Origin of the sequence: Providencia sp. TYF-12, from assembly GCF_041344805.1 — a bacterium.
Classification (GTDB): Bacteria; Pseudomonadota; Gammaproteobacteria; order Enterobacterales; family Enterobacteriaceae; genus Providencia; species Providencia huashanensis.
The window spans coordinates 1,383,472-1,440,092 of record NZ_CP166833.1 but is presented as its reverse complement, the minus strand read 5'-3'; the positions used below and the strand labels follow the sequence as shown (position 1 = coordinate 1,440,092).

The window sequence follows — 56,621 nt, the reverse complement described above, 5'->3', positions numbered from 1 at the left end:
AGCAAAATGGTCACGAACCAATTGTTTATAAGCATCTTCTGTTTGGTAATCAGTTGAGTGAGCTTCGAAAACCAGATGTGAATAATCATCAACTACTTTACTCAATGCCTGTGCTTTTTCGGGTTGATAATCAATCACACCGGTATGATCAAATTCCACTCCAGGTTGAACGACCAATCCGATAACCCGTTGCCAACAATCCCCCACACCTGCTTTTTCGAATGCTTTCGCATGACACTCTAAGGTTTTGCGAGCGGCATCAGGAGAAGTGACCTCCACACCCTCTAAAGCTTCTGTGGCTCCGCCGGGAACAGGAACTTCAGTACCAATGACATACACAATATCGCTACGACCGAATTGTTGTTTTGCTGTTTTTTCTGCGATAACCGCAAGGCGAGCCGCCCGCTCAGCAACAATTTCATCGGTTAAAGGAACAGGGTCATCAGCGCAAGACATGCTGCAATCTAAATGAATTTTTTTAAATCCAGCGGCAACATAAGCTGCGATTAAAACATCGGCATTATCCATAGCATCTGCAGCAGGGAGGTCTTGCCAACGGTTAGGGCCTAAATGGTCACCACCAAGAATTAGCTGATTGAGAGGAAAGCCAACTTTCTCTGCTTTTTCAGTAACATAATGATAAAAATCAGCAGGTGTCATACCGGTATAACCACCGAATTGATCAACCTGATTAGAAGTGGCTTCAATAAGAAGAAAGGAATTATTGTCCAACGCTTGCTGCAATGATGCTTCAATAACAAAAGGATGAGCAGAACAAACAGAATAAATACCGTTCTGTTGACCTAACTTATTTTGCTGAACAATTTTTTCTAAAGGATGCATTAATACTAACTCCACAATCAACACCGGCAGTGCTGTTAATGGAGTTAGTCAGCTATAAATCTTTATCGACGATAATGACTTCGATTTTATGGTCCTTTAACTCTTGGACATATTCATCAGGAATACCAGAGTCTGTTACCAAAATATCAATATCACCAAACTCACGGATCATATGACAGCTACGTTTACCGAATTTCGTAGAATCAGCAACTGCAATAATAGTCTCTGAGATATCACACATTAAACGGTTGAGGCTCGCCTCTTGTTCATTGTGTGTCGTGATACCAACACGTAAATCGAATCCGTCAACCCCAAGAAAAACCTTATCAAATCGGTAATTTCTTAGGCTGCTTTCTGCTTGAGAGCCAGAAAACGATAAAGCATTCTTTCGCAATGCACCGCCTGTCATTAATACATCAACGCCTGCGGTATTCGCCAACTCCATTGCAACATCTAAACCGTTAGTCATGACCACTACGTTTTCACGCGATTTTAAATGTGTCGCGATTTCACGCGTAGTTGTCCCCGAGTCTAAAATAACGGTATCCCCATCCTTAATTAGCGTGGCGGCAGCTTTCCCTATTAACGTTTTTGTTCCCGCATTTTGCCCACGTTTTTCGTGGATACTCAGTTCTGCAATAAACCCTGTATTCGGTATTGCAGCGCCATGAGAGCGAATAACATAACCATTTTTTTCAAGAAAACTTAAATCGCTGCGAATGGTGACACTTGAAACTTTAAAAATTTCGGCTAGATCCTCAACTCTGGCTTTACCATGTTGGTTAACCATGTCGAGTATTTCCATACGCCGCTCAACTGCCGCTTTCACTTTCGTCTCCTTACGAAACCAAACAAAAGACTTTCATTTGATTTCGAAATTAGTTTACTACGCCAAAAATTACCGACAACGTAAAAAAACAAAACTTTTGATCTCTTTCACAAAGTTTCGATTTGTTCACTATTTGCTTACGGATATTTTCATAATTGAAATATCATAGCTTCGAATGAGAAACTATCCAATATATAAAGTGTTAATCAGTGTATTTTAATTAATCTAATCGTCAGACTGTCGCCTCTAAGCCCAGATTCGTGAAATTTTAGTAATGAAATGACTCTAAAATTAGCAAAACGTGCTGAAAAAACTTTTTCTATTCGAAAGATGTCGGGTTCCGTTTAATTAAAAAGTATATTTTGGAATTTTAACGACACGATACTTTATCGTGAATCCCCCATTTATTCCTCTCCCCCCACCTTTCAAAATCTTTCATTTTCCATTTTTGTGATTTCAATCTCTTTTGATTTTACGAAAATTGCGTAATGCTATAAAAATAACCTGACTTCTTTCGGATAAAAAAATGGCTTCTAACCAACCAACTAACTTTCATATGATGGCGAAACCCACTAGCTATCGCTGTAATATCAAGTGTGAATACTGTTTTTATCTCGAAAAAGAGAATGTATTTAACGAAGAAGTAGCAGATAACCATCATGACGTGATGCCTGACAATGTATTACGTCGTTACATTAAAGACTATATTCAGTCTAACGCGAGTGACCAAATTGATTTTTCATGGCAAGGCGGAGAACCAACACTCGCTGGGTTAGCGTTTTTTGAGCGTGTTGTGAAGTATCAAAAACAATACGCACAAGGAAAAACGATCACAAATAGTGTCCAAACCAATGCAATTGCAATAAACCGTCAATGGGCACAATTTTTTGCCGATCACCAGTTTTTACTCGGGGTTTCTATTGATGGACTTGAAGCGGTGCATGATAAATATCGTATTTCAGTCAATGGTAACCCAACCTTCGAACGCGTTAAAAAATCAATTCAGTTACTCAACGAATATGGTGTTCAATTTAATACACTTACCGTCGTGAACGATCAGAATTGGCGTAAAGGAAAAGAAACGTATCAAGCACTAAAAGATATCGGCTCGACATTCTTTCAATTTATTCCAATTGTTGAAGTAGACCGACGTTTTCCACATATGCAAGGGGGGCACTATGCGCCCGGTCCGAATGCTGTTATGGCGTCTTTCTCAGTTTCAAGTGAAGGATACGGACAATTTATGGCTGATATTTTCGACGAATGGATACGCCAAGGTGATGTAGGAAAAGTATACATCCGTTTGTTCGATAGCTTACTTGGTACATGGATGGGTTATCCTGCGTCCACTTGTATTCAATCCAAAACCTGTGGACAAGCATTAATCATTGAATCTAATGGTGATGTTTACTCCTGTGACCACTACGTTTACCCTGCAAACCGCTTAGGTAGCGTCCAAGAAAACACCTTAGCTCGTTTAGTTTCTTCTAAGCAACAGACACGCTTTGGTCAAAATAAATACGACAAACTCACCAGTATTTGCCAACGTTGTGAAGTCCAAAGCTTATGCTACGGTGGCTGCCCTAAACACCGAATTGTGGCAATTGATGGAGAAAAATATCGCCACAATTACTTGTGCCGTTCTTATAAAAAAATATTTCATCATACCGCACTAGGCATGCAGTTAATGCAGCAAGCTATTTCCCGCGGGGGATTGGCTAGCGATGCACTCCCTGCCTTAAAAAAAGCTTATTTTCAATAAATTAACCTTTCTGGAGAGACTTTTGTGATCTTACCTACTGTAAAAAAAAGCCTACTTGCTGGCCTTATAGCCACTAGTTGCTTAAGTTTTCCCTTAGCTGCAACTGCTGGAGGAACCCCTGAAAAACCCAATGTTTTACTTATTGTTATGGATGATTTAGGGACTGGTCAGCTTGATTTTGTGTTAGACAATCTTGATGTTAACGAGCTAGCAAAACGCCCTACCGCCCAACGTTATGATGGCGACATAAATAAAATGGTCGAAGCCGCGAAAATTGCGATGCCAAATGTCACTGAAATGGCAGCCGGCGGAATTAAAATGACTAACGCCTTTGTTGCTCACCCAGTTTGTGGGCCGTCTAGAGCAGGGATTTTTACTGGTCGCTCCCCTGCAAGCTTCGGTACCTATAGTAATGATGATGCTATGTTAGGCATTCCAGAGGACATAAAATTATTACCCGCTTTATTCCAAGCCGATGGTTATGCAACTGCCAGCATTGGGAAGTGGCATAATGCGAAAGTGATCAAAAAGCCCAAGATAGCTGAAGATAAACAAACTCGTGATTATCATGACAACATGATATCAACACCAGAACCTGGGTTTGCCCCCCATGAAAGGGGTTTTGATTATGCCTACAGTTATTATGCCTCTGGCGCAGCGTTGTGGAATTCACCAGCGATTTGGCGTAATGGGGAAAATGTCCCTGCTTCTGGCTACCTGACTCATTTATTGACGGATGAAACTGTCAAATTCATAGACAGTCATAAAGATAAGCCTTTCTTTATTAATTTGTCGTATAGCGTGCCTCATATCCCACTTGAGGAGGCTTCACCTGCCAAATATATGGATAAATTTAATACAGGTAATGTTGAAGCTGATAAGTATTTTGCCGCTCTGAATGCCGCAGATGAAGGGATCGGAAAAATAATTGCCACGTTGAAAGAAAATGGAGAATTACAAAATACGTTAATTTTCTTTATTTCAGATAACGGGGCTGTTCATGAATCCCCAATGCCAATGAACGCAATGGATAAAGGCTTCAAAGGCCAAATGTTTAATGGCGGAGTGCGTGTCCCTTTTGTTGCTTATTGGCCGGGCCATATCCCAGCAGGTAAACAGAGTGACATCATGGTTTCAGCTATCGATATCCTGCCGACGGCGCTGAAAAGTGCAGGAATAACTATCCCAGATACCCTGAAAGTAGAAGGGAAAGATATTATGCCCGTATTAATAGGCAAAGACGATAAATCTCCACATCAATACCTTTATTGGACAGGCCCAGGGACTAAACACTACAGCGAAGAAAATCAGGCATTCTGGCACGGTTACCATGAATGGATAACATACCAACGTAAAGAAATCCCTAATAACCCTAACCTAGAAAAACTATCAAAAGGCTCATGGGCGATCCGTGATGGCGAATGGGCTCTGTATTTTTATGACGATGGCTCAAACCAACCTAAGCTATTCAATGATAAACAAGACCCTGCTGAATCAATTGATTTAGCACGTCAGTATCCAGAAAAAGTTAAACAGCTAAAATCTGCTTATTATCATTGGGTTAAAGACAAACCAAAACCTGTTGTATGGGGACAAGACCGTTACCAAATACTTGTTGATTCTGCACGATAGAATCGGATCTTTGGCCAATTAAGTGAGCATGGAAGCTCGCTTTTTCTAACAATCGAGAATAAATATGACTACACCTATTATTCCTACTGAACGTCCAAAACTCCCCTATGAACACCCTAATATAGCCATCTATCAACGACTGTTTAAAGAAAATATTATTAGAAGATGTATCCGAAAACGGGCTTACCACCACCATGACCAACTTATTGCCGATACCTTTCGCGATAATCAAAAGCCATTATTATTTCTTTGCGAAACACTCACTCGCTATGTCACGGAGGCTTTTCATCATTATCAAGTTTGGGATTATACCCATGCTTATTACCCCGGAAGCCCCGGACAACAAACCGTCAAGACAGATGCTATGGAAGGTGTTAGCCGAGTATTACCCCTGCTTGCAGCATGGTTAGTTCATCATCAGCAACCGATAATCAAAGGGCTAAACCAACAACCATTTAATATTGCAGAGATGATTAAAAGCGCATTTGTGAATGGGACAAACCCTTCCCATAAAGGCTATTGGGGGAAGCTTGAAAACTACGACCAAAAAATATGTGAATCTGCAGACTTAGCTCTCACCCTTTGGCTCAGTCGTAAATGGGTATGGGATCAGCTTGATATTAGCTTACAACACCAAATTATCACGTGGTTCGAACAAGTTAATCACTGCGAAATCGTTGATAATAACTGGCATTTATTCCCACTCACCGTCCAATTTGTTATCAAAGCATTGACGGGAACTGACCATATTGCCCATTGGCGTTATAACAGAATTAAACAATTTTATGCTGGCGACGGTTGGTTCCGTGATGGTGCAAAAGGGAATTTTGATTATTACAATGCTTGGGGTTTTTACTATGGGCTTTACTGGCTAAACCAAATTATTCCAGGCTTCGATCATGAATTTATAAAGCAATCCCTTAATCAGTTTAATCGCAGCTATCTACCATTTATTACAACCAAAGGTATTCCATTTTTTGGGCGCAGTGCATGTTACCGTTTAGCGGTGTCAACTCCATTAATCGCAGGTGTTGATTTAGGTTGTGATTCCGTCAGTATCGGTCAAGCCAAACATGCCTTAGAAAGCACACTTCGCTACTTTATTAGTAATGGTGCATTAAAAGCGGGAGCACCAACGCAAGGCTTATTCGCGCAAGACTCTCGTCTTGTCGATAATTACAGCGGACCTGCAAGCAGTTTCTGGTCATTACGGTCTGTGGTCATCGCTTTATATTGTGGTGAACGGCTTCAGCTTTGGCAAACTCCCACCAGCGAACTTCCAATCGAAAAGGCCGATTTTCGTTTCGAAATTCCATCGATTCATGCTTCGGTAATAGGAGTTAAAGATACGCAGGAAGTTACGGTGATATTTCGGCAGGAGTATACTCAACAGCAGTCTCCTTTAAGTCGCCGCTTAGATAAACAACCTCTCACTCAAAAGGTAATTGAAACAATTATAGGTCAATCAAAACGTCCTAAAAACAACCTATTACGTAAAGGTGTGACAACTTATAGTTCTAAAATGAGTCATTTTTTTTAGTTTTCTTTCATTACCTTTCGGTGTGAAACAAATAAAATGTGATTTAGATCTTTTACCTTTCTTTATCTTTCGATTATTATAAATCGAAATTAAATGAAAGAAGAGGCAACTATGTTTCTCGTATCGACCCGTAGTATGTTAAATAAAGCCCAACAAGGTGGCTATGCTGTGCCTGCATTCAACATCCACAATCTCGAGACTATTCAAGTTGTGATGGAAACTGCCGCAGAAATGGGGTCTCCAGTGATCCTCGCAGGAACACCAAGTACCTTTGCCTATGCGGGGAGTGATTATCTTATTGCTATCTGCCAGCAAGCGGCTGAACGCTATCATATTCCTGTCGCATTACACCTAGACCATCATGAAGATATTCCTGATATTTTCCAAAAGGTGGTCTCAGGAGTGCGTTCCGCAATGATAGATGCATCCCACTTTCCTTTCGAAGAAAATATTCAAATTGTTAAACAAGTTGTTGATTACTGTCACCAATGGGATTGTACCGTAGAAGCGGAACTTGGACGCTTAGGGGGCCAAGAAGATGATTTGGTCGTTGATGCTGCAGATGCTTTATTTACAGACCCAGAGTCTGCCGTAAAATTTATCCAACGCACTGGTATTGACTCACTTGCGGTCGCAATTGGTACAGCTCATGGTATGTATAAAAGCGAGCCGCACTTAGATTTTGACCGTTTACAAGCAATCCGTCAAAAAACAGAAATACCACTAGTATTACATGGTGCATCAGGCATACCCGATGCAGATGTACGCCATTGTATTGATCTAGGTATTTGTAAGGTAAATGTGGCAACTGAACTGAAAATAGCCTTTTCCGATGCCATCAAACACTACTTTCTTGAAAACCCAGATGCTACTGACCCTCGTCACTATTTAGTTCCAGGCAAAGCTGCAATGAAATCGGTTGTCATGGATAAAATTCGCGTTTGTAAAAGTGATGGAAAGTTATAATTCATTGAAATAAATAATAAAGGAATGACATGAAACAAGTTGCTGTATTACTCGCAGATGGCTTCGAAGAAGGTGAAGCCGTCGTTTTCATTGATATTATGCGTCGATTAGATATTCATGTTGATGTTCTTTCATGTATGGATACCCTGACACTAAATACTTATTTTGAAACTAAAATTAGTGCTGACTACTTGTTAACAGAAAAACTATCTCACAGTTATGACGCAGTAATGATGCCTGGCGGCCCAAAAGGCACCGATCGCCTTAGTAGCTCACCACAAGTTATTGAGTTTCTTCGCCGTCATATTTCTGAAGATAAATATATTTGTGCCCTATGTTCCTCTGGTGCCAAAGTACTCGCAGCTCATCAGTTACTTGAAGGTAGACATTATAGTACTGGTGATAAACTTGCTGAAAAATATAATGATGGGCACTACGTTGATCAAGACGTTGTTGTGGATGGTAAATTTATTAGTGCAAAAGGGCTAGGTGTCAGCTTTGAATTTGCATTTACTGTCGCTCGCTATTTACTTGCAGACAATACTGAGAAAGTAGATTGGCAAGCAAAGCATATCTACTTTAAGCACTGGCCATTGCCTTATTTGTAATCCCTTAATTAACGGGATAGTGCGCTGTAACCTCAACTCGCACTAAAGGCGGCCTTCAGCCTTTAGTGCTTTTTAAGACCGAGCAATATAAAAAAACCGTTTTCACTGGTAATCGCAGGGGGTTTTATCGCCCATTTCATTGAAATAGAGCTTATTTTTCTCATTATTTCAGACGTATTCACGTAAAAGAAAACATAATAAAACCACTAAATAGTTACCTACTTTAGTCTGTTCCCCAGTTTATCAACGATAACCTCACCATCTTCTTTGATAAACACCTTTTGCTGCGGATTTGGCAATATGTCTAATACCACTTCAGATGGCCTGCATAATTTCACACCTAATGGCGTTACCACAATCGGCCTATTAATCAATATTGGGTACTGCAACATAAAATCAATTAATTGGTCATCGGTATAAATCGTTTTTTCTAAGCTTAGTTGCTCATACGGTTCCACATTTTTGCGTAATAGCTCTCTTACCGTAATGTTCATATCTATAATCAGTTGAACTAATACATTTTTAGTGGGTGGCGTTTCTAAATAATAAATAATCGTCGGTTCAATGCCACTATTGCGGATCATCGCTAGAGTGTTGCGTGAAGTACCACAATCTGGGTTATGGTAAATTGTAATTTCATTCATGGAGTTGCCCTTAATTTAGCAGTGAAAGCCTTAGCACTAAAGCAATCAATGTGACGGTGAGTACAGGAATAGTCATAATGATCCCCGTTTTAAAATAATATCCCCATGTAATGGTCATATTTTTTTGTGATAACACATGCAGCCACAGCAATGTTGCTAAACTCCCTATAGGGGTAATTTTCGGGCCTAAATCAGCACCAATGACATTGGCATACACCATCGCCTGTTGAATAACTCCCGTTGCTTGGCTACTTTCAATGGAAAGAGCGCCGATTAATACTGTTGGCATGTTATTCATGATGGATGATAAAAACGCAGTGATAAACCCTGTTCCTAGTGTTGCTACCCATAACCCTTTATCGGCAAGGTAATCAAGCGTTTCAGAGAGGTAATCCGTTAACCCTGCATTTCTTAAACCATACACGACCAAGTACATACCTAACGAGAAAATAACAATTTGCCACGGCGCACCACGCAACACTTTTTTGGTATTAATCGTATGACCTCTAGCTGCAATTCCCCATAAAATTAAAGCACCAATCGCAGCAATCACACTAACAGGAATACCTAATGGTTCTAAGACAAAAAAACCGATGAGTAATAGCGCTAGCACAAACCAGCCTGCTTTAAACGTCGTCATGTCCTTGATAGCTAAAGCTGGTTCACTCAGTTTAGTGACATCATATTGTTTAGGAATATCTTTACGGAAAAACCAATGTAACATCACCAGTGTCGCAATAATCGCAGCAATATCCACCGGCACCATAATTGACGCATACTCAGTAAAACCAATATTAAAAAAGTCAGCTGAAACAATATTAACGAGGTTAGAAACAATAAGTGGCAAGCTCGCTGTATCTGCAATAAAACCAGCAGCCATAACAAATGCTAATGTCGTGCCTTTGTTAAAGCCAAGTGCAAGTAACATTGCAATCACAATCGGCGTTAATATCAATGCCGCACCATCATTGGCAAATAAAGCCGCAACAGTCGCACCGAGTAACACAATATAGCTAAATAATAGTTTTCCTTGGCCACCACCCCACTTGGCAACATGTAATGCCGCCCATTCAAAAAAGCCACTTTCATCTAACAGCAAACTGATAATAATCACGGCAACAAATGTCGCGGTGGCATTCCACACAATATTCCAAACAACGGGAATATCTTGAAAACTAATCACCCCAAAAATAAGGGCTAATACCGCCCCTGCCGTTGCACTCCAGCCAATACCTAGCCCTTTGGGTTGCCAAATAACGAACGTAATGGTCAAAATAAAAATTAATGCGGCAATAAACATAACAACCTCGTTTAAAAGGTGCTTTTCTATGCACCTTTTTCCAAAAGTAGAACTTATCCTGCGAGCTGACTTAATGCGGATATCCCCACAGGCTCTGTCTCAAGTAAAGGGACAATAGCAACACGCTTTGCCAATGTTGATGCCACCTTTTCAATCTGAGAAACCTCCTGCTCTGCCCTTGAAAGTAACAATGGTGAGGTTGTTTCTGTGATAGATAGGCTATTATTAATCACCCATGCCCACGGGTGTATATCTGCACGTATTAAATCATTTTGTAAGTTTTCCGCCTCAAGCACAGGTGTTGTTTCAGCAAGTGTCGTAATAATCACTTTTGTCCTTTCAGGATCTTGCAATTGCATCATAGGGGTTAAGAAGTGTCCCTTCCCTCCCATTTTCTTAGCAATTTCTTTATGGTATGCCCCAGTTGCATCAAGGAGTAATAATGTATGCCCTGTTGGAGCTGTATCCATCACAACAAAACGTTTTCCAGCATCCCTAATAATGCGAGAAAAGGCCTGAAATACCGCAATTTCTTCAGTACATGGGGAACGCAAATCTTCCTCTAGTAATGCCCGCCCTTCTGCATCTAAATCTTTCCCTTTTGTTTCTAAAACATAACTACGATAACGTTCAGTTTCGGCGATAGGGTCAATTCGACTAACTTGAAGGTTGGGTAAAACACCATCGAGTGTTGACTCAATATGAGCAGCAGGGTCGGATGTGGTCAGATGAACATCTAACCCTTTTTCTGCCAGTTTCACCGCTATTGATGCTGCAATCGTTGTTTTCCCTACACCGCCTTTTCCCATTAACATAATCAACCCATGCTGTTGTTGAGATATTTCGCCAACCAGTTCTGACAAAGTAGGTAAAGAAATAGGTTGTTTTGTCGGGGTAGTAGTTGGAACTTGTGGCATGTCATTAGATAACAACTGCTTCAGTGCATCGACTCCAACCATATTGATATTTTGTAAATAAAGAATATCGACAGGTAACGAGCGTAGTGCTTCAGGCATAGACGCTAATGCGGCTTGTTCACGAGAGTAGAGCGCATGGGATAACTTATCATTGTCAGTTATCGCCGTTTCGGGGAAAACACCATTAACGATCAATTGCTGATTTTTAATCCCCAGAGAAGATAACTCATTGTAGGTTCTCGCAACTTCTCTTAACGCAGCTGACTGAGGACGTGCAACTAATAGTAACCTTGTTAGCGAGTTATCACTCAGCGCTTCCACTGCCATGCTGTACTGCTCGCGCTGTTTTTCAAGGCCAGACATTGGCCCTAAACATGTCGCTCCGTCAGGGTTATCGCTGATAAAATCACTCCATGCACTCGGGAGTTGTAGTAAACGAATGGTATGCCCCGTTGGTGCAGTATCGAAAATAATATGGTCAAACTGACGGGTAATTTCTGTATTAGTCAACAACCCAGTAAATTCATCGAAAGCAGCAATCTCTGTTGTACAGGCACCTGATAGCTGCTCCGTAATACTTTGAATTACCGCTTCAGGTAAACTTTCTTTGATGGGATTAATAATTTTATTTCGATATTCTTCGGCAGCGGCTTGCGGGTCTATTTCAATCGCAAATAGGTTTGGCACTAATGTTATTGGCTTAATGTGGTTTCCAATTGATTGAGAAAATACTTGCCCCACATTAGAAGCCGGGTCAGTACTTACCAATAAAACTTTTTTTCCTTCCTCTGCCAATTTGATTGCTGTTGCGCATGAAATCGAGGTTTTACCGACCCCACCTTTTCCTGTAAAAAATAAATAGTTAGGTGCGTTATCTAAAAATTTCATTGTATATCCCTCGTTAACAACATGTTTTATCGTTACCACAGCACGGCTTAATGACCTCAACCTTCTCAATATTCATACGAATTCCAAACCATCTAGCAAGCTCATGGCGTTTAGGATATCGACCAGTCAACACAATCTCACCATCAAGAATAAATAGAGGGAGTGATTCCGCCCCCGCGGTTTCCAAAAATGTTTTCACTTTTGTATTGTCAACAAACGCTATAGGTTCTTGTGCTAAGTTAAAACGCTTTACATTCGCCCCTTGTTTTTTTAACCAATCTACATCTGTTGCGAAGTCTACTAATACTTGGTCGACTTCTGTTCCACAAACACCAGTGCTACAGCATAGCGCTGGGTCAAATACTTCTAATCTTTTCATATCTCAACCTTATATATGTTTTTTCGAATATGTTAATTTAAAAAATTTTATGCCGAACAATGACCCACTGACACTTTTGTCTCTAGGCTCTTGAGCAAATCTGCGATTCTATTTTTCTCGGTTGCATAGGTGACATCAATGATATTTTTTACCCATGGAAGTAATGTTGGAGATAAGCGATAGTGAACCCATTTACCCTGTTTAGAATCAAGCAAAAGACCGTATTCTCTAAGCATCGCTAAGTGACGAGATGTCTTGGGCTGTGATAAATTTAATGCGGTATAGATATCACAAACACACAATTCACCTGATGCTTTTAAAAGCAACACGATGTTTAGCCTTGTTTGATCGCCTAAAATTTTAAACAGTTGTAATGGTTCCATACATGCTCCTTTACTCTCTACTATGTATAATATATACACGCCAAACACATACGTCAAAGCATATATGTCTTTTAACTATAGGTTATCCTATCCCCCCTTCAGGCGATGAGCCATCACGCTATGGCAATATTTCATATTGAATTATGCGGAATGATGACTCAAAACTGCGTACTATTTACCACGATTGCTGAACAAGCAAAGAAATATAAAATAACAGTATTAGGGAATTGCTGTACAAGTGTTTCACCCGTGATTCATGCTGTTGCATTAAAAGGCTTATCGAGAATAACAAATGTGATTTAAAGCGGTAATTGGGTTATTTTTTCTATAGATATTATTGCTAGCAAAAGTGTCAAAAGTAATAACCTATACCTATGATTTATTTAACTTTATTAAATATCATAGGGAATAAAAATAACCCTCACCAACTTCATTTAAAATGGAATTGTTTGTTTTTATTAGTATTTAGAGATTCATAAAAAATCATTAAATACATAGGAGCAAAACTAACCACCCATTTTATTATTTTTTTTCCAAATTATAAAATGGATAACCCCTAAACCACCATGACCATAAATATAAATCTCAATTAAAATAGTGAGTGACTTATGAATACTCCTAGCCTCTAAAGCAAATGGAGACTGCTGTAGCCATAAAATAAACCATGTTATACCTGACAAAATAACAATTGATAAAGCCCCCAACCCCAACCCTTGAACTGTTGCAGCAAGTCCTTTAGGAGAGCTATCTGGTAGCTTTTTAGCTAAAAGAGAATTTATATCTTCTTTGATTTGTTTAAAATCCCCCCAGAGATAGGGATAAAAATATTTAAAACCGCGTTGATTAAAACAAGATACGACTAAAAAGAACGTTAAAAAAAAGAGCACAAAACCAGAAATAATATGAATCCAAGTAAATAAATAAGCCATATCAAAAAAAGGAGGAACGACTGACTTTGTTCCTGTCATCCAATTACTAACAATGATTTGCGATATCACTAAAACTAAAATTAATAAATGTAAAATTCTTATTTTTTTAGTCTGATACAGGCCAAAAAAATCCCAAATCGATTTAAATATGCTCACAGTATCTCACCTTTCTTTTTATAATATTTCATTTACACAAAATTTATTAGTTTATAACTCGACTACCTCGTACTGCCAAACCTTGACTGCAGAATATTATATATGAAAAATAACATACATCTACTGTTCAATTATGACTCTCTTTTTGTGATAATTATATTTATCATTATAAGGGTGATTAAATTAGACAAGGGTTTACAGACTTTTTACTAAAATTTCAGAAGATAATAAATTACAGAGAAAGGTGTCATTCGCTCAACAAAAAAACACCTTATCTTATTGAAATTTGATTGAAATATATTTTCACCATAACTATTTTTTATAGTAAAACTATAAACAGTTTACGATTTAAATTATTACAAGATTTTTATGCGCGGGAACTATTAGCTTTGATATTTCAAAGTTACGATAGTAGCGTTAAACAAAGAATGACTTTATATGTTTAACGCTATATTTTGGAAAAACCATCCATTTCCGATAGTTTTAATTACCCGAGAAATTACTTATAACTTCATACGTCAATGAATCATTAGAACTATTTATAATTTTTAGTTTTACATTCCCATAAGAAATAACATTGCTTTTTTTAAGGTTATATTGAAGATTGTTTCCAAACCCTTGATTTTCAATGTTTGAGCCTATTTTTCTGTAGCTAATATCTACTATTTGATTATTTATCCCATTAAAAATCAAAGCCTGCTCAAATGAATTACCATCAGGGTTATTTAACTCAAGATATTCAATTTGGGCTTTATCACTACAAACAGCAACATTTAAGTCAGTTACAATACAAATTTCATTAGCATTGGCTCCTTTCTTTATTAAAATTGAACTCCATGGCTGACCAAGAGCCTCAACGACAACAGAACCGGAGTCAATGGTTTGAGCTGGCATATAGAAATCACCTTTGTCACTTGAACCAACTTTTTTGAACACACCAGGAATAATTTTATAAGCCAAGTCTATTTGTATTGGGTTCAATACCTTAATCGCTTTCAGCTCGCTTATATCACCTTCCCTAACTAAACTTTGACCTATGATGGCACGATTAACACTACCTACTTTCGGCTCACTTATTTTATGTGAATCTGGCGTGTAATTATATTCGGTCACTGCACACCCAGATAATGAAAGAATACAACTAACAGAAACTAACAAATTTTTCATTTAATAAGACCCGTGGAAAAAAACATATGTGGACATCAAAGGTTACATTTATAAACAAGTTCTAACAAGCAATTCTCTGCGCTCCTGTTAGCGGATAACCACTAAATCACTCATAGTAACCTGTAACTTTCTTCCTTTCTGGCAGGTCACCCGCTACAACGCGTTAATTTAGAGGTGGCTTGACTTTTTCAGCATCCTGAATAGCTCTGATTCTTTCCATTTGAGTCATTATTACCATTACAGGTTTTAAAAATTACTGGTAAGAAGTTATCCCACCTTATACCTATAATGAGTCTGTCGTCGTTTCAGTGATCAATTTAGTACTATCATAAGGCATAGATAACGGGCGCATTATCGCTGTACGAATTCATGGGCTTAGCTATCAAGCTAAAGGCGGTAAAGTATGGGATAAGGATATTGTAGGTAAGCTTATTTAATTATAAAACAGGTAGAGGGGCGGTTTTAGCTAACTAACTCGCCCTTCTAACAAAAAAGGATTAGGAGAAACTATATTAGCTATGTTTAATAAAGACAGTTAGAAGATGACCAGTCTTTAATTAATCCATTTTTATCGGTAATAAAGTTATCTACGCATAAGCGAGGGTTATTAAGGTACGGGTCATTAGAACTGTTTTGGGTTTTCTTAAAGGTATACTGAGATCCCCCATCCTGTCTCTTATGAACCCCAAAAGGGCTGCCCCTTTGCATTATTAGGTCATCTATAGATTTACCAATCCAACTTTGGCGGCGATTTTTGAATTCATACTCCTCTTTTTCTCTTTCTAATTGTGCTTTTGATTTCATTGCAGTGGTGTTATTTCCATTGTTTTTGTGCTTTGCACCAGGGACACCCGTTAATGCATAAGTTATATCTGATATGGTATCTCTATGTTTCTGAGTACAACCACTTAATATGATCAGTGAAACTAAAATTATACTTAAATTGAATTTTTTATTCATCGAAGATAGCTCAAAATTAATAATTATTAATTATTTCATGTGGATATGAAATTTAAGTGTATCTTATACTAACTATAGTAATTATTAGACATATGAGAATCATCCGATATTGAAATAAACACAACCTACCCCCCAAATATTGCGCCGTTCAAAACGGTACGAAAGATATCGCATGGCTATTTTTTCGCTCTACCAATTACAATCTCTTACTAAAACTTTTTTATCATAATAATCTATTGACCTAATCATTTTTATACATCTGATATTGTGAACGATAATTAATTTCAATCTGAAGTTTTCTGTGGTAGTAAACTGAGAACAACAATTAATAGTAGGCAATTATTGGATAAATACAGCCATTAATAGGCTTCAATACTCTATTCCCCTTCAAGACCAACTACGAATTCACTCTTTTTCTCGCGATTTAAGCACGGTTTTTCTTGGTGATATTCACGATCACATACTGTGATTACTCAATCCTGAACGCTGTGTCAGTCGTTCTATTCTTATCCACGTTTTGTGGTTACGAGAACCATTCAGGATAGTCGGTTATCTCCATGAGATATCCATAAAAACGCCCCCTATATGTTGAATGATATGTCCAACTTTTTGGGTGCAATTCATAAGCGGGTTAGTTTTTGATGGCTACTGAGCTCTTCCTAAATGAAACCTATCAACCCTATCAATACGTATTCTCCATAAGAATAGTGGCATATCTGCGGATGGGTGGCTTAGTATTTTAACGTCTTTCATGTGTAGTGTTGTTACTATTTTTAATGGATTTGCGTCAAAGTCAGCAATTAAATGGTTGTAATAAAACTGAATAATTTCACCACATTAAGAGGTAGCTTATCCATAGGATATATTATCATTACCAATTTAAATTGTATTTCTGATTAATTGCACCAATGTAAATATCTATTTAGTAAATTATATCGTGTTCTATTTAGTTGTCTTGTTATTAAAATAGTACAGACTTAATTAATAAAAATGTATGAAATTACTAGTTACAATGCACATAATTAAGATAAATTTATTTATCTGCACAATAACCAATCATGATTAATTTTGGCATTTAACTCTAACAAGTTAACTTTTGGTGCTTTCAAGTTTTACATCGGTATTTATTGGTAATATAATCGGCTAAATTCATTATTCCTATCATGTAGTAAAGTAGAAATAAGAAAATCGTAATATTTTACAGTTTATATAATTAAAGCAATTGTTTGGGTTTGTTATATTTTAAAAATTATACTGCGATGTAAATTTACTACCTACAATAGTTAATGTCGCCAAATATCTCTTTATAATGGGATAGTCGTATGAAAGATTTAATTCTAGGGGGTACGGTTTTTATACCCGGTATTGCTTTGGTATTTTTTTTAGGTTTCTTTTCTTGGTTATTGATTAGGGTGGTTTACGCAAATTTAGTGTGCAAATATGAATATGCGGGGAGTTTATTCGATATTTCCATACTATTTTTCTGCGTTTTGGCCGTTCATTCATTATTAATTTATAGTTGGTAATATAATGAATATAAAGAAATACTTATTAATTATTATATCTGTTTTTATCATCATTTCGTCTATATATTTATTATGGAACCATTATGCATTAAGTCCATGGACTCGTGATGGTAGAGTGCGCGCTGAAATCAACCAAGTGACAGCTGAGGTTTCAGGGAAAATTGAACAATTGATGGTCATTGACAACCAAGAGGTCAAACAAGGTGAATTGTTACTCATCGTTGACCCTACTGATTATGAAATTAAACTATGTCAATCTGAATTAGAACTTAATGATTTAGTAGTTCAATACAATTTTGCAAAGAACCAATTAGCAAGGCGGACTAAATTAAGTCAAGTTGCAATATCTAAGGAAGAGCTAGATGATGCTAGAGCCCGCCAGGAAAGCTTAGCTAAGAAAATTGAATTAGCAAAAGTGAAGATTGAAAAAGCTAAACTTGACCTATCAAGAACACAAATTCATTCACCAGTAAATGGTTTTATTACTAATTTGAATTTACGTTCAGGGAATTATATTAATGCAGGTTCCCCTTTATTTGCGATCGTTGATAAAGACTCTTTCTATGTGATTGCTTATTTAGAAGAAACTAAAATGACCAATGTTGTGGTTGGTGATAGTGCAAGTATAAAGTTATACAGCAACAATCATGAATTAAAAGGCAAAGTACAAAGCATTGGTAGAGCAATTGATGATAACAATTCCACGACAGGGAGTCTGTTACTTGAAAATATACAGCCTAACTACCCGTGGGTTCGATTAGCGCAAAGAGTACCAATTAAAATATCATTAAATGGCACTCAAGGAGTTACACTTATACCGGGTACGACTTGCACTGTATTTATTGAAGACTAAGTGATGAAACTAAACTGGATATTCGCAGTTAAATATATGCTAGCGATTTTATTGGCTTGGTATATATCTTCATATTTTGGTTTTGATAAGCCCTATTGGTCAATGATGACGGTCGCAATCATTGGCTATCCAGACCCATCATTAAGCTTGGCTAAAATGGTGGCACGGCTTGCTGGAAGTTTTATTGGCGTTATAGCAGTAACATTAATCGCTAATATTAGTATCAGTGACCACTGGCTGTTTACCGCCCTGATTATTATTTGGCTGTCAGTATGTTTATTTATGGCGCTGACCTCACGTTATATGATGCCTTATATGTTTTCACTTTCAGGGTATACTTCTGCAATTATTGCTTTTGGTACTTCAGTTTATCCATTGCCTATGACTATATTTAATTTGTCTCAAGAAAGGCTAATGGAGGTCATGATAGGTATCATTATTTATACATTTATTAGTTATGCTTTGCCAAATAGAACGAATAATCTACAAACAGTTCTACTGAAAAGAAAAATAAGTACGGATAGAAAAGATGTGTTATCAAGTGTGTTCAAAGGAAACTATGATAATACGATGAAAAATCTATCTATTATCATTGCTGATAGTATTGCCCATGATGAAGTGAGTAAATATGAAAGTCATTTTTTATCTTTTAAAAAGGCACACAGTAAGGTATTAAAATTACCTATGCTGGTCACTATATCTATTATTGGTTTAGTCGATCGAGCATTTTTACAGTATGAAAAATATAATCAAATATTAAGCTTGAAGAACAAGGTTGATAATCCCTCTACCTCTCAGTTTTATGTTTTTTTTGATTGGAAAGATGCTTTTTTAAATACATTACGGTTAGTTGTAAGCCTAGTGATTAGTGTCATTTTTTGGCTTAATACTGGTTGGGAATATGGCTACATATTGCCTGTGCTAGTGAGTATTTCTTTTACTTTTGGGGTTACTATTCCCAATGCTAATAAGCTTGCTTTTATTGTATTTATTGTTGCTCTGTTGGTTATCGCACTTAGCTATGTATTGAAGTTTTTCTTTTTAATACAAGCATCAAGCTTTATGCAAGCAGCTTTGATTATGACCCCTGTTTTCATCCTTTTAGGTGTCCTGAAAACAGTCGGTAAATTAGCATTTCTGATTTCACATATTATGTGTATTTCATTAATATTTTTAATTAATTTTACTAATCCAATGAGCTTTGATTTTGTCTTTTTTGCTAATACAGCCATAGCACTTATTTTTTCTATCATTATAGTGATCTTGATGTTGTATATCATCCCATTGAGTAATACACAGCAAATAGAATCTCGTAAAGTTAATTTTATTTTACAGAAGATAAATACAATACCGTTAAATGAATTGGCTCTCATAAAAATCCGTAATACCTTACTAATGAATGTGAATTCATTATATGAACATAAAAATATTAACCAATTTTACGTGTTAATTGCATTGATTAGCCTATATGAATTATCGGAATCTGAGCAGGTAAGAAAGCTGATAGTAAGTATCATTAATGCAGTATCAATAAAAGATGATAAAGATAATATATTGAAATCTCTTAATGGTACTGAAAAATTTTATTCTGATATTAATGTAAAGTATGCCAAAGACGTTATTGGCTTGTTGTTATAACCATAAATATATGAGGTGGTCATGTTTGAATTATTAACTGCAATAGGTATTGGGTTAGTGGTATTGTTGCCATTATCAAATCCACTAACTACAGTTGCATTGTTTCTTGGTTTATCAGGTGGAATGACAATTGAGGCTCGTAAAAAAACTATAAAAATGACGCCTGTATATGTCTTTTTTATTATGTTGGCCTCATGGTATTCAGGGCAAGCGATCATGAATACCTTTGGTGTTACTATTCCTGGTTTGAGGATTGCAGGTGGTTTTATTGTTGCCTACATTGGTTTTCGTATGTTGTTTCCTATCGCTGAAAATAGCCGTAATGTTGAAGGGGGAAAAGCGGTAGATAATACATCTAGTATTGCATTTGTTCCTTTAGCTATGCCAAGTACTGCAGGGCCAGGTACTATAGCGATGATTATTAGTATGGCTTCATCAGTAATCACCAATGAAAGCGCTTACCCACATTGGGTTGTTATTATCGCTCCACCGCTGGTATTTTTAATTTTTTCTGTGATCCTGTGGGCCAGTCTAAAAAGCTCAAATCTTATTATGAAGTTTTTTGGTAAAAGCGGTATTGATGCAATATCTAGGCTGATGGGATTTTTACTAGTTTGTATGGGCGTGCAGTTTATCATTACGGGTATAGGAGAACTCACACGTTCTGGTTTTTTTAGCTAGTTTTGATCAATGTTATCGTGTATTGCTCTGATTTAATATATAAATAACACCTTATTCAGCTCTTACTCCTCAACTGAATAAGGTGTTATAGCGTTTTATTTTTCATCGCCAGTCAACAAAGGTGATAAATTAATATCGAATAGTATTAATTATCTTTACCATCTCTAAATCCTTTTAGAATATACAAAAAATACATTAGTGAATATGTTATTACTTAATTTTTAAATATAGTTACTAACTATTTGAAATTACAATGCCTTTTCATATTTACATGAGAAGTGGATATAATTTAAATATAATGTTAAAAAACTATCTAACTACCTTTGTTAACGAGCCCGAAAATCATCATTCTTATTCCCCTACCAATAATCAACTATTCCCCATAAAAACTAATTACTTTTAGGTTTGTATTTAGCCCTGTAAACCCGTTTTTCATCATTAACACACTCCAAGGTAAACACTTCATCTATTGATCCGACTCTTACTTTAAAGTGTGTGCTGCTATCAACATCAATTACTGTTGGGTAGGCGTTACTGAAATTAGAAATTACAATCTTTGCTATTGATTTACATTCATTAAATAGCATTTTAGAGCTATCAAACTTATCCAAAACGGGGGTTTCGCTATTCGGGATTTTATTGGTAACAGTCATCTCTAATAGCTCTAAGGGAGTATAAACAACGGTAGGCTTCTCCTTAGCGATACCAAAAACTGGAATTAACATACATAACCATATTATTTTCTTTATATTTTTATATCCATTAATGTTACCAATAAATGATTTAATCAAAATCGCTATCATGTTGAACGGACCTATTTTTTGTCTTATAAAAAGGTATGGTCGACACTACTCGATTGTTATCCACTAGAAAACAGAAAGCACTGCGCCCTATGGTGTGTAAGAATCTCACGCTATCAGCTCTAATGTGAATATCTACCATATCAATGATTGGCTTCTCACACATTACAATTATACATATAAAGCCAGCCTTTTATCTTTACCAGCATATCTATATTTTATACGCCAATACTTAGAGCCATTCGGGGCAACTTCTAAATACATGGCTAAAGCCGCGACAGAAAAACCCATCAATTATCTACAAATATCTTTTCAGCAAGACTGATACAGTAAGTATTGATATCGTATTTGAAAGAGCACTAATTCACCACACTAATGATTACAATAGTAATTATAATGAAATCCATAGAATTCTAAATGATTATGGGTATTTTATTATTCAGGATAGAAGCATGAAAATGTTGCCCTATCGGGTGGAGAACAACACTTACGTGGTTTCCTCTTTGAATGCTTTCCAAACTGATTGAAATTGGAGCTATACGCAGTCCAATTCAGCAACAAATTGAAACTGTATTACAGCAATATGGCTTCAAACTTGTTTCCTCACAGTTTTTTTGTGAGGCGCAACGTGTTTATGAAAACTTTTCTTCCCTAGAGCGAGATATTAGCGCTCGTACAAACCGCTCCATTTGCATGAGTTAGATAATAATGAAATTACCTTTTTAACAAACACATTAACCCAACTTATCCAAAAATTATTAAATAATATTATTGGTATATTTGGGGCGCAAAAAAAATTATTGATTCTATTTACTTTTATTTCTAGCACTTCAAGAGACTCTATGACTATCCAATATTTCAGTCGCCATACATCGCAGTTATCTAATGACCAAAAAGAGGTTATCTACACTTTGTTATATCAAAGCTTTGACTGTGATTTTTCTCGAGATGACTTTCAGCATGCTTTAGGCGGCATGCATATTTTAGCTTACGACCAAAAACATGTTGTTGGCCACGTATCCATTGTTCAGCGCAATATGGCATTAGGTCATCACCCAGTCACTGTCGGTTATGTTGAAGCCATGGCAGTATTAGAAAGTTATCGCCGCCAAGGTATTGGTCGACAGCTCATGCAGGAAACCAACAAAATTATAGAAAACTGTTATCAACTCGGCTTACTTTCTGCATCTGAAGAGGGTTTTCCTCTATATCAATCAGCAGGATGGCATGTTTGGGAAGGAAAGCTGTATGAACTCAAACAAGGCTCTTATATTCATTCCATTGATGAAGAAGGCGGCGTTCTTGGGTGGACAAAAGATAAAACGATTGATTTTTCCCAACCACTCTATTGCGATTTTCGCAGTGGTGATCAGTGGTAACAGCTTGAAGATAATTTATAACGATACTGAGACTACCTATGAAAGAACAGAATATTTATGATAACCCCATTTTTTTTAAAAATTATCAAACATTAAGGGTCAATGATACGGGCCTTAATGGCATCATAGAAGAACCTGCATTAAGGGCTCTATTACCTGATTTAAAAGGTAAAATAATTCTCGATTTGGGATCTGGCTTTGGTGATTTTGCACGGTACGCACACAGCAAAGGGGCGAAAAAAGTTTACGGTATTGAGCTTTCAAGTAACATGATAGAACAAGCCAGAAAACTGACCCAAACCGATGATATTGAATATATTCATGCGTCAATGACTAACCCTATGACTTTCGATGAACGTTTTGACTTTATTATTTCCTCCCTCGCAATCCACTATATCGAAAACTTTAATCAGCTCGCAAGCGAAGCATATTCTCACCTCAAAGAGGGTGGGAAATTTGTATTCTCTGTGGAACATCCGATGTGTACCGCACATGCTTCTTCATTTATGAAAAATGAATCTGGTGAATTTATCTGTATGCCTGTCGATAATTATCAGAATGAGTCTATACGTCATACCTCATGGTTTGTCGATGACGTTATTAAATATCACCGAACAGTCGAAAGTTATATTATGGGATTACTCAATGTGGGATTTGTGATTGATGCTCTTAAAGAGCCTAAAGTCATCAATGACGCCCTATTGGAAAAATCGGAAGCTGAAATTTTTAATCGATATTCACCTTTTTTAATTATTAGTGCACACCGTTTGTAATAGCAAAGTTGTAATATCCGCTCTGAGTTAAGTTAAGGTGTCCATCACGTAGGATCACCATCAAGGGGTTCACATGACGGCTTATAGAGCGGAGTTTTTTACATTGGAAGATGAACAAAGAAAGCGTAAAATCAGTTAATCCACTGAATTTTAGGCATAAAATAGACATCATTTGAAGTCTACAGGATTCAATATAAAGACATACCTCATTAATTATAAACATTTTATATTCATTCAATTTCGTATCATGCTCCCAATTATGTCCCCTTTTTATTTTGTGACTCAAAATTAAGAGGTTTAAGATTCAATTTTCCCAAAGCCACCAGCACTGTAAAAATATCATCAATTGGTAATTTCATTGCAGATAATGAAATACCAACCGGAAATAGTTCTACTCGTGTTTTCCACGACTTCGTTTCAAACGGAACTGTAAAATTAACACAGATACGACTTCAAATTTAATCAGCTATTAATCAATCTTATTTAAACTTTACTTTCAGGGTTTAGCTTGAACATGATGGTTGTTGATTCAAGGTCGCCATGAATTGATTGAGCGAACTCAGGGATTTCACCACTAACCTGCCATCCTAGAGAGGTATATAAGCTAACAGTTATTCCTTTGGTATTTGTATCTAATGTTAGAAGTGTCAATCCTGTTTCCCATGCTATTTGCTCAGCCGCTAGCATTAATCTCCTTGCGAGACCTTTGCGCCTGTAATCAGGTAATACCAATAATTTACAAATTTCTCCTCGGTGTTTGCCATTTGCCTTTGTACACAAATCAAGTCCAACAACACCAACGATTTTATTATCTACCTCTACTGAGATAAGCTTAAAATTGTTTGTTGATAAAGAGTGATTGACACCAACCCAATAATTTTTCATATCACCTATTTGATCTTTTGCGTCAGTATATCCAACACTAGCCCCACCAAGGACGCATCTATGCAATAAATTGGTCAGCTCATCTATTTTGTTATCGCTTATTTTGTCACTATAACAACGTATAATCATATTTGCGCCTCAATAAGGGTCTCATTGCACAATAAGTTAGTAGATTAACTATGAATTAATTGAGCACACAAGTAACTAAAATTTTATAGATATATTTGAAACTCCTCGGTAACTTCGGAGCAGCTGAACTGGTCATCTTAAAGAGGAACAATGAAAGGTAGGTAACTAATTGTGGGTTAGTCTAAAGATGTGAAATGTCCTCTTTAGATTTTCCGATTTTAAATCGGCTTATGATACTAACTTTTACTAAGTAGTAACTATCTGCGCCCCTGTTAGCTGATAGCCATTAAACCTCTGTAGCTTTATGAGTAAATTATTAAAATAATAGTTCGTAATTAATTGTTAAATATCAGACTAAGAGGATATTATAATTTTAATTACGAACTATAGTAACTATTCTAAGAAAAATGAAACATCAATACTCCCTCGATAGCTTCCCGCTTTGATATTTCCATTATGACAAAGGTTGAAATATAATGTTTCTTTAGTGCTGCTATTTGACATATTCCCTAATTTAATACGGTCATAATATGGAATAGCATCACCATTTCCATTTCTACAAATATCTGGGGTGGATGCTGCTCTTGAGGTTACAATATATGGCCTTTCTGTTGAATCCGCTGTATTGCCACTAAGTGAGTCCAAGGCCATTCCAGCCAAATTTGTGCCTGAATTATTTCCCGAACTTGTTTCCCTATGTAATTGCTGATTAGCTGAAACTACCATTAAAAGCTTACCTGCTGTTACACAATTAATATGCATACTCGCAAGTTTAGTTTCAAGCAATTGATTCTGTTTTCTCCCCGCAAGTTGATTACCAAATTTAATATCAGTCGAGCTAAGAGGAGCCACGGTACAAGAATCTAATGCCTCAACACTTAAACTCTCGTTATCTAAAAAGTAGGGGAATAAATGTGCCCACCCTGAGATTTTTCTATATAAATCAATTTCATATCCAAAAGCAATAGACTCACCAGGCAATAATTTATATCTGCCTTTAACCACTGAGGCATCTCCATTTATCGAATGCTATACGTGTAAACTCTTTAGCGCTTATCCATGAACTATAATCACGAAAATCTGAAAATTGACAGATATTTGCTACTCCATCATGCCAATTAGATATCATAGAATTCAGTTCTTTGTCATTTTCGATTGCGCCATTATCAATCTTGCTAGTTATTTTCTCTAGCAGCTCCTGCTTTTTCTTTATTGTGATACGACTAACTTTAATAGGTTTCAAGCGTTCAGGTAATGACATTAGACCTTCTAATTAAATTAATACATCTTAATTCTATTAAAATACCCCCACGAACATATATGTTCTAGTTTTTTCATTTCATGGAAACGGTTAGTATGTAACTTATTGATATTTAAAAAGAGTGCTTATTTTCACTGTGGAATTAATTCCCAGAGGGCAAATTTGTCTTGCGGTTACTTTTGGTGGTTATTTGTTCATCCTGAATCCAAAAAGAGACCAGACGGAACATTAACGCCAAGCGTTAGAAAAATGCGAGTTGATTCTAACACAGCATGGAGAGCCGCACTTAAAAGAGCAGGAATAGAAAACTTTCGCTTTCATGATTTGCGGCATACATGGGCTAGCTGCTTAATTCAGTCTGGCGTCCCGCTTTCAGTTCTACAAGAAATGGGCGGATGGGAATCGGTTGATATGATGAGAAGATATGCTCACTTAGCACCTAATCATTTAAGTGAACACGCGAAGCAAATAGACACTATTTTCGGCACTTGCGTCCCAAATACGTCCCAGTTAGCAAAAGTGGAGAATTTTAAATGATGGTAAGTGATTGAAAATTAATGGCCCTACAGGATTCGAATACGAGTCATTTAACATTGTTTTATAATGAAAATATCGTGTTCGATAAATTTTATACCAACAAATATACCAACAATTGTTTTTCTGCAAAATAATTACGGTTTTCAATTTAGAATACCTATAGATAGCGCGATCAATCACGCATTTATCTTTTATAGTACGGCCTAATAATCCACTTTTGAGCAAGTGCTCTTATAGACGGTGGTACACTATCACCGATGCTGTAAAACTTGCTTTCGTATTACCAAAAGAAAATATAATCGAAAAATCAAATATTAAGTCAAATGTAAAAATAAAATTTCTACTTTCACCTTACTAGTTCTCTATTTTGAATGAGGGTAAGTCTGTGAAAAGGTTCTTTTTCATGATAAACTTATATTGAAAATATAAAGAGTTAGGTTGATTCAGACTTAGTATAAACATAAGCTCAAAACTGGATTTTAGTCATGAAAGAAATCAAAAAAATGTCAGAAAAAGACTTTGTTGATACACTGATACAAGAGTGGCTGGAAACCGTCCCTACATTAGACCTGAGTGGTTTACCTATTATCGCCCGCATAGTGCGCATGAGCCACTATATCTCTCAATTTATTGATGCTAATCTCGCTCGCTATAATCTCAATGTAGGTGAGTTTGAAGTACTCGCAGCACTTGCTAGAAATCCTGATCGTCAGCTTTCGCCCAAAGAACTGCAAAAGAAAATCCTTATTTCCTCTGGTGGATTATCTAACCGAATTAACCGGTTAGAAGAAAAAAAATTTATTGTTAGAATTCCAGATCCTGCGGATAGACGTGGAGTCATTGTAAAAATAACCCCTGAAGGACGGAAGTTAACCCTTGAAGCAGTAGAAACCCACGTAGCGATTGAAAAATCCTTAGTTCAAGGATTAGATGCCGAAAATAAAGACCAACTCGCCATGCTACTGAAGAAACTTATACAATCACAAAAATCTGAGCTCAACGAAAAAAATGGGGCTAAATAAAAAAACACCCCAAAGTTGGACTAAACCTCAAGGTGCAGCTCACATTGAGCTGTCTTCATTTTGACTTAATCACTTCAGTTAAGCTGTTTGCTGGCCTTCAGACTTTAAAACTAACCATAAACCCGCCAAAATCAAACATAATCCTATGACAGCTAACATATTAACGTTCTCATGAGCGACAACGATCGCAAGGAAAAACGCCACAATCGGTTCAATTAAGCCCAATGCCACACCTGTAGGTGCGCTAATATGTTTCAAAGCTTGGGTATATAAAAGGTAAGCCACTCCAGTCGTTAATAATCCAAGATAAAATATAACAGCAATGCTTACCCAACCGACGGTTGGTGTTCCGGCTAGTACCCAAGCTATTGGAACAGCAATAAATATAGCAATACTAAATGTATGCTTAGTAATGGTTAATGGAGAATCAATACTGACCAATTTTTTACTCATCAACGTATAAAGTGCATAGCAAAAACCCGCACTCAAACAAATAAGCAAACCCCCCGTATTAATTTGCCAGCTACTACTTTGAGAAAGAACCATCCATGTCCCACCAGCCGTTGCACAAAAAGTACCGAGCCACCAAAGCAAAGACGGTGATTTCTTTAAAAGGAGCGACTGCATTAAGCCCGCCCAAATAGGCGCACTACCAATCGTTGTAGCAGTTCCAATTGCGATCCCAGTCGCCTTAATACCTGCAAAAAAAGTTAAGTTATATAACCCCATACAGATACCTGCGATAGTTATATATCGCCAATATATCATTGATTTTTTGGCAGAATTATCTGTTTGTTGTTGCTCATTTACTTTTAGCGCTTGGCGGTTTGTAATTCGATAAAAAAACAACAAATGAAAGAATAAACACGCAACAAGCAACCTAAATGCCCCAATCCAGTAAGGAGCCGTTGCTCCTTGCACAAAGCTTTGAGCTGTCCCAGCCGTTCCCCATAAGAAGGCCGCACATAAAGCGAGAGTGATACCCACTAAAGATATTTTTTTCATCGTCATTGAATTTTCTACCACTTTTTCAATAAAAATATATCTTCATGCTAAGATACTTTTAGTGAAGACACAAGGCAGAAAGATAAAAACAACCACAAACGCTGTGAATTGATGATTAAAATCAATGTTTGTACGTTTTTAAATTGATATTAAAAAACCATTAATTAATATTAATTATATCTTCTCATGAAGATACTTCTAATAAAACAATAATGATGAGAGGCAGCTATGACTGTTATAATTATCAGTGTAATAGTGTTGATACTAGCGGGTTATGCAATTGCGAAGAACTTCGAAGCAAAAATTGTATTATTCACCGCAGGTATTGCGCTGATGCTCAGCGCAGCAATGTTAGGGATGCCTATTTTAGATATAAAGCAAAGCACAGGGAATATTTGGCTTGATCCACTAAAACAAATACAGCTAGGGTTTATCAAACAATTTGGTGGCGCAGGGATCATAATCATGGTCCTATTCGGTTTTTCTTCTTATATGTCACGCATTGGTGCAAACGATGCCGCGGTTCATTTAGTTGCAAAGCCTATTTCAAAAATCCGGTCTCCTTATATCCTAGTTCCAATTGTTTTTTGGCTAGGAAACTTACTGTCGTTAGTGATCCCCAGTGCGGCTTCCTTAGCCGTTATTTTAATGGCGACCTTATACCCAATATTAAGGGCTGCTAAAATGTCATCAATGACCGCCGCGGGTATTATTGCCACCACTGCAACTATTATGCCAACACCATTAGGAGGAGATAACGTTGTCGCCGCTCGGTTACTGGGCTTTGAGCATGTCGTCGACTATGTCACCTTACACCATGCCGTGATCTCCCTCCCCGTTTTATTATTAATGGGTTTTGCGCATTATTTCTGGCAAAAATATATGGATAAGCGCCAAGGTGCCGCGGCCTTTACCGAAGTTGATAAGAGTAAGCTTGAAGGTAATAAAGATCTTCCTCCGGCTTATTATGCCCTCTTTCCACTTGTTCCACTTATCTTAATTATTGTATTAGGGCTGTGTTTTAGAGAAATCAAAGTCGGACTAGTTGAAATTACTCTGTTCTCTTTTGTTCTTGCATTTGTCACTGAGCTTACCCGTAAAGGCAATCCAAAAGAACAAATGGTGCAAGCCGGGTTATTTTTTAAAGGCATGGGGGAAGGGTTTTCTCAAGTCGTTGTCCTGATTGTTGCTGCGGGTACTCTGGTTGCGGGTCTGAATGCCATTGGTATCATCGACATGATTTCCGGTGTTGTAAAGGACGTCAATAACGCAGGGGTTGGGTTAATGTTTATTTTCTCTGGCTTAACGGCATTGATCACCTTCATTAGCGGTAGTGGTAACGCAGTATTCTATTCTTTCATTGAATTGATCCCATCTATTGCTAATCAGGCTCATGTTGACCCAATTATGGTTGCTCTACCAATGCAATTTACCTCTAACCTAGTTCGAGCAATTTCTCCAGTTTCTGCTGTCGTCATTATTGTCGCATCGGTTATCAAAGTGAGTCCTGTTGAAGTAGTGAAAAGAACCTCTGTACCTTTAGCGGTAGGCACGATAGCAACGTTAATTTATGCATATTTTCTGTATGCGTAGAATGGGTTATTAAAAGGAAAATCAAAATGACTACAATAGATAATGCCTCATTAGTTGCGTGGAGGCGTCAGTTCCACTGTTACCCAGAAACGGGTTGGGGAGAGTTTTATACCACGGCGATCTTAATTAAAACACTTGAAGAAATAGGGCACCATGTATTAGAAGGGGAGCAGATTATCAACCCTGATTTCATTCGTGGTCGCAATCCATCCATTGTTGAAAAAGCCAAGCGCGCAGCCAAAGAACGCGGGGTCGATGATGCGCTACTCGAAAGGATCGGTGACTACACTGGATGTGCGGCAATCTTTGATACAGGACGACCGGGGCCCACTGTCGCATTTCGTTTTGATATTGATTGCGTCAATGTACAAGAAACCGATACGGCAGAGCACATCCCAAATCAAGAAGGGTTTAGCTCAACGAATCAAGGCTATATGCATGCTTGCGGCCATGATGGACACATGGCTATCGGCCTCGGTGTGGCAAAATGGCTAATCGAGAATAAAGACCGTCCACTTAAGGGGGTTATTAAACTCATATTCCAACCCGCAGAAGAAGGTGTACGGGGAGCAAAGCCTATTGCTGAAAGTGGCATTTTAGATGATGTTGATTACTTTGCCTGTGGCCACCTTGGCTGTGATATTCCGAGTGGAGTGGTCGTTGCTGCACCTGAACGTTACCTTTCCACCTTAAAAATGGATCTCCGTTTTAAAGGTAAAGCCGCTCACGCAGGAATGGAGCCCCATGCAGGGAAAAATGCCTTACTGGCTGCCTGTAATGCCACTATCCAGATCTTAAGCTTGCCAACCCACGGTGAAGGAATGACACGAGCCAACGTCGGAGTCTTAAATGCAGGTGAAGGCCGTAACGTGATCCCTTCATACGCACAGATGCAAATTGAAGTACGGGGTGAAAACGAAAAAATTAACAATTACATGACCGAAGAAGCCTTAAGACGTGCACGCGGTGTAGCACTCAGCTTTGATGTTGAACTCGAAACTGAGGTCATGGGGGAAGCCGTTGATTTCATTCCTGACGATGAAATGACTGACTATATCACCGAAGTAGCTCAAACCATTCCAGCCGTAGAAAAAGTACAGCGCACCATGAATTTTAATGGCAGTGATGATGCCACGCTGTTGATTAAACGTGTACAAGCCCATGGCGGAAAGGCCGCTTATTTTGTGATTGGCTCTGACATCAAAGCGGGCCACCATCAAGCCAAATTTGATATCGATGAAGAACAGCTATTCACTGGTTTTTCAATCTTTACAGGGCTACTACAACGTTTATCCGTATAAAAACAACAAATCAATATAAGCCAATAATGAAACCTTATAACGGATAATGTTATAAGGTTTTTTAAGGAAATATGATGAAAAAGACATTATTAAATACGTTACTTTCTAGCATAATCTTATATACCTCTGTTTCACTCGCAGCCGACGCCATTAAACCCAACGTAACCATTTTAGCCACTGGGGGCACCATCGCAGGAAGCTCCAAGTCCAACCTTGATACCACCGATTATAAAGCGGGCTCACTGGGTATTGATGTATTAATCAATGCCGTGCCAGAAATCAACGATGTTGCTATCGTCAAAGGCGAACAAGTTTCTAACACCATTAGCGGCAATATTAGCAGCGAGATCCTCTTAAACCTCAGTAAGCGTGTTAACTATTTACTGAATGAAGGAAATCAACAAGGTGTAGTTATCACTCATGGTACTGATACAATTGAAGAAACAGCATTTTTTTTAGAATTAACAACTAACAATAAAAAGCCGACCGTTATTGTCGGAGCAATGAGACCAGCCACGGCTATCAGTGCAGATGGCCCAATGAACCTGCTTGAAGGCGTAGTACTTGCCGCAGACAAAAAAGCAGAAGACCGTGGGGTTATGGTGGTTTTAAATGACCGTATTGGCTCTGCTTTTTATACCACTAAAGCAAACTCCACAACACCTGATGCATTTAAATCTTACGAACCTGGTTATTTAGGTGTCTTTGTGAGTGGAAATCCTAAATTTTACTATACCCCAGCACAGCCTATTGATCGTGCTTTCTTTGATGTCAGTAAAATAGATGACCTACCGAGTGTTGAAATTATTTATGCCTATCAAGATCAAACTCCAGCCCTGCTAGATGCTGCTATCAGTAACGGAGCAAAAGGAATTATTGTTGCGGGAAGTGGCAATGGAAATGTCTCTAGCAATATGGAAGAGGCAATTAAACAGCTGAGTGATAAAGGTGTTCCTATCGTGATGGCAACGCGTACAGGATCAGGTTATGTAAGTAGTAAATCATTTGCGATAGGAGCAGGATTTTTAAACCCACAAAAATCCCGTATTTTATTACAACTAGCGCTCGCAAGCGGTGCCGATATTAAACAAATCTCTAATTATTTTGATAGCCAACGTTAGCCGAATACCGAATGGTTATATTATTAAAGGTGCCTAATATATTGGCACCTTTTTATTTATTAATGATTTTAATGCATGGTCAAATAAGACGATTATCTATCTAAAATTTAAAGATTTTTTTTAGCTAACAGGTAATAAACAATCGCTGTAATAGAGAATGTAATAAAAAATGCAAAATTATAGCTAATCATACCTGAGACCAATCCAATAACAAGCGCAATGATATCCGGTTTTCTCCAGTTAAGAATATAATCACTATTATGTCGGGAATATCAAGTATATTCGACATTATAGTAAGTGGATTTGCTTAGCTTGTATGTTGAATTTAGTGTCCAAAGAAATTATTGGCTATATCTTATCAACAAAACCGGATTCGGAATTAGCGAAAGAAGCCTTAGATAACAGCATTGAAAGGCAATTACCGGATACGACAAGTTTGATGTTCCATTCAGATTAAGGTTGCCAATATTCATTGGAGGAGTTTAAGGAGCACCTCATTGAAAGGAAAGTAACTCAGAGCATGAATCGGCAAGGTAATTGCCTCGATAATGCAGTGATGGAAAGATTTTTTAGGAGCTTAAAGACTGAAAGATTTAACCACTTATCGTTTATAAATCATCAATCTGTTATCAATAAAATTGAAGATTATATCCAGTTTGATAATTATTATCGACGCTATTCAACGATTGGCTATTTAACACCCCATCAAAAATATCATGAACTAAAAAATGCCGCTTAGATCTTCTACAGAATTTGTTGACCATTACAATTTCAATAGACGTGACTAGACCTTGGAATACTATGGATTCTTGTGATAGCTGATTTTATAAGGGCTTTATGGACTATTGTGGACGTTGAAATACTTGAGAATGGTACGCCCTACAGGATTCAATACAAGCATGTATCACATTGATTATAAACACTTTAAAACCATTCAATTTCGTATCATGCCCCCAATTATGCCCCCTTTTTATTTTGTGACTCATAAATTAAGAGAGTTAGAGTTAAGTTTTTTCAGAAACCTCAGCATTGCAAAAATATCATCACTGCTGACTCACATTGCAAAAAATGAAACATTTTAACTAACCATGGCTTCAATAAAGAAAAACCCTTTTTACAAGGGCTTTGTTAAATCATTATTCTACTGGCGGAGTGTGTATAGGCTTAGCTGATTCTTTTGCATCTGGTGGCTTAGGTATTGTATTAAAAAAATCGTCAAGGCTATAAACTCCCATCTCGATACCGATTATTGTGTCGTATCGTTGCCGTGCTAACTCTTTTAGTTCGGGCTTTATATCTTTCCTCATTCCCCAGTAAAGCTTCCACTTAATTATTTTAAGCCTGATTTTTATCCGTAACATTTTGGGATCTAACGAAACTAAAGCAGTTATAAAAGTAAAGAACTCACTAAGAAGAACAGCAATGAAAGGAACGCACGCAATGTATATATTTCTATAATCAGAATTAACCATTTCAGCAAGCTGTATCAAAATCGCCCCAACGCCGCTGCCACCAGCTATTCCAACCGCTTTATTCCCATCCTTTTTAAAATCATCAACCATGGCTTTTATCCCCATGGTTGTTCTTTTTAGCTATGTCATCAAGCAAGGACAACAGCTCATCATCTTTTTTCAAAAAGATTTTTTTTTCCGAGATATTTCCTTGCTCATCATGGTAGCGAATAATGACTTTTTCTTTACTAAAAATCAGATAAAGCAAAACTCTAAGAGTTAATCGAATAGAGTAAAGCAAAGCAGGAACTGCGAGCACAATCCCGATTATTCCAATAAAACCTAAGCTTTGCATGGTTAACTCCTAAATAAAACCATCATCATTTTTTACCTAATTGACGCCCTACTTTTTGAACTATGTAGCTTACTTTTTTGCTAACAGAGTCTGAGGTCGTGATTTTTTTCATTTTCACAATGAAAAGCTCTCCAAAAATACTTGGAGCATCAGGCTTGGTCAATCTTAATATAAATTCGTCATCATCCATTTTTACTTGGAATGATTCGTTATTCATGACCACGTTCCAGCCTGACTTTTTCTGTACGTTTGCAGACACGAATGTAAGAGTTGTTTCAATATCTTCTTCTTCTTTCTTAGTTTCAAATATAGTCTTAGGTGACTTAAAACTTTCTGACTCTGATTTTGTTATCTTGAGGTCTGGAGTTTCTTTTTTATTTTCACCCACATTAACTTCAAAGCTATCAACACCATCATGTAATAGCGGCTTATGAACAAATGAATCAATTGATCTACGTATGTTAGGAGAGTTGACTATTTTCTCTACATCGTCAGAACACTCAATCACCTCACCATCAACTATTAATTTAATCATTCCTGTAGTGCTATCTTTTTCAATAATGTCAATCTTTCTTCCTTCGAGTTTTTTTAAGACATCAATGACTGTTTTCTCACCAACAACTAAATTAGCGGTATTCAACCCTATAATTTTTAAGACATCTTTTGCATTGGTTAAGCTTTGCTGTATGGATAGTTTAAACCCGAATGAACCAGCTATTAGGCTTGCATCAACGCTAACATTAAAATCACTGTCGCCATTAAGAATAGAGTTCGCCTCATAAATAGCATCACCAAGCCCTTGCAGGCTACTAGCAAAGAAAAGGATGTCCATTTTATGATTTTTCAGCGCTTCACCATCATATATAATACTTATCGTTTGTTCTTTAGTTGCCATTTTTAATTCGTCCATATAGAAAATTTGGCTTATTCTAATAAATAAACAATATTTATGTGAACTGATAATAAACACACTGTTCATTTATTCAGTGGAAGTATTATAAACATTAGATATTAATCACATAATCTAGTAATTACGATACTAACTTTTACTAACAGGTAACTATCTGCGCCCCTGTTAGCTGATAACCATTAAACCATTCGTAGCGACCTGTCGCGGTTACTTTGTTTCCTTTCTGGCAGGTCATAAGCTCCAGCGCGTTAATATCGAATGCCACTATCTTTAATGGGTACGGGCTACGCTTGTCACTCTCAGCCTGAATAGTCATTGTGGCCATAACTTTACCTGTGTCTGTTTTAACTCGCTCAGGGGCTTTTATTACCGTTCCTGACGTGGTGATCTTGATTGATTTTGCTTTTCTCATTTCTGGTTTATTCATCTTAATGCCATCACAATATAAGCTATTGGTTAAAATAAAATGCTGATAGGACTCTGGAATATCGGGTAATAATTCCAATCTCTATGGGTGATCTAAACGTTAATTTATCCATGATGATACGGGATTATCCCGTATGTAGATATAAGTCATTGATTATACTTAATTCCGTTAAATCGACGGAATCAAAATACAACTGACCGCCTGAAACCTTAGTGTTAGTTTCCATTTGCTAAAGTGCGCTTTCACTGGAAACCATTGTGGAAACCTCGCCGTAATCTCTCCCTGATTCCTCACCGTAATCTCACCGTTATTGGCTTAATCCTCCCCGTAACATCCCCGTTTAACCTTGCCGTAATCTTGCCGTAATCTTGCCGTTCAATCACATTATACGGACCGTAATAGGACCGTTATTTTAGCTTTGGTTATTCATGCTCAAAGTAGATAAACCATTGATTTACTCGGTAACGCATATTTGCGTCACGGTAACTTATTGATATTTATTCAGAGGACAAATTTGTCCTGTGGGTATCGCAATGCTTATTTGCATTGTGGTTACTTTTAGTGGTTACCAGAGTGGTTACCAGAGTGGTTACTTTTATCTCATGTCCATGATTAGAATATTGCCAGCCAGTGACGAGCCTCCGATTTCAGAGCCTCATGTCTCCTTAATATCAAGGAGTCCTATTCAGTCGCCTTACGTGCCCTTGATTTCAAGGCAACCTATAGCTTGTATACCGTCGCACTTTTTCTTGCATCGCTTAATATTTAACCATTGCGATTATCTTCGCATCACCGTTTTGGTGCTGGCTTCGTCCATTGGTAGGTAGGTGCTGTCATTCTACGCCTGTGACGCTCTTTAGCCTGTATCGTCTGCGCTACACCTGTTCTAATGGCTAACCTATCGCGTCCGTTGAGTGATTGCCCTTGCTGGTGGGCTAACTCCATCATAACGGCTTCTATTGCTTCACGTTGTAACATGGCTATACCTCAAAGGTGTTGTGATTATCGCTATACCTTGATTGTGCTGAATTGGAACAATCAAAGCCCATCATTCCACTAGCATAAAACATGTTGTTTTGCTGGCAACCAGAGTGGCAACCGTCAATATGGCAACCACGCTCACGGGTTAAAATACGCAATCTAAAGGCGAACCCAAAGTGACGGCCTCGGGTAAATCAATGGGTTATGTTTTACAGTGGTAATTGTCCAGACTAGTCCAAACTTATTACCCTTGTTTTGCTGCGTACCATTCTGCGTACTTTTACACAACATCATGATTTTATTTGATTATAGCGAAATGCGAGAATTAAACACATACCTACTGCGTACCTATTTAATTTTGGACGGGCTTATAAATTTGTTTGACACGATGACAAGTTTTGACAAGTTTTCGACCACAACAATTAACAACATTTACTTTGTTCTCATGTCAGGTTTTGTCAGGTTCCCATGTCTGGTTTTGTCTGGTTCTGATGTCAACAATTGTCAACATTCAGCGGATGGAGTATCCAGTAAAATATAGCCTTTTCGGTGGATACCAAAACGGATACCTTACAATCACTATAACAACACCATAGTACCACCGTGGTTTATATTAGTACCATTTTGGTACGTTATTGCTGCGATTCTTTTTGATATCAAAATAGCTACACCGTGTTTTTGAGTGGTTAGCTGTACTGGCTAATATTTAGCTACTTTGGCTAAAGGCACTAATTTGTGGTTTTGATATGAGAGCTTCATTTCAAGCCATCCTCAGTATCAAGGGTAGCATTTCAACTGTCGCCCTTTCCGACTATGGCCATAATCACAATCGTTAACCCTCCTCAATTTTGAGGGCATTGTTTCTATTGATAAATACAGGCTCAAAAATGAGCCGATTGATTCTATTGGTAAAATTAGACTGCGCTCAAACTTGAGCTTTGTCATGTATTCAGTCAGTTACAAAGCGCAATAATACGCTTTGCTTGTTTTACAGTAAGTTACCCTAACTTTAAGTTATAGAATTAATCATTAAATCCACCAGCAATTTTACATTTTCTAATCTGTATAACAGTGTTATACACTGATATAATAAGCACTCAATGAATTAATAACGGACTATTATCATGAGTAAATCTAATCTTATTGCCTTTCGTTTACCTGCTGAACTGCAAGCCCTGTTTAATGATGCTGTATCGAACTCTGGCAGTGATAAAACAGCTTGGATAGTCTCAGCTATCAAAGAGAAACTAAATCGACCAGACAGCAATCCTGATGCTCGTATGTTATCGCTAGTGGAACGCCTAGAATCGTCTGTCGCGTCTTTAATTGCTGGTAAGGCAGATATCCCACCGTATACCTATAATGAGTCTGCTGTCGTTTCTGTGGTTAATTCGGTGCTATCAGAGGGTATAGATAACGGACGCATTATCGCTGAACGAATTAACGAGGCTGGCTATCAGACTAAAGGCGGTAAAGCGTGGGATAAGGATATTTATTCAGCGTGGAAGCGTCACAAGAATATAGTAAATAATTTGAATTATTTATAGTGCTAAAGCCGCTATTAATTTTGACGTGTAAAAATTGATATCACCGAATTTTGCTACCTTTAATAACGGACAATTTAAACTATATTTTTGTCCGTTAAGTGCTAAAAGAATTATATTATTATGACAAATTATTCATTAATCTTGAAAATTCACTCATGCATATATGTATATTTTTCATCCTTTCTTCAGGTGTGCTTTTGTAATCATTCGGATGGACTCTATCAGTGAGTATATATAACTCAACATACTCCAAATTTTTTGTCACATTATCTTTTACTTCAATAAAATTACTGCCATTATTTAATTTAGTCGAAACTACTACATGATATTTTAAATTATCAGAAAAAAAACCGTTCTTTTTTTCTTTAGTTATTCCATCATTGAAAGTGAAACTCGTTCCTTTCAGTTTATCTATTTTTTGATTCCACGTTTCGCAAAATGCAAAAACATCATTTCTAGACCACCCAAAATCAAGCTTTAAATCTATGATATTATTACTTATTTCATCATTCATAATTAGTATATCTGGGAAAAAACGTATATTTGCTGTTGATGAGAACAATTGCTGGTCTACGAAATATTGATTACTATCAGGTAAATTTTTTGACAAATAATCAGCAAATAGATCTTCAAAAACACCCGATATAGAATGACTACGCCCACGAAACACTCTCTTGTTTTCAACATATGTTTCTCTTGAATTTTGATAGGCAAATATTAAATTCTCTATAATGTCTTCTGGTGACTCATTTTTGTTTTTTAATTTATTTATTTGCATTTCTATTCCCAAACTAGTTTTATCATTACCGCTAACCCGCCAGCATATACTGAAGTTATTAACTATAAAGCCATAATACTAAAGCATAGTAAAAACCTTAGCAAAACTTAGTATCAACCTGTAGTTTTCTGTGGTAGCAAGACTAGTTTTGGCTAGTAGTAAAATATCAATGGCGTGAGGTTTCGTGAGGTGGCATTGACTGAAATATATTATCAAATGTTATCATTTACCCTTAAGAAACCTTAAGATTTTACCTGAAATAATCTTAGGATTTCTTAGGATTTTGGCATTAGAAAAACGTTAAGAATTGCTTTCTCTTTTAGCATCGTCCATTGCTTTCTTAATGGCTGGTATTGCGCCTTTATAATTAAAATAACTAGTTGATGGGTGATACAAATAGGCCACTTTAATATTATCATTTAACGCAGGAACCCATTCACCTAACATAGAGCCTAACACTATAACTACATCGGGCTTCAATGATTCTATAACGGCTAAAAACGGCTTTTCTGCTTCTTCCCACATTTCATTCGTTGGCCTAATTCGTTCTGACTCCCCAACAATGCCCTGTACGTAGTTGTAAAACGCCACATGCTCCCAGAAATTAGAGCGTGTATCTACTGATAGTTCATCTTCACTATATAGCCCTAACACAGCTTTAGTAATTTTAGTAAAAAACGCATTAGGATGATCTTGGGCGTTATGTTTTACAACATGTTGAGTCCAATCACTATCTGGCTCATCATCATTTTCAGCGTAATGAGACTCACCAAGTATGAGTATTTTTATACCAAACATACTATTTTCGTAATTAGCACCAACCCAAGGATAGAAATTTACATTTTCCATTTTATTTATCACCCTAAAATCAAATAATTCTATCTACATTAGCACTCTCTACGATGTACATAAATCATCATTCCTAACGTGCCCGAAAATCATCATTCTTAGCGTGTCACTAAATCGTCAAAGGTTTACAGCCTCGCGCGCGTACTGTTGCATAAATCATCAAAGTTCACGCTGTAGCTTCTCAATGATAGCCTGCCTCACAAACTCCGCACGATTGCCCCTAGTCACTCTATCGGCTCTAATGTGAATATCTACCATATCAATCACTGACTGCTCACACGTTACGATTAGGCGCGTTGTAGGCGCATCATTAAAATAACGGTTGGTTTTCTTCTTGATTGTTTTCTGCATATTTGCCCCTCGCGCGTACTGGTATCTAAATCATCAAAGTTAACGCTTCAATTCTTCCTGAATATACTTAGCTAAATTGGGTAATGTTTCCTCAACGCCTTTTTTCAAGAACTCTTTTTTAGCCGTTGGGCGTTTAAACTTCTGCTTAACTTTCGGGTCATGCACATACGCGGCATAGCTGGCGGAATAACCAATACGCCCCGTTACTCGCGTACCGTTAATGGTGACTGTGCGAAACTGGCTATTGATCAATGCCGAGGTATCGATAGGCGTATAGACTGCGGCCTGTGCTCCAGCATCGATAAGAAACCGCTGCATAGCGCGTGATACTCGTTGCTCTACATGTTGGCAATATTGCTGGAACGATTGATTGCGACCTCTTCTCTTAGAGACTTTCACTTTTATCATTTTTGTACTCTCATAAAACTAAAGGGCAGGAATCTGCCCCAATAAAGTTAAAAGCTGCCTCTTGCCTTTCTGCCTAACCCATAAGCCTGACGTAAAGCATCATCTAATTTCCCACCGTTCATCACTTCATGAATAATTTCATCAAGCGTGATCGTGTTTGTCCTTGGGTCATATTGTGGCTGTCCAAATTCAACCTGAGCACTCGCAACGGTGTTATTCACATTGATAACAACATTAGGCACACCACCGCCCCCAATATCACGATTAGGAATAACCTTACCGCCTTCTCCTGGTAAAAGGTAATTTCTCCCTGCGGCTTGGAATATTTCAGGCTTACCACCTTCACCAAATCGATACATTTTATTTGCATCGACCGCACCACCGTTATAACGCCCACCACCAAAGCCAATCATTGACATAGACGTAGCTTTCCCTGCGGCCTGTGCGGTTGTATAGGCTGATAATCCCGTTCCTGATGCGGCTCCGCTTGTTGCGATTGATGCCGCGATTGCTGCTGGTGTCCATGCCGCTAATGCTGCCGCCCCTCCTGCTGTTGCTGCCGCTGCGTTCGCTGCCTGTGAAGCAACGCCAATTGTTTTGGTCAGAATGAAGTTTTTAAGCATCTCCACACCAACCTGAGCAATGGAATTTACAACACTGTTTAGCATCGTATTACCTAACGAACGCAACGCCTCGGACGCATCCATTGAGCCAGTGATTAACCCTGTCATGACGTTTGAAACATTACCCGCCAGAGAATCAACCGCTGAAGCTAACATTTCATAGCCTAGGTTCTGCTGTCTCATTAGCTCCCATTGTGCCGCTAACTGCTGCTGTTGATACTCTTTCTCTGCTGCGGTTCTGAGTAGATGGTATTGCGCGTCAGTTGCCGCTTTCGATGCGGTGAACTGGTCATGGCTAATCTGCTGTTTTGCATAGGCTTCATTGAGTATTTGTAACTCTTGCGCTTTGTATTCTTTCATCATGGCCAACTTCTGAGTATGCTCATTAGCCAATGCCTGAATCGGGTCAAATTTAGCGCGGTTTTCCTCAATGTAATTGACTGAGGCATTGATTTTGATATCAGTCATTCCCTGATTAAATGACACCATCGCCTCACGCCCCATACGCTCAAAATCTTCTTTGTTGATGAATCCCTCATCTAACAAACGTTTGAGGGTTTTAACTTCCTCACCAAAGGTATGCGCTAGTTTTAATTCTGGGGTGATTTCCTGAGCCGCAATAAAATCATTCACGCGCTGATTGAGGTCAAACAGTTCCGCTGCCTCTTTTGAGATAGCCGCTTTTTGTTTCTCTGTTGCCTGTGCCCCGAGTCGCTGAACAGCTTCATAGATTGCCATTTGGCGGTTAACATCGGCTGCGCCACTTTCCAATAATCCATAACGTTTTTTCAGTGTGGCCAATTGCTCACTCTGACGCTTTATCGCTTCATTTGCTTGGTTGGCTGCTTTAGCAGATTTATTGCCTTTTGATTTACTGCTAAGTGCGGCTTCTTGGGCTTCACGTAACTTGCGTATGGCTTCAATAGCTTTCGGGAGTTCGGCATTGTAGGCGGCTGAACCTTGTTTTAATCCCATTTGCATAAGGAGTAACGAGGCGTTGTATTCATCCAGTGCCGGCTTACCGTCTTTCATGCCAATTGTGAGGGCTTGGGTGCGTTGCTCAATCTCAGTAAGCGAGTTAGCAAGGTTCAAGCTGACCGTTTTATCAAACTCATCCGTTAATTCTTGGATTTTCTGTTTAAATATCTCAGAGTCTTTAACAAAGCCGTCAGCAATCAATGCCTTTTCCAGCTCTTTGATAGCCTGTTCTTTCTTAACGGCTGCCTCGCTGCCTAATTCCAGTGATCGGGCTACTTGTTGGTTAGCATCAATCACGCCTTTAGCTTGGCGTTGGTAAATTAAATCGGCTCTGGTCAGTTCATCCGTTTGTTGCGCTCTAACCTTAGCAATATCAGCGGCTTTTCCTTGCGATACCGTCCAGCGTCGAATATTTTGCTCACCTTCAGAAATAAGTAGCTCATATTGCTGCTGTTTTTTAGTCAGCTCCTTGATTGCGTCAACATAGCTGTCTAGCGCATAAGTAGAGCCTATTTCTCCATCTTGTTCTTTAAGTTTATTAACTGCCTTTTCAATTCTGCCAAGTTCTTCTCTATGGGCTCTGAGATCCACATTTACGGCTTCAAGGCTTTTTTTCTGTCCGTCTAACTCTGTGGTTGTTTCCGCTATTTTCTCGCCTAAGCGGTTAGCCACAACGCGCGCCTGTTTTGCTGACAGTTCGTCAATTTTATCAATCCACTGATCTACCCTGTCGTTAAACTCTTTAGTTGCGGTGTCATCGTTCATGGCGTTATACAGCGCGTAAACACCTGCGGCAGCTAAAAAGAATACACCAGTAGGGCCACCTAATAATCCCACCGCGCCCCGTAACCCTTGCATAGCCATAGACTGAGTTTTAGCGGCTTGGGCTGCGCGGTTATTGGCTGCGGTCACTGCGTCCGTTGTGGTCGCTAGTGTGGTTTTCGCTTTTTGCTCTAATGCTAATGCCGCATTTAATTTATGGGTTGCGTTGGCTTCAACTTCTTTCGCTTTAGCAACTTGAGCCTCAACACGCGCAATTTCTTTCCCTGTTGTGGCTAAATGCGTTTTGATTTTGGTTTCTGTGGCGTGTAGGGCGTTGCTGGCTTTGGTGACGCGTTGTAGATTTTCTTCACTCGCTGCCATTTGATAGGTTATTTCGGCATCCTTGAGATGCGCCGCCTGTCGTGCTCTCAGTGACTCTAAATCACGTTGCTTGGCATCATTACCCGCCTCTAATGAATAAACGTGCTCTAACGCTGCCTGAGCCGCTTTTAACTCGGCTTGTGCGGATACTGTCAGATTTCTAGCGTTAATGACTTCTTGGGAGGCTGCGGCTTGTAATGCCTGTGCTTTCATTTGAATAGCGCGAGTATGTGAAACCTCGGCTTGTGTGGCGTTAATCGCCCCTTGAGTATGTTGTAAGAGTGAAGAGGTCGCACTGCCAATATTAGAAATATACCCCGCACCTAATAACCCAGAGACATTACTAATTACCCCTGTAAAACGCGCATTCGCGCTAGTCGCTCTGTCTGTAGCGGCTGACGCTGCGCCAATTTGCCCCGTTAACTCGCTCATTTGACGTGATAATCGGTTAATTTCAGGCATTTTTAACGCACTGGAAACGGCCATTGCTGTTTTATCAAAACGGTAAAAGGCTTTCGACGTATCATCAGCCTGTTTACCCATTTCAGCCATTTTCCGCTTTGTTTCTCTAATCGCTTTATTCGCTTCAAGCAAGCTCTCAGTCTCACCATGTATGTCTATTGTATAACCTTCGCCATGATACATAATGATTATTCCCTCTAATTAATGTACGGCTGATAAGCCACTGACATTACCGTCACGTAATGCAAAACGAGTCATTTCGCCAATCACATAAATACACTGATCTGTGATGGAGTATGGCTTAGTGAATACATTCAAATACGGGAGCAATAAATCACAGGCCTTACTCTCAACGTCGAACGACTCACCGCGAGACTTAACGATCGATACCGCATTATCAAATAGCCCTGCCGCCAGCAATTCAGGGATCACCTCGCCTGTAATGCCGTTATAAGTCACTAATGTTGTTCCCGTTTCCGCTTTTAGCCCATCAACATAAATCTGAGCTATGGTGCTTGCTAACTGCTGTAACTTTTCCATTAGAACCCCTCACGCTGTAAGGCATCACTTAATAGCCCTTGAATCAATTGGCTAATAGGCGCTCGTTGAATGAAAACATCTTTTTCACCCTGTTTTTCTTTAAATTTTTTAACGCGATCTACTATGTCGCTTTCAATTGACACTGCCTTGAAGGTTCTTTTTTGCTTATCCATGATTATTTACCCACCCTGTAGTTATATACACTACAATTGTAATCCAGAGCAAAAAATAAACAACAATATATTGCTATAAATAATCGAAAGTATAGAAATATTTCCTACTTATTTTGGCTTTGATGGTATTAAGACAACAAAAAAACCGACTCAAGGTCGGCTTTTGTTTTTTAGGTGGGTTCTAGTTTAGAGGTTTTGCATAGTTGGTTAGAATGGCTAATTTACCATCTTTATCTCTAATACCAACTGAAACTAACACTTTGTACCCTTCTTTGTCGTATTCAGCCTTTATCTTGCTACACCCTATTTTATTTAGGCAAGCAATAAAGTTTGATTCATCCTCAATTTTAATTATTTTATTTGTTGAATCACCATACGCTACATTCACCTCATCAACCGCATTGTTAAATTTCTTCATTACTTCTTGTTGGCTTGTTTCACCCAATGCCTCTGAGCGTAATACTTGAACCAACCCTAGTTTTTTATTAAATATTAAAACCGTTGATCCTGTAACTCCGCTTGGAGTATTGGTTACCTCACACACAGGGAACTTACATCCTTCACCATCTAAGTTTAACTTTTGGATATCCTCCACCGACTGCCCCCACTTAAAGCCGTAGGGTGCTGGTGGGCTGTTATCACATCCCGATAGAAACAAAGCCAATAGAGCCGTTATCATGATTTTTTTCATTTGGTGATCCCTTTAGTTGAGAAGGCCAATTATACATAACCGCCTCGGCTTATGCTTTGGCGGTGTTCAATTAATGGCTATAACGCCTTGCTAGGGCTTTGCCTGCGATTTGGATTTGGTCAGGCTGACCTGTGATAATTGTTCGCTTAAAGATAAAACCGTATGTTTTGATTTCTACATCGGCTTTTCTCGTGACCGATTCAAGGGCATACCTCAAGTTATCTTTCTCTAAAATCGTATAAGCCAACTCAATAATATCTTGACCTTCTTCATGTCGATACGTGATTTTCATCATTCACCCCGTGTTACTTTTTATTCCATTCCACCAGCGTTTGTTCTGCTATGGCTTGCTGTTCTGGCGTGATTTCTCCGTTAGGTTGTCCGTGCATATCAAACCGATTGCCGCCCAAGATAAGAGCCTTTAAATATACCTTACGATTGATATAAGCGTGTAGCCCTTGTTTTATTTGCCCCTCTGGGATATCCAGCCCTCTATCTTTAGCCTCAGCAATCATAGCTTCCTTGATGCCAATCATTAGCGGCTTGGCTTCTGGCTCACTAAATAGCGTCCAGTGCTTCGCTATACGGTCGATACGGTGTTGTTTCTTCTTCGCGTGAACATCTGCCTTGTTTTTCTTCTTCGGTTGCTGTGGGGCTTCCTGTGACGTTTTAGCCTGTGTGTTTTTTGGTGTGTTCGTCGCTGGTGGATTTGTTACACCATTGTTATTTTTTCTTAATGATAAAGTCACTCGGGTCATGATTTCTTTTTCCTCAAAAAACTTTTCTATTAAATACGCGATCAGGTGTTGGTTCAGTCGGTTCAGTTGGTTCAATTTGTAAAGATGCTTGTTTTTAAAGCATTTATTTGAAAGTACTGAACCAACATACCCATGTTTTGAACCGACATTTTCTATGTATGAACCAACATCGAATTTAAAAATGCCATCCAGTGGAAAAACTCTTTAATTCTGTGTGTTGGTTCAAAATGCCACTTTGTCGGTTCAAAACAGCCTCTTGTTGGTTCAGTGTTGGTTCAATAAATGCTATTTTTCCCTTATAAATCAATAAAACTTATCTACTGAACCAACTGAACCGACACTAAAACGATAAAATCACGTACATGAAAAAAACATTATGGGATTTTCATCCCTCCGCTAGTTGTTGCTCAATTGTTATCTTCTTCTGTGCTCTCTGGAGCGAACTGCAAAACGTAAACATTAAATTGCCGTCCGTCTATGCGTGGGCTTTTTCGTTGATAACCTCTCCCACTGGTGGGTGGTGTTAACATGCCAGCCATTTTTAACGCCTCAGCAAATTGTTTGTAGTTAAACCCTGCCGCGATTTCTTTCTCAAAGGCGGACGGGAAGGTATAAAAGATTATCGGGTCATCCTCGTTACTGCCTTTCTTCCTATATCCTGCAAGGTCTCTAATAGGTAGATCCCTAACATCATAAGGAATTGGGGCAAATCGGCTTAATCCGTGAGCATTCAAAAATGCCTCAGCTTGTTCTTTGATTTGCTCATACTCTTTGTTTCCCGTGCCGAACTCTGCAACCCATACGTTAAATATTGCTTGAACTACATCCCTACAATCTTGTTCACTCCACCCCGTAATCACACGGCCCATAATCAAAGCGGCTTCAATCGTGGCGAATCGGTCGCTCGCTCGGTGTACCTGTTCCCCGTAGCTACTTGGAATTAACTTATTCCAGCGTTGCTGTGCGGCTCTGTAGGCTTCTTTAGCTTCGTCTTTATGATTCGATAGATACTCAATCCAATAACGTCCTGCTACCCCGTAGCTATCACGACAATTCACCTTGATTAAATCCGCGTGGGCTTTCCCTGTTTCACATTCGTGTAGTTCGGTGGCGCGTTCAATGGGGATATTTAGTAATCGCACTAATTGCCCTGCGTTCACTTTCACACCTGAATTTAATAAAAAGGTTTCAATGTCTTTTTCCCCTGTGCTAATGGCCACCGTCCGCCAGCTTTGAACCTGCCTATTGCCACCATCTTTCGCACCTTGTATCTTGCCTTTGCCATTAAACAACGTGTAAGCCGATTTATAGACGTGTTTAGGGTCTGCGCCTTGTCCGACTTCATCCAAATACAAAAGCCCGTCATTGTGCGCTACAGCCTCGTTAGTCATGCCGTATTCAGTGCCATACCACGTTAAACGCTGCAAATCGGGATCACCGTACAAGCTCACGGCCATATCTGCGGTGGTGCTTTTCCCTGCTGTCGATTGGGCGTAAATGTGAATACCAAAGCTGTCCGCCCCTGTGATACTCGTCATCGGTGCGGCTAAGGCTGCGCCAATTGCAAACATCATGAAACTGTTACCGTTAGCCAATCGTGCAACATCCTTCCGCCAGCTTTCTACCGTTCCGCTTGTCTGGTAGGCGGTAGCGGCTGCGCTTTGCCCGTTAAAAAATATCGGTTGTTCGGGTGTGCCAATAATTGAGCCGTCTGGCATGATATACGCGCCTTTGTGCCAGCCTGATTTATTGGTGATACTCCAATTCTCTTTGAATTTCTGGCGCAAGAGCCAATCAGATAAAGACTGTCTTAGCCCTGATTTAGTTGTCACAATTAGCCCTGCATTTTTAAGCGTTTTCCAGCCCTCACGCTCGCCAATATCCCCCATCGGAACGGCTTGAACGTTGTTATTGCCCCACTCGAAAATCAAATACTTTTGATTCAGGTCATTAACGCCTTTCGTAATGCGTTTTATGGCGTTAGATAACCATTGTTCATGATTGATGATCTCCCCTGTTTCTTTGTCCGCTTTAGGCGTAACCAGAAATACACCATCGTCGCGTGATTCAATGCGTATTTTCATGGGGTCGCTTGGTTTTACTGTTTCGGTAACGCTTTCCTTTGCCGTTTCAGTCAATGTAATCTCACTCATTGCCTCGTCTCCTTGTGGCTGATATATTCCCTCGCTGAAAGCAGAGGCAGTAGCTTCCCTCTCTCTGGATTGCAGGTAATCGTTCCAATCTCCCTGACAAGGTGGAATTGAAACATAGCCGCTAACTTCTCTCGCTGCGGCTTCTGCTTTCACCTTGCCCGTGTTGATCTCATTTTTACTGTCATTATCCCCTGCAATGATAATCTGGCTTTCTGGGTACTTAGTCCGCATCACCTTAGCCACATGAATTAAGTTACTCGCATCAATTGCCGCTACTGTGTGCGCTTCTGGTTGGATTAACTGGCACGTCATGGCGGTTGCCAATCCCTCAGCGATAATCACCGTAGACACGTTTACAGGCTCATTAATGGGGTAATAGCTGCCATTCTTCGCACTATCGAGTAATAGCCGTTTCTCGCCATTGGGTTTAATCGTCTGTGCCGCTGTGATTGTGCCTTCAGCATCTATCAATGGAATAATCAGCGAACCATCGGCTAATAGGGTCACGGTGGTACTATCAAATCCTTTCGCCTTGAGATACTCAGATTCGCCCTGTTTAGCATTGGCAATAGTGCGGCTGTACCGCGCGGTAAAGCGTTTATGCTTCTCTATCTGCTCGTTAGCTAGGTTCTCTGCTTGCTGCGCTTTCAATACGTCCTGTTGCGCTTTTACCTCATGGCTACGGTAGGCTGGTGGATTATCTGAACGGGTATCAATTCCAATCATGCCAGCCACCTCATAAGCGGCTTCTGTCACGCTACCGCCCAGAACACGCTGAACTAAGTCCAATCCATCACCTGAGCCGCACTGGCTACAAATAAACGTGCCGTTGCCGTCTTTGTCGTCAAATCTAAAACGGTCTTTACCGCCACAATGAGGGCAAGCGGTGTGCGTGTTTAGGGGCACTTCTGCCCCGAGGTTAGATAATATATTTTGCCATTGGCCATTCGCTTTCAGCTTCACATCACGGATAACATCAATCGGTTTCATCGTCTGCGCCTCCTGCTGGTTCAGCCATTTCATGAGACACACTTAAAATAGACTGATATAATGCTTCACCCTCCAGAGTAAGACGCCCACAATCTACCGCTTTGGTTAAGGCTTCCAGTGCGGCCGTTTCGTATTCTTCAAACTGGTCTATTAACGGCTCAATAAAACAAACCTCAGTTAAGAAACAAAGGTACTCAATAGGTGAAATTTGCTGCTTGTTAGTACGGCCTTGGCATGTTTCCGTGTAGGTGTAACATTCCTCAAAGTCATTCGGGCGGCTTTTAAATACAGCAAAGGCAAAGGCTTTCAGGGCATCATCAAGCGAGTTCGCTTTGGTTTTGAATGGAATAATATTGCTCATTGAAATGCTCCTTTGTTCGCCAGTAAATGGTTTAAATTGTTAATCATGATCTCCCCCTATCAGTGAAGCACTGGCTTAGTGTCAACTTCGCTAGGGCTAACTATTTTCAAAAGGCCATCATGTAAGAGAGTGAGCCCCTTTCTCCCTTTTTCAGAGAGGCGATTTCCCACTTCTGGCTGCATGTTGATAAAGTCCATGTAAGCCCTGATAACTAACTGCTGCCCCATTTCCTGCCCGTATTGCTCACAAATAAGTTCTTCCATGTGTATAATTAACAACGCACGCTCGCCCGATGGGTAAATTGACATCCCTGAACCGCTGTCGCCGTAATACAGCGTGGCAATATCTTTGCCGCCCCGTTCATTGTCGATTTCAATAACACCATGCTTATCCCTTAACTCTTGAACAAATGACGCTGTCACTACCCAACGGCATAAAATCAACGTTTGCTCTAATGTTGGGTTAAACAAGCGTTCTCGCTCACCTTTTGATAGTGCCAATACAAGCTCAAATCCCTTAAGTAAATCTGCGTCAAAACTACCGTTGTCTAATGCGTCCAGTGCTTCGCTGTAACTGATAGCCTTTTGGTTAGCTGCGTCAGTAATGAGAATTACGCCATGTTCGCTGTGCTCGAATGCGTTAATGTTTGTAATATTCATCGGTTCGCCTCCGTTACCGCTAACTTATAAGCTCGCAACACATGCGAGGATTTACCTGTAATCACTGTTTTAATCACTAAACCGTGCTTTGTGCTGGCTGTTACATGGGTTTTAAGTAGTACCGCATCCACAACCCGACGATGTTTTTTATATTGAAATAGATTGCTGGTTACGGTGATTTTGGCGACTGCGCCACTGTCAAAATAATTGAGTTTCATTATTTGCCCTCCGTTACTTCTTCCAGTGATTTTTTAATCTGGCAAGCAATCGTTAAGGCAATGCTTATCATGTTTCGAGTTTCGTTATCTTCCTCAGCCGCGCACCATGTAGACAACAAAGTCAGTAATGCGGAAGTCTGGTTCTCAGGTGTTTCAATCAGTATTTCTATTTCACGCTTCTGTTCTGGTGTCATCACTTCACCTCACGCACATAGTTAATTCGGATATCGGTTAAACCGTCACGTTGCGCCTCTCGCATCACTTGCGATTGAGCGTCTTTCTGGGTGGCAGATATCACACGCTTGCTAATACCTAGCGTTAAGCCTTTCGGTGTTGTGCCATACCCTGCGATTTGAAACGTTCTCATGAGCGATAACCCCCCATATCCTGAATGTGTAGCTGTGAGGCTTGTTCAATAGCCATTACCATTGGTTTAAGTGCTTTCTTCTCCTTGCGACGTAAGTTCATGGCATAACTGCCGCGCCTACCGTGACCTTGATAAGAGTCAGCTTCTAAACTACTAATCAAGTTCTGAGCCTCACCAATTGGCATGGATTCAAGTTCCGCCAGCGTGGGGATTTGAATGTGTTTAATTTCGGGAAACTCAGAGAGTCGGAAATAACTGTTAACCATTGAACGCTGAACCTGCCACGACAAATCATCGGTAAATGGCTTAACCAACATGAGATAACCAGATTCAGCCAATACCATTATTTCAGGCGTGTACTTGGTGATATTTTCATCAAGGTGTGGACGTAATACGTCCTGACCTAACAAAAAGTAATCAACTCCATCAATGAAATGGCGTTTATGCTTGGTGAATGTACGCCTTGCTGTACCTTTCGGGCGTTGGTGTACCTCGTCAATCATGGCAAAGGTCACAACTCGCTTACCTTGATACATGAATGGGCTTAGGCTGGTGGCATTGATAGTAACTTGTCTCATTTCATCACCTCCGCTAACCGAGTAATTTCTTTCCCTTGAGCATGTACAAGGCGATTAACTGCTCTCAGTAGAAAATGTGTATCTGTATCAGCCTCATTCTCTACAGCCGTTAACAGTGGGATTAACAACGCTTGGAGCTCCTCGTTGATATGCTCGACTTCTTCCAAGGTAGATAAGTGACCAACTTTTAATTTAATTGTTTTCATTTGGTCGCCTCCTCGAGGGATTCCCGAATTTCACCACTTAAATCACAAGCGATAGTAATTAGGTCTACTAATTCAGTCGGGCATCTCCCGTTAGCCTTTTCCAGTATGACCATAACTAATGAATGGGCTTGTTGTGCCTTATACGCTGCTACATCTAAAGAAATTGGCTTGCTCATGCTTTTCCCTCCGATTTAGCGTCTACGGCTTCCGCGTCACTAATACGGTTAATGGCTTCCAACCAGTAATAGAGTTCTTGTTTTTTTGGATCATCAATCTGAGGGAATACCTCACAAAGAATATGAGCCATACCTTTTCGAACCCTAAGTAAACGGTCACGGCTGCGTTCTTCTGAGTGTAAAGGGGCGTTATTGCCTAACATGTCCGTTATTTCAGCTTGAATACGCTGATAGTTATCAGGATATAAACGACTCATAATTAAGCCCTCCCTGCATAGGTGTATTCGTTGCTGAACTGGCTTAATGAGACAATGACAGGACTATCAAAGCCGTCTCTCTGAAAGGTCACACGGTTGAATTGAACCGATAAAACTTTGACGGTTTCACCATTATTTTTGTGAGTGTAGAAATCATTAGGTTGAGGGTTACGCATGAGCCACCTCCTGAGCAGGTAAGCGACCAGCGAATGACAGAATGTAATCACGTACAAGCATGAGTCTTGCATCGTGTTCGTTCGGTGCTGTAACAGCAATACGGCAAGGTTTAGCGGTGTAATCGCTACGGTTTAACGCGAGGAATAACCATCTGTACGATTGGTTAGGGGTGAGACTAGTCCGCCCTGTGACGGGTGTGTTAAACTTACTCATAGTTACCTCGATAGTGTGATTATCGTTGGTGATTAGATGCCCTGTTAGTGTTGACGCACTACAGGGCATTGCTTTTTTATTGGGATAACCTGTGTTATGGTATTTACCAATTAATAATAGGCTATCATAGTGGTATTTACCAGTGCAAGATAAAAAAGAAAAGAAAGCATTTAATAGATCTCGAAGCACCATGAAAATGATTCGCTTTGAAGATGACTTACTCGAACAAATAAACTCAGTTATTGGCGATGAGCCATTTAGCGCATGGGTTAAGACAGCCTGTCGTAACGAGCTGGAAAGATTAGGTGTTAAGCCTAAAAACTGATATTTGCCATACCAGAGAAGTAAGCTAATATTAATATTCTCACTTGCTCGGTATTTAATATCGACGTTTCCAAGGGTAGCCGATTGGCTGCCCTTTTTTATGGACTCCAAAAACTCAATTCTGCCTTGTGTAGTGCCCCCAGATAAACCTTGCCAATGAGGATAATTCGCCTCTTTAAAAAGGTGAGAAAAATCACCTTTAGCAAATGGTGTAAATTCTCCACGTTTTAGGTTCTCGCTGTTATCCCATCCTCCAACGGTGGTTAGGATTAATTGATTGGCAAAATGTTTTGCTGATTGACCTGAGAAATATTCCCCAGATTGATTTCCCATAAATTTGGGTGATTGATTGGCATAAATTTTCGCTAATACATCGGCTAAAGTTTTAGCTGATTGCTGAGCCAAAATATTGGCCGAGTAACCAGACGAAAGTTTGTCTGATTGATTGCCAGTAATACCGTAGTTTAAAGCTACAGTATTATTAAGGGAGTAAATTAAACTTACCCCCTTACCTGCCAGTAGGGAATCATTCACTTGGTAGGCAATATTCCCCAACTCTGGGGATAATTGATTAATATTTGAACTTTGATACACCGCTTTGGGTGTACTAACCATTTGTAAGTTAATAGCCGTCATTAGTGGATTTCTCCATCAAGAAAATCAGGCTGGTACTTCTTCCATAATTCACGTTCTTCACGCTGTAAATCAGCTTTCTTTTGCTTACAGGATTGCAGGTCACGTCCATGTTTTGAGGCTGTGATTTGGTATTGTTGCTGACGCTTAGTGAAGTCATTTAACGCTGAGAATGGCACACCATACGCGCCAGTTTTACGAATAGATGGGATAACGTCACGGAATACCCAATTAGTAAAACGATGTGCGAATGTGCCTTTAGTGGTTGCCTTGCGGCTACGGGCAATTAGTTTATAGAAACCAGACTCCGCTATAACCTGTCTGTTAGGGTTTCCCTGAATACCATAGTTTAAAGCTATAGTATTTTTTTCGTCCAAGTCTAATGATTTTAAAGCATCACTTGAGTTTAATATTTCCAATGCGTCACAAACATCTTTAGCAACGAACCACGGATCATTATTAATTTTAACTATCCGCACCTCTACCCCCTCAAATCGAATAACGGAAATATCATCTGAGTTAATATTTAAAATAGGCTCTTCACTGAATTTAGGGTGAGCGAATCCACCAGCATTTAAGCTGTTATTTTTTAGTTTCATTTTCTTATTCCGTTATTTTGTCGGGTAGAGGCTTAAAATATTATTTACGTGTACTTTATCTAGCGTCTGGTAATTACCTTGTTCAGCGCGTTCATTAATTAAATTGATAACCTTCTGCGCATCCTGAGCCGTCTTAAAGCGGTAACGGTAGTGTGACCCGATACCATCAGGATTAGGCTCATCAATGCGATCCAGTGTAATATCCAACTTGCGCTCTAACTCCGAGGCGTAGTTCCTTGCTGACGATAAGCGACAATGAATTAATATTTCATTCTCTGTAAATCCATTAATGCCAGTACCTAACATATATAAACGGGCACGGTGTTTTTTGGGTGGGTTCTTTGATAGAATAGATGCTGTCGCGTTATCCTGAGAAGCCACCTGTAGCGGGTGGTTTTTCTTTTCCATTATGCCACCTCGCCTGTACGTGATTCAGCAATCTTATTTGCTACCCACTCATCGACCTCTGACTCAACAAAAGCAATAGAACGAGTGCCGATTTTTACTGATTTAGGGAATTGACCTGCTTCAATGAGGCGATAAATCCACGCTTTACCGTAGCCCGTACGACGCATAACTTCAGGTAAGCGAATGAGGTTTTCTTTTAAGGTTGTAACTGTTGGCATGGTGCCCCCTGTTATCTAGTTAATGATACGCCTTAGTAGACGTTCGTAGATCTCAGGATGGAATATACTTCGTTGAATTAGGTGTTTTCGTAATATTACAAAAATAGTTCGTAATATTACGAGTCAATATTTTTAAGCCAGCCAGAAACAGCATTTCCACTAGGTAATGAGAGGTTCAATGAGTCGAACTCTGTTCTAATTACTCCTCTTGGATTTTCAATATGAGGGCGGGGGTTATCAGCAACATCTTTGCCATACTTAGTAAAAAGTAAACCGTAAATAAATTGAGCTTGTGCGTTTTGTGTTTTTAATGAAATCTTTTTTTGGGGCTCTCGACTCTCAGAGAAAAATGATTCTATATCTTCCATCTTAATTGCAAAATATGCATTCTGAGGCAAGCTAGTGCAGGGAATAAAGCTATTTTCCATTTTGCCATGGCGAACTTCATCTCGGATATTTTTCAACTTTTCTATATGCCCAGAAAGAAAACCACTTCCCTCACCATCCTGTGATTGACTTAATTTGATTAACTCCAGTAGCTCTTTCTCAACATCAAACCCAGTGATTAACTGATATTTTTTTGTTGGTTCAGCGATGACGATCCCCTTTATGTCATATAACGACCGTGTTGGCATAGGCAATTGTTCTTCTTGCGAATATATTCTTTCCGCTTCATGTTTTGCTATACCTGTAGGCAAAGCTGACCATAAACTAGAAACCCTCATGATCTGATTATCAATAGGTGTAGCGTGAGGAACTAATGTATTAGGCAATATTGGCTCTTGGCTTAATAGTTTACGATTATCGGAAAGAGCTGTTTCTGTTTCAGATAAAACATAAGAAAGTGGCCTATCTGTAATGTCTACAGCCCTAACAAAAACTGGGGTATGAAAAAAAACAGAGGGTCTGATTACGCCATCAGCAATCAATCGCGCAACATCAGATAATCTAATCTCATTTTTTAATTTCTTACTTAAAAAGCGAGATGTTTCTTTAAGTGTTAGCCATTTTCGGCTAGCTAATATATCCACGCCTCACTCCCTGAGTTATCTGTGGTCTACTGTCGTCCATTAAGAAATACTAAAGTAAAGTGTATAGTATATCTGCGTATTATCAAGTGAACTAAATGGAGGCTACTTGTGGATAAGTTCGTTGATATTTTAAATATTTACTGCAATAACAATTTATTACAAAACAAAAAACCAGACATTTTATTATCTGGTTCTGCATGCGACTGCTGGTGGATTAAGCACATTTAAAATTGCCGTGTACAACGTTATCCCCGTTCTCTAATGCCCCCATGTAATCAGCGTACCATTGAAGCATTTCTCTGCGCCCATCAATGTATTGAGCATGGTTATACGTTCCACGAATAGAGTTTTTATCAACGTGCGCTAGCTGTGTCTCAATCCATGCGGTGTTATAGCCTTGTTCGTGTAGGATGGTACTCATTGTGTGCCTGAATCCGTGACCTGTGGCTCTACCATCATAACCAATACGTTTTATGACCTGATTTATTGCCGCTTCACTCATTGGCTTAGAAGCATCATTCCTGCCATGAAAGATATACTTAAACCGCCCTGTTAAGGTTTGTATTTCTCTGAATAATTCTAACGCCTGCGTAGAGAGTGGGACCATGTGAGGACGACGCATTTTCATACGCTCTTTTGGGATTTCCCAAATAGCCTTATCAAAATCGATTTCTGACCATTCAGCAGCTCTAAGCTCAATAGTACGAACACCTGTTATCATTAATAGTTTTGTAGCAATCTGAGTGATCTTACTTCCACTGCATACAGATAGTGCCTGTAAAAAATCAGGTAGCTCATTAACGTTTAAATGAGGAAAGTGTTTTGCCTTTGGCGTAGACAGTGCGCCAGCTAATTCTGATGCAGGGTTATACTCTGCCCGCCCCGTAACAATTGCATAGCGGAATACTTGGTTACATGCCTGTCTTATCTTCTTTAGCTTATCCAACACACCACGCTTTTCTAATTTTCTAAGCACCTCTAGCATGTCTAGCGGCTTAATTTCCGTAATGCTAGCTTTACCAATGTAAGGGAAGATATCTTTCTGGAAGGCTTCTAATAAGTCATCAGCGTAGCCTTGCGACCAATTCGGCTTTTTATAGTCGTGCCATTCAAGCGTGATTTTCTCAAAGCTATTATTTACCTGAGACTCTTTTTCTCGCTTTTCGGCTTTCTTTACCAACGATGGGTCATCACCTAACGCTAATATGCGCTTGGCTTCTT

General features: G+C 38.9%; 65 protein-coding genes and 3 pseudogenes (2 of these 68 only partly in view). 20 read left to right on the top strand and 48 right to left on the bottom strand.

Going from position 1 to position 56,621, the window contains the following annotated elements:
• Both kbaZ and agaR read right to left on the bottom strand, forming a co-directional pair.
• On the bottom strand, positions 1-843 hold the 5' portion of the coding sequence (gene kbaZ, locus ABE954_RS06370) for a tagatose-bisphosphate aldolase subunit KbaZ (protein WP_129466363.1). Its footprint begins 441 nt before the window's first position; 843 of the gene's 1,284 nt are visible here — the first part of the coding sequence; it begins with the start codon at positions 841-843; its stop codon lies beyond the left edge, outside the window.
• Positions 844-895: 52 nt separating this feature from the next.
• Positions 896-1,672 (bottom strand): transcriptional repressor AgaR, encoded by a 777-nt coding sequence (gene agaR / locus ABE954_RS06365; RefSeq protein WP_042845288.1) that lies wholly within the window; start codon positions 1,670-1,672, stop codon positions 896-898.
• Positions 1,673-2,198: 526 nt separating this feature from the next.
• On the opposite strand from agaR, the gene ABE954_RS06360 reads away from it, so the two are divergent.
• The 5 genes from ABE954_RS06360 (at position 2,199) to ABE954_RS06340 (ending at position 8,180) form a co-directional block, all read left to right on the top strand.
• The gene (locus ABE954_RS06360) at positions 2,199-3,434 is read left to right on the top strand and encodes an anaerobic sulfatase maturase (protein WP_042845289.1); all 1,236 of its coding nucleotides are present in this window, start codon (positions 2,199-2,201) and stop codon (positions 3,432-3,434) included.
• A gap of 24 nt (positions 3,435-3,458) precedes the next feature.
• Positions 3,459-5,066, top strand: a complete 1,608-nt coding sequence (locus tag ABE954_RS06355; RefSeq protein ID WP_281110441.1) for a sulfatase — start codon at positions 3,459-3,461, stop codon at positions 5,064-5,066.
• Positions 5,067-5,130: 64 nt separating this feature from the next.
• Complete coding sequence (locus tag ABE954_RS06350; RefSeq protein WP_042845291.1) at positions 5,131-6,606, top strand: DUF2264 domain-containing protein; 1,476 nt, start codon at positions 5,131-5,133, stop codon at positions 6,604-6,606.
• Positions 6,607-6,717: 111 nt separating this feature from the next.
• Positions 6,718-7,572, top strand: a complete 855-nt coding sequence (locus tag ABE954_RS06345; RefSeq protein ID WP_042845292.1) for a tagatose bisphosphate family class II aldolase — start codon at positions 6,718-6,720, stop codon at positions 7,570-7,572.
• Between the two features lie 29 nt (positions 7,573-7,601).
• On the top strand, positions 7,602-8,180 hold the full coding sequence (locus tag ABE954_RS06340) for a DJ-1/PfpI family protein (protein WP_042845293.1): 579 nt from the start codon (positions 7,602-7,604) through the stop codon (positions 8,178-8,180).
• A gap of 218 nt (positions 8,181-8,398) precedes the next feature.
• Here ABE954_RS06340 and arsC read toward each other — a convergent pair whose 3' ends face one another.
• Genes arsC through ABE954_RS06315 form a run of 5 tightly spaced genes read right to left on the bottom strand, consistent with a single transcriptional unit; the run spans position 8,399 to position 12,691 of the window.
• Positions 8,399-8,824, bottom strand: a complete 426-nt coding sequence (gene arsC / locus ABE954_RS06335; RefSeq protein ID WP_042845294.1) for a glutaredoxin-dependent arsenate reductase — start codon at positions 8,822-8,824, stop codon at positions 8,399-8,401.
• 10 nt (positions 8,825-8,834) lie between these two features.
• Positions 8,835-10,124 carry an arsenic transporter gene (locus tag ABE954_RS06330; protein ID WP_210787009.1) on the bottom strand — a complete coding sequence of 430 codons (1,290 nt, stop codon included), beginning with the start codon at positions 10,122-10,124 and terminating at the stop codon, positions 8,835-8,837.
• Positions 10,125-10,177: 53 nt separating this feature from the next.
• Complete coding sequence (gene arsA / locus ABE954_RS06325; RefSeq protein WP_131680675.1) at positions 10,178-11,929, bottom strand: arsenical pump-driving ATPase; 1,752 nt, start codon at positions 11,927-11,929, stop codon at positions 10,178-10,180.
• 13 nt (positions 11,930-11,942) lie between these two features.
• Complete coding sequence (gene arsD, locus ABE954_RS06320) at positions 11,943-12,308, bottom strand: arsenite efflux transporter metallochaperone ArsD (RefSeq protein WP_071548315.1); 366 nt, start codon at positions 12,306-12,308, stop codon at positions 11,943-11,945.
• A gap of 47 nt (positions 12,309-12,355) precedes the next feature.
• Positions 12,356-12,691, bottom strand: a complete 336-nt coding sequence (locus ABE954_RS06315) for a metalloregulator ArsR/SmtB family transcription factor (RefSeq protein ID WP_042845301.1) — start codon at positions 12,689-12,691, stop codon at positions 12,356-12,358.
• 105 nt (positions 12,692-12,796) lie between these two features.
• On the opposite strand from ABE954_RS06315, the gene ABE954_RS06310 reads away from it, so the two are divergent.
• A complete protein-coding gene (locus ABE954_RS06310; RefSeq protein ID WP_336298933.1) occupies positions 12,797-12,994 on the top strand; it encodes an isochorismatase family protein in 198 nt (65 codons plus the stop codon).
• Positions 12,995-13,197: 203 nt separating this feature from the next.
• Here the strand turns inward: ABE954_RS06310 and ABE954_RS06305 are convergent, their stop codons facing one another.
• The 3 genes from ABE954_RS06305 to ABE954_RS06295 all read right to left on the bottom strand — a co-directional run bounded on the left by ABE954_RS06305 (position 13,198) and on the right by ABE954_RS06295 (position 15,903).
• Positions 13,198-13,776 carry a cytochrome b/b6 domain-containing protein gene (locus ABE954_RS06305; protein WP_129466254.1) on the bottom strand — a complete coding sequence of 193 codons (579 nt, stop codon included), beginning with the start codon at positions 13,774-13,776 and terminating at the stop codon, positions 13,198-13,200.
• A 483-nt stretch (positions 13,777-14,259) separates the two neighbouring features.
• A complete protein-coding gene (locus ABE954_RS06300; protein WP_071548316.1) occupies positions 14,260-14,943 on the bottom strand; it encodes a hypothetical protein in 684 nt (227 codons plus the stop codon).
• A 522-nt stretch (positions 14,944-15,465) separates the two neighbouring features.
• On the bottom strand, positions 15,466-15,903 hold the full coding sequence (locus ABE954_RS06295) for a hypothetical protein (protein WP_048608041.1): 438 nt from the start codon (positions 15,901-15,903) through the stop codon (positions 15,466-15,468).
• 1,530 nt (positions 15,904-17,433) lie between these two features.
• Between ABE954_RS06295 and ABE954_RS06290 the strand changes: the two genes are divergently transcribed.
• Genes ABE954_RS06290 through ABE954_RS06280 form a run of 3 tightly spaced genes read left to right on the top strand, consistent with a single transcriptional unit; the run spans position 17,434 to position 20,601 of the window.
• Positions 17,434-18,282 carry an efflux RND transporter periplasmic adaptor subunit gene (locus ABE954_RS06290; RefSeq protein ID WP_371025803.1) on the top strand — a complete coding sequence of 283 codons (849 nt, stop codon included), beginning with the start codon at positions 17,434-17,436 and terminating at the stop codon, positions 18,280-18,282.
• Between the two features lie 3 nt (positions 18,283-18,285).
• Entirely contained in the window at positions 18,286-19,920 is a 1,635-nt protein-coding gene (locus ABE954_RS06285; RefSeq protein WP_071548318.1) for an FUSC family protein, read from the top strand.
• 21 nt (positions 19,921-19,941) lie between these two features.
• A complete protein-coding gene (locus tag ABE954_RS06280; protein WP_281110446.1) occupies positions 19,942-20,601 on the top strand; it encodes a MarC family NAAT transporter in 660 nt (219 codons plus the stop codon).
• A 389-nt stretch (positions 20,602-20,990) separates the two neighbouring features.
• On the opposite strand, the gene ABE954_RS06275 is transcribed toward ABE954_RS06280, so the two are convergent.
• Both ABE954_RS06275 and ABE954_RS06270 read right to left on the bottom strand, forming a co-directional pair.
• Entirely contained in the window at positions 20,991-21,404 is a 414-nt protein-coding gene (locus ABE954_RS06275) for a hypothetical protein (protein ID WP_206227027.1), read from the bottom strand.
• Between the two features lie 171 nt (positions 21,405-21,575).
• Positions 21,576-21,665, bottom strand: a pseudogene (locus ABE954_RS06270) (Arm DNA-binding domain-containing protein); the annotation flags it as partial.
• 29 nt (positions 21,666-21,694) lie between these two features.
• Here ABE954_RS06270 and ABE954_RS06265 point away from each other — a divergent pair.
• From ABE954_RS06265 to ABE954_RS06255, 3 genes are all read left to right on the top strand, one after another.
• A complete protein-coding gene (locus tag ABE954_RS06265; RefSeq protein ID WP_369104873.1) occupies positions 21,695-21,928 on the top strand; it encodes a methyltransferase domain-containing protein in 234 nt (77 codons plus the stop codon).
• A 315-nt stretch (positions 21,929-22,243) separates the two neighbouring features.
• Positions 22,244-22,780 (top strand): GNAT family N-acetyltransferase, encoded by a 537-nt coding sequence (locus tag ABE954_RS06260; protein WP_042845323.1) that lies wholly within the window; start codon positions 22,244-22,246, stop codon positions 22,778-22,780.
• A 38-nt stretch (positions 22,781-22,818) separates the two neighbouring features.
• Positions 22,819-23,553, top strand: a complete 735-nt coding sequence (locus tag ABE954_RS06255; protein WP_371025802.1) for a class I SAM-dependent methyltransferase — start codon at positions 22,819-22,821, stop codon at positions 23,551-23,553.
• A gap of 483 nt (positions 23,554-24,036) precedes the next feature.
• Here ABE954_RS06255 and ABE954_RS06250 read toward each other — a convergent pair whose 3' ends face one another.
• The 3 genes from ABE954_RS06250 to ABE954_RS06240 all read right to left on the bottom strand — a co-directional run bounded on the left by ABE954_RS06250 (position 24,037) and on the right by ABE954_RS06240 (position 25,828).
• Positions 24,037-24,567 carry a GNAT family N-acetyltransferase gene (locus ABE954_RS06250; RefSeq protein ID WP_240133192.1) on the bottom strand — a complete coding sequence of 177 codons (531 nt, stop codon included), beginning with the start codon at positions 24,565-24,567 and terminating at the stop codon, positions 24,037-24,039.
• A 393-nt stretch (positions 24,568-24,960) separates the two neighbouring features.
• The gene (locus ABE954_RS06245; protein WP_240133191.1) at positions 24,961-25,572 is read right to left on the bottom strand and encodes a hypothetical protein; all 612 of its coding nucleotides are present in this window, start codon (positions 25,570-25,572) and stop codon (positions 24,961-24,963) included.
• Entirely contained in the window at positions 25,565-25,828 is a 264-nt protein-coding gene (locus ABE954_RS06240) for a hypothetical protein (RefSeq protein ID WP_131680681.1), read from the bottom strand. The genes ABE954_RS06245 and ABE954_RS06240 overlap by 8 nt, the downstream gene beginning before the upstream one ends.
• A gap of 183 nt (positions 25,829-26,011) precedes the next feature.
• Between ABE954_RS06240 and ABE954_RS06235 the strand changes: the two are divergent.
• Both ABE954_RS06235 and ABE954_RS06230 read left to right on the top strand, forming a co-directional pair.
• Positions 26,012-26,365: pseudogene (locus ABE954_RS06235) on the top strand (tyrosine-type recombinase/integrase); the annotation flags it as partial.
• A 485-nt stretch (positions 26,366-26,850) separates the two neighbouring features.
• The gene (locus ABE954_RS06230) at positions 26,851-27,387 is read left to right on the top strand and encodes a MarR family winged helix-turn-helix transcriptional regulator (RefSeq protein ID WP_081363961.1); all 537 of its coding nucleotides are present in this window, start codon (positions 26,851-26,853) and stop codon (positions 27,385-27,387) included.
• 78 nt (positions 27,388-27,465) lie between these two features.
• On the opposite strand, the gene ABE954_RS06225 is transcribed toward ABE954_RS06230, so the two are convergent.
• Entirely contained in the window at positions 27,466-28,398 is a 933-nt protein-coding gene (locus ABE954_RS06225; protein WP_240133190.1) for a DMT family transporter, read from the bottom strand.
• A 222-nt stretch (positions 28,399-28,620) separates the two neighbouring features.
• Between ABE954_RS06225 and dcuC the strand changes: the two genes are divergently transcribed.
• From dcuC to ABE954_RS06205, 4 genes and pseudogenes are all read left to right on the top strand, one after another.
• Complete coding sequence (dcuC, locus tag ABE954_RS06220; RefSeq protein ID WP_071548323.1) at positions 28,621-29,985, top strand: C4-dicarboxylate transporter DcuC; 1,365 nt, start codon at positions 28,621-28,623, stop codon at positions 29,983-29,985.
• Positions 29,986-30,011: 26 nt separating this feature from the next.
• Positions 30,012-31,286 carry an amidohydrolase gene (locus ABE954_RS06215; RefSeq protein WP_240133189.1) on the top strand — a complete coding sequence of 425 codons (1,275 nt, stop codon included), beginning with the start codon at positions 30,012-30,014 and terminating at the stop codon, positions 31,284-31,286.
• A 71-nt stretch (positions 31,287-31,357) separates the two neighbouring features.
• On the top strand, positions 31,358-32,407 hold the full coding sequence (locus ABE954_RS06210) for an asparaginase (protein WP_240133188.1): 1,050 nt from the start codon (positions 31,358-31,360) through the stop codon (positions 32,405-32,407).
• Between the two features lie 247 nt (positions 32,408-32,654).
• Positions 32,655-33,146, top strand: a pseudogene (locus ABE954_RS06205) (transposase); the annotation flags it as partial.
• Positions 33,147-33,543: 397 nt separating this feature from the next.
• On the opposite strand, the gene ABE954_RS06200 reads toward ABE954_RS06205, so the two are convergent.
• The 5 genes from ABE954_RS06200 to ABE954_RS06180 all read right to left on the bottom strand — a co-directional run bounded on the left by ABE954_RS06200 (position 33,544) and on the right by ABE954_RS06180 (position 36,528).
• On the bottom strand, positions 33,544-33,969 hold the full coding sequence (locus tag ABE954_RS06200; protein ID WP_272689879.1) for a hypothetical protein: 426 nt from the start codon (positions 33,967-33,969) through the stop codon (positions 33,544-33,546).
• The gene (locus tag ABE954_RS06195; RefSeq protein WP_272689878.1) at positions 33,962-34,213 is read right to left on the bottom strand and encodes a hypothetical protein; all 252 of its coding nucleotides are present in this window, start codon (positions 34,211-34,213) and stop codon (positions 33,962-33,964) included. Before ABE954_RS06195 ends, ABE954_RS06200 begins: the two co-directional genes overlap by 8 nt.
• 25 nt (positions 34,214-34,238) lie before the next feature.
• Positions 34,239-35,108, bottom strand: coding sequence for a hypothetical protein (locus ABE954_RS06190; RefSeq protein WP_272689877.1), 870 nt, complete (start codon positions 35,106-35,108; stop codon positions 34,239-34,241).
• 154 nt (positions 35,109-35,262) lie between these two features.
• On the bottom strand, positions 35,263-35,550 hold the full coding sequence (locus ABE954_RS06185; RefSeq protein ID WP_272689876.1) for a hypothetical protein: 288 nt from the start codon (positions 35,548-35,550) through the stop codon (positions 35,263-35,265).
• A gap of 789 nt (positions 35,551-36,339) precedes the next feature.
• On the bottom strand, positions 36,340-36,528 hold the full coding sequence (locus ABE954_RS06180; protein ID WP_036960459.1) for a hypothetical protein: 189 nt from the start codon (positions 36,526-36,528) through the stop codon (positions 36,340-36,342).
• Between the two features lie 1,127 nt (positions 36,529-37,655).
• Between ABE954_RS06180 and ABE954_RS06175 the strand changes: the two genes are divergently transcribed.
• Positions 37,656-38,078, top strand: coding sequence for a hypothetical protein (locus tag ABE954_RS06175; protein WP_272689875.1), 423 nt, complete (start codon positions 37,656-37,658; stop codon positions 38,076-38,078).
• A gap of 118 nt (positions 38,079-38,196) precedes the next feature.
• On the opposite strand, the gene ABE954_RS06170 is transcribed toward ABE954_RS06175, so the two are convergent.
• The 22 genes from ABE954_RS06170 to ABE954_RS06065 all read right to left on the bottom strand — a co-directional run bounded on the left by ABE954_RS06170 (position 38,197) and on the right by ABE954_RS06065 (position 52,187).
• Positions 38,197-38,856 carry a hypothetical protein gene (locus ABE954_RS06170; RefSeq protein WP_272664205.1) on the bottom strand — a complete coding sequence of 220 codons (660 nt, stop codon included), beginning with the start codon at positions 38,854-38,856 and terminating at the stop codon, positions 38,197-38,199.
• 300 nt (positions 38,857-39,156) lie between these two features.
• Entirely contained in the window at positions 39,157-39,705 is a 549-nt protein-coding gene (locus tag ABE954_RS06165; protein ID WP_230233011.1) for a hypothetical protein, read from the bottom strand.
• A 159-nt stretch (positions 39,706-39,864) separates the two neighbouring features.
• Positions 39,865-40,056, bottom strand: a complete 192-nt coding sequence (locus ABE954_RS06160; protein WP_371025801.1) for a toxin-antitoxin system protein — start codon at positions 40,054-40,056, stop codon at positions 39,865-39,867.
• A gap of 39 nt (positions 40,057-40,095) precedes the next feature.
• Positions 40,096-40,464 (bottom strand): HK97 gp10 family phage protein, encoded by a 369-nt coding sequence (locus ABE954_RS06155; RefSeq protein ID WP_230233013.1) that lies wholly within the window; start codon positions 40,462-40,464, stop codon positions 40,096-40,098.
• Positions 40,465-40,511: 47 nt separating this feature from the next.
• Positions 40,512-43,853 carry a hypothetical protein gene (locus ABE954_RS06150; RefSeq protein ID WP_272689873.1) on the bottom strand — a complete coding sequence of 1,114 codons (3,342 nt, stop codon included), beginning with the start codon at positions 43,851-43,853 and terminating at the stop codon, positions 40,512-40,514.
• 18 nt (positions 43,854-43,871) lie between these two features.
• A complete protein-coding gene (locus ABE954_RS06145; RefSeq protein WP_004906508.1) occupies positions 43,872-44,210 on the bottom strand; it encodes a hypothetical protein in 339 nt (112 codons plus the stop codon).
• On the bottom strand, positions 44,210-44,383 hold the full coding sequence (locus ABE954_RS06140; protein WP_004255410.1) for a hypothetical protein: 174 nt from the start codon (positions 44,381-44,383) through the stop codon (positions 44,210-44,212). The genes ABE954_RS06145 and ABE954_RS06140 overlap by 1 nt, the downstream gene beginning before the upstream one ends.
• 181 nt (positions 44,384-44,564) lie before the next feature.
• Positions 44,565-45,074 carry a hypothetical protein gene (locus ABE954_RS06135; protein ID WP_371025800.1) on the bottom strand — a complete coding sequence of 170 codons (510 nt, stop codon included), beginning with the start codon at positions 45,072-45,074 and terminating at the stop codon, positions 44,565-44,567.
• A gap of 70 nt (positions 45,075-45,144) precedes the next feature.
• Positions 45,145-45,369, bottom strand: a complete 225-nt coding sequence (locus ABE954_RS06130; protein WP_240105952.1) for a tryptophan synthase subunit alpha — start codon at positions 45,367-45,369, stop codon at positions 45,145-45,147.
• Positions 45,370-45,379: 10 nt separating this feature from the next.
• The gene (locus ABE954_RS06125; protein ID WP_272689872.1) at positions 45,380-45,832 is read right to left on the bottom strand and encodes a ProQ/FINO family protein; all 453 of its coding nucleotides are present in this window, start codon (positions 45,830-45,832) and stop codon (positions 45,380-45,382) included.
• 407 nt (positions 45,833-46,239) lie between these two features.
• Positions 46,240-48,975, bottom strand: coding sequence for a TOPRIM and DUF927 domain-containing protein (locus ABE954_RS06120; RefSeq protein ID WP_272689881.1), 2,736 nt, complete (start codon positions 48,973-48,975; stop codon positions 46,240-46,242).
• Positions 48,962-49,336, bottom strand: a complete 375-nt coding sequence (locus ABE954_RS06115) for a hypothetical protein (RefSeq protein WP_181489823.1) — start codon at positions 49,334-49,336, stop codon at positions 48,962-48,964. The genes ABE954_RS06120 and ABE954_RS06115 overlap by 14 nt, the downstream gene beginning before the upstream one ends.
• Positions 49,337-49,395: 59 nt before the next feature.
• Positions 49,396-49,995, bottom strand: coding sequence for a hypothetical protein (locus ABE954_RS06110; RefSeq protein ID WP_272689871.1), 600 nt, complete (start codon positions 49,993-49,995; stop codon positions 49,396-49,398).
• On the bottom strand, positions 49,992-50,213 hold the full coding sequence (locus ABE954_RS06105) for a hypothetical protein (RefSeq protein ID WP_036960440.1): 222 nt from the start codon (positions 50,211-50,213) through the stop codon (positions 49,992-49,994). Before ABE954_RS06105 ends, ABE954_RS06110 begins: the two co-directional genes overlap by 4 nt.
• Complete coding sequence (locus ABE954_RS06100; RefSeq protein WP_094960719.1) at positions 50,213-50,407, bottom strand: hypothetical protein; 195 nt, start codon at positions 50,405-50,407, stop codon at positions 50,213-50,215. Before ABE954_RS06100 ends, ABE954_RS06105 begins: the two co-directional genes overlap by 1 nt.
• A complete protein-coding gene (locus ABE954_RS06095; RefSeq protein ID WP_004255426.1) occupies positions 50,407-50,580 on the bottom strand; it encodes a hypothetical protein in 174 nt (57 codons plus the stop codon). Before ABE954_RS06095 ends, ABE954_RS06100 begins: the two co-directional genes overlap by 1 nt.
• Positions 50,577-51,158, bottom strand: a complete 582-nt coding sequence (locus tag ABE954_RS06090) for an ORF6N domain-containing protein (protein ID WP_272689870.1) — start codon at positions 51,156-51,158, stop codon at positions 50,577-50,579. The genes ABE954_RS06095 and ABE954_RS06090 overlap by 4 nt, the downstream gene beginning before the upstream one ends.
• Positions 51,155-51,364 carry a hypothetical protein gene (locus ABE954_RS06085; RefSeq protein WP_004906529.1) on the bottom strand — a complete coding sequence of 70 codons (210 nt, stop codon included), beginning with the start codon at positions 51,362-51,364 and terminating at the stop codon, positions 51,155-51,157. The genes ABE954_RS06090 and ABE954_RS06085 overlap by 4 nt, the downstream gene beginning before the upstream one ends.
• Complete coding sequence (locus ABE954_RS06080) at positions 51,361-51,540, bottom strand: hypothetical protein (RefSeq protein WP_272689869.1); 180 nt, start codon at positions 51,538-51,540, stop codon at positions 51,361-51,363. Before ABE954_RS06080 ends, ABE954_RS06085 begins: the two co-directional genes overlap by 4 nt.
• Positions 51,537-51,797, bottom strand: a complete 261-nt coding sequence (locus ABE954_RS06075; RefSeq protein ID WP_272670809.1) for a hypothetical protein — start codon at positions 51,795-51,797, stop codon at positions 51,537-51,539. Before ABE954_RS06075 ends, ABE954_RS06080 begins: the two co-directional genes overlap by 4 nt.
• Before the next feature lie 2 nt (positions 51,798-51,799).
• On the bottom strand, positions 51,800-51,973 hold the full coding sequence (locus tag ABE954_RS06070; protein ID WP_210783525.1) for a DUF4222 domain-containing protein: 174 nt from the start codon (positions 51,971-51,973) through the stop codon (positions 51,800-51,802).
• Positions 51,966-52,187: a host cell division inhibitor Icd-like protein gene (locus ABE954_RS06065; RefSeq protein ID WP_210848538.1), complete on the bottom strand. Its 222-nt coding sequence runs from the start codon at positions 52,185-52,187 to the stop codon at positions 51,966-51,968. Before ABE954_RS06065 ends, ABE954_RS06070 begins: the two co-directional genes overlap by 8 nt.
• A gap of 190 nt (positions 52,188-52,377) precedes the next feature.
• Between ABE954_RS06065 and ABE954_RS06060 the strand changes: the two genes are divergently transcribed.
• Entirely contained in the window at positions 52,378-52,512 is a 135-nt protein-coding gene (locus ABE954_RS06060) for a DUF3950 domain-containing protein (protein ID WP_244974746.1), read from the top strand.
• A gap of 634 nt (positions 52,513-53,146) precedes the next feature.
• Here ABE954_RS06060 and ABE954_RS06055 read toward each other — a convergent pair.
• From ABE954_RS06055 to ABE954_RS06035, 5 genes are all read right to left on the bottom strand, one after another.
• Positions 53,147-53,743: a BRO family protein gene (locus ABE954_RS06055; protein ID WP_181488336.1), complete on the bottom strand. Its 597-nt coding sequence runs from the start codon at positions 53,741-53,743 to the stop codon at positions 53,147-53,149.
• 12 nt (positions 53,744-53,755) lie between these two features.
• Positions 53,756-54,151, bottom strand: a complete 396-nt coding sequence (locus tag ABE954_RS06050; protein WP_181488337.1) for a hypothetical protein — start codon at positions 54,149-54,151, stop codon at positions 53,756-53,758.
• The gene (locus ABE954_RS06045; RefSeq protein WP_172767332.1) at positions 54,151-54,369 is read right to left on the bottom strand and encodes an AlpA family transcriptional regulator; all 219 of its coding nucleotides are present in this window, start codon (positions 54,367-54,369) and stop codon (positions 54,151-54,153) included. Before ABE954_RS06045 ends, ABE954_RS06050 begins: the two co-directional genes overlap by 1 nt.
• Before the next feature lie 116 nt (positions 54,370-54,485).
• Positions 54,486-55,400, bottom strand: a complete 915-nt coding sequence (locus ABE954_RS06040) for a hypothetical protein (RefSeq protein ID WP_094960711.1) — start codon at positions 55,398-55,400, stop codon at positions 54,486-54,488.
• A gap of 214 nt (positions 55,401-55,614) precedes the next feature.
• Positions 55,615-56,621 carry the 3' portion of an integrase arm-type DNA-binding domain-containing protein gene (locus ABE954_RS06035; protein ID WP_181488339.1) on the bottom strand. It continues 205 nt past the right edge of the window, so only the last 1,007 of its 1,212 coding nucleotides appear in the window; its start codon lies off the right edge, out of view; the stop codon is at positions 55,615-55,617.

Coding starts and splice junctions, on each gene's coding strand:
- ABE954_RS06345 (WP_042845292.1), top strand. CDS start 6,718: ATGTTTCTCGTATCGACCCGTAGTATGTTAAATAAAGCCCAACAAGGT.
- ABE954_RS06195 (WP_272689878.1), bottom strand. CDS start 34,213: ATGCAAAGCTTAGGTTTTATTGGAATAATCGGGATTGTGCTCGCAGTT.
- ABE954_RS06240 (WP_131680681.1), bottom strand. CDS start 25,828: ATGTCATTACCTGAACGCTTGAAACCTATTAAAGTTAGTCGTATCACA.
- ABE954_RS06110 (WP_272689871.1), bottom strand. CDS start 49,995: ATGAATATTACAAACATTAACGCATTCGAGCACAGCGAACATGGCGTA.
- ABE954_RS06155 (WP_230233013.1), bottom strand. CDS start 40,464: ATGATAAAAGTGAAAGTCTCTAAGAGAAGAGGTCGCAATCAATCGTTC.
- ABE954_RS06085 (WP_004906529.1), bottom strand. CDS start 51,364: ATGAAAACAATTAAATTAAAAGTTGGTCACTTATCTACCTTGGAAGAA.
- ABE954_RS06130 (WP_240105952.1), bottom strand. CDS start 45,369: ATGATGAAAATCACGTATCGACATGAAGAAGGTCAAGATATTATTGAG.
- ABE954_RS06060 (WP_244974746.1), top strand. CDS start 52,378: ATGAAAATGATTCGCTTTGAAGATGACTTACTCGAACAAATAAACTCA.
- ABE954_RS06185 (WP_272689876.1), bottom strand. CDS start 35,550: ATGAATAAACCAGAAATGAGAAAAGCAAAATCAATCAAGATCACCACG.
- ABE954_RS06255 (WP_371025802.1), top strand. CDS start 22,819: ATGAAAGAACAGAATATTTATGATAACCCCATTTTTTTTAAAAATTAT.
- ABE954_RS06080 (WP_272689869.1), bottom strand. CDS start 51,540: ATGAGCAAGCCAATTTCTTTAGATGTAGCAGCGTATAAGGCACAACAA.
- ABE954_RS06200 (WP_272689879.1), bottom strand. CDS start 33,969: ATGGTTGATGATTTTAAAAAGGATGGGAATAAAGCGGTTGGAATAGCT.
- ABE954_RS06225 (WP_240133190.1), bottom strand. CDS start 28,398: ATGACGATGAAAAAAATATCTTTAGTGGGTATCACTCTCGCTTTATGT.
- ABE954_RS06165 (WP_230233011.1), bottom strand. CDS start 39,705: ATGGAAAATGTAAATTTCTATCCTTGGGTTGGTGCTAATTACGAAAAT.
- arsC (WP_042845294.1), bottom strand. CDS start 8,824: ATGAATGAAATTACAATTTACCATAACCCAGATTGTGGTACTTCACGC.
- ABE954_RS06125 (WP_272689872.1), bottom strand. CDS start 45,832: ATGACCCGAGTGACTTTATCATTAAGAAAAAATAACAATGGTGTAACA.
- ABE954_RS06350 (WP_042845291.1), top strand. CDS start 5,131: ATGACTACACCTATTATTCCTACTGAACGTCCAAAACTCCCCTATGAA.
- ABE954_RS06115 (WP_181489823.1), bottom strand. CDS start 49,336: ATGAGCAATATTATTCCATTCAAAACCAAAGCGAACTCGCTTGATGAT.
- ABE954_RS06160 (WP_371025801.1), bottom strand. CDS start 40,056: ATGCAGAAAACAATCAAGAAGAAAACCAACCGTTATTTTAATGATGCG.
- ABE954_RS06250 (WP_240133192.1), bottom strand. CDS start 24,567: ATGATTATACGTTGTTATAGTGACAAAATAAGCGATAACAAAATAGAT.
- arsA (WP_131680675.1), bottom strand. CDS start 11,929: ATGAAATTTTTAGATAACGCACCTAACTATTTATTTTTTACAGGAAAA.
- ABE954_RS06310 (WP_336298933.1), top strand. CDS start 12,797: ATGAGCCATCACGCTATGGCAATATTTCATATTGAATTATGCGGAATG.
- ABE954_RS06095 (WP_004255426.1), bottom strand. CDS start 50,580: ATGAGAACGTTTCAAATCGCAGGGTATGGCACAACACCGAAAGGCTTA.
- ABE954_RS06230 (WP_081363961.1), top strand. CDS start 26,851: ATGAAAGAAATCAAAAAAATGTCAGAAAAAGACTTTGTTGATACACTG.
- ABE954_RS06135 (WP_371025800.1), bottom strand. CDS start 45,074: ATGAAAAAAATCATGATAACGGCTCTATTGGCTTTGTTTCTATCGGGA.
- ABE954_RS06190 (WP_272689877.1), bottom strand. CDS start 35,108: ATGGCAACTAAAGAACAAACGATAAGTATTATATATGATGGTGAAGCG.
- ABE954_RS06280 (WP_281110446.1), top strand. CDS start 19,942: ATGTTTGAATTATTAACTGCAATAGGTATTGGGTTAGTGGTATTGTTG.
- ABE954_RS06340 (WP_042845293.1), top strand. CDS start 7,602: ATGAAACAAGTTGCTGTATTACTCGCAGATGGCTTCGAAGAAGGTGAA.
- arsD (WP_071548315.1), bottom strand. CDS start 12,308: ATGAAAAGATTAGAAGTATTTGACCCAGCGCTATGCTGTAGCACTGGT.
- ABE954_RS06075 (WP_272670809.1), bottom strand. CDS start 51,797: ATGAGTCGTTTATATCCTGATAACTATCAGCGTATTCAAGCTGAAATA.
- ABE954_RS06290 (WP_371025803.1), top strand. CDS start 17,434: ATGAATATAAAGAAATACTTATTAATTATTATATCTGTTTTTATCATC.
- ABE954_RS06140 (WP_004255410.1), bottom strand. CDS start 44,383: ATGGATAAGCAAAAAAGAACCTTCAAGGCAGTGTCAATTGAAAGCGAC.
- ABE954_RS06120 (WP_272689881.1), bottom strand. CDS start 48,975: ATGAAACCGATTGATGTTATCCGTGATGTGAAGCTGAAAGCGAATGGC.
- ABE954_RS06295 (WP_048608041.1), bottom strand. CDS start 15,903: ATGAATAAAAAATTCAATTTAAGTATAATTTTAGTTTCACTGATCATA.
- ABE954_RS06100 (WP_094960719.1), bottom strand. CDS start 50,407: ATGACACCAGAACAGAAGCGTGAAATAGAAATACTGATTGAAACACCT.
- ABE954_RS06150 (WP_272689873.1), bottom strand. CDS start 43,853: ATGTATCATGGCGAAGGTTATACAATAGACATACATGGTGAGACTGAG.
- ABE954_RS06315 (WP_042845301.1), bottom strand. CDS start 12,691: ATGGAACCATTACAACTGTTTAAAATTTTAGGCGATCAAACAAGGCTA.
- ABE954_RS06360 (WP_042845289.1), top strand. CDS start 2,199: ATGGCTTCTAACCAACCAACTAACTTTCATATGATGGCGAAACCCACT.
- ABE954_RS06285 (WP_071548318.1), top strand. CDS start 18,286: ATGAAACTAAACTGGATATTCGCAGTTAAATATATGCTAGCGATTTTA.
- ABE954_RS06210 (WP_240133188.1), top strand. CDS start 31,358: ATGATGAAAAAGACATTATTAAATACGTTACTTTCTAGCATAATCTTA.
- dcuC (WP_071548323.1), top strand. CDS start 28,621: ATGACTGTTATAATTATCAGTGTAATAGTGTTGATACTAGCGGGTTAT.
- ABE954_RS06175 (WP_272689875.1), top strand. CDS start 37,656: ATGAGTAAATCTAATCTTATTGCCTTTCGTTTACCTGCTGAACTGCAA.
- ABE954_RS06260 (WP_042845323.1), top strand. CDS start 22,244: ATGACTATCCAATATTTCAGTCGCCATACATCGCAGTTATCTAATGAC.
- ABE954_RS06045 (WP_172767332.1), bottom strand. CDS start 54,369: ATGCCAACAGTTACAACCTTAAAAGAAAACCTCATTCGCTTACCTGAA.
- ABE954_RS06170 (WP_272664205.1), bottom strand. CDS start 38,856: ATGCAAATAAATAAATTAAAAAACAAAAATGAGTCACCAGAAGACATT.
- ABE954_RS06050 (WP_181488337.1), bottom strand. CDS start 54,151: ATGGAAAAGAAAAACCACCCGCTACAGGTGGCTTCTCAGGATAACGCG.
- ABE954_RS06090 (WP_272689870.1), bottom strand. CDS start 51,158: ATGAGACAAGTTACTATCAATGCCACCAGCCTAAGCCCATTCATGTAT.
- ABE954_RS06330 (WP_210787009.1), bottom strand. CDS start 10,124: ATGTTTATTGCCGCATTAATTTTTATTTTGACCATTACGTTCGTTATT.
- ABE954_RS06105 (WP_036960440.1), bottom strand. CDS start 50,213: ATGAAACTCAATTATTTTGACAGTGGCGCAGTCGCCAAAATCACCGTA.
- ABE954_RS06145 (WP_004906508.1), bottom strand. CDS start 44,210: ATGGAAAAGTTACAGCAGTTAGCAAGCACCATAGCTCAGATTTATGTT.
- ABE954_RS06070 (WP_210783525.1), bottom strand. CDS start 51,973: ATGCGTAACCCTCAACCTAATGATTTCTACACTCACAAAAATAATGGT.
- ABE954_RS06055 (WP_181488336.1), bottom strand. CDS start 53,743: ATGAAACTAAAAAATAACAGCTTAAATGCTGGTGGATTCGCTCACCCT.
- ABE954_RS06275 (WP_206227027.1), bottom strand. CDS start 21,404: ATGATAGCGATTTTGATTAAATCATTTATTGGTAACATTAATGGATAT.
- ABE954_RS06215 (WP_240133189.1), top strand. CDS start 30,012: ATGACTACAATAGATAATGCCTCATTAGTTGCGTGGAGGCGTCAGTTC.
- ABE954_RS06065 (WP_210848538.1), bottom strand. CDS start 52,187: ATGAGTAAGTTTAACACACCCGTCACAGGGCGGACTAGTCTCACCCCT.
- ABE954_RS06300 (WP_071548316.1), bottom strand. CDS start 14,943: ATGAAAAATTTGTTAGTTTCTGTTAGTTGTATTCTTTCATTATCTGGG.
- ABE954_RS06180 (WP_036960459.1), bottom strand. CDS start 36,528: ATGTTACAACGTGAAGCAATAGAAGCCGTTATGATGGAGTTAGCCCAC.